53 protein-coding genes, 1 tRNA gene, 2 pseudogenes and 1 riboswitch (1 of these 57 running past the window's edge) are annotated in these 57,671 nt (G+C 51.3%); of the genes and pseudogenes, 20 read left to right on the top strand and 36 right to left on the bottom strand.

What is annotated here, in order from left to right; translation table 11 throughout:
* Nucleotides 1–1,141 carry the 5' portion of a sensor histidine kinase gene (locus EDM55_RS14305; protein WP_122960587.1) on the bottom strand. 587 nt of this gene lie to the left of the window's left edge, so only the first 1,141 of its 1,728 coding nucleotides appear in the window; its start codon is at nt 1,139–1,141; its stop codon lies off the left edge, out of view.
* Nucleotides 1,142–1,360: 219 nt separating this feature from the next.
* Entirely contained in the window at nt 1,361–2,452 is a 1,092-nt protein-coding gene (gene hppD / locus EDM55_RS14300; protein ID WP_122960586.1) for a 4-hydroxyphenylpyruvate dioxygenase, read from the bottom strand.
* A gap of 300 nt (nt 2,453–2,752) precedes the next feature.
* Between hppD and yjcZ the strand changes: the two genes are divergently transcribed.
* A complete protein-coding gene (gene yjcZ / locus EDM55_RS14295; protein WP_092268485.1) occupies nt 2,753–2,839 on the top strand; it encodes a sporulation protein YjcZ in 87 nt (28 codons plus the stop codon).
* A gap of 204 nt (nt 2,840–3,043) precedes the next feature.
* On the top strand, nt 3,044–3,733 hold the full coding sequence (locus EDM55_RS14290; protein ID WP_122960585.1) for a class I SAM-dependent methyltransferase: 690 nt from the start codon (nt 3,044–3,046) through the stop codon (nt 3,731–3,733).
* A 63-nt stretch (nt 3,734–3,796) separates the two neighbouring features.
* Here EDM55_RS14290 and EDM55_RS14285 read toward each other — a convergent pair whose 3' ends face one another.
* The 5 genes from EDM55_RS14285 to EDM55_RS14265 all read right to left on the bottom strand — a co-directional run bounded on the left by EDM55_RS14285 (nt 3,797) and on the right by EDM55_RS14265 (nt 9,831).
* Complete coding sequence (locus EDM55_RS14285) at nt 3,797–5,227, bottom strand: hypothetical protein (protein WP_122960584.1); 1,431 nt, start codon at nt 5,225–5,227, stop codon at nt 3,797–3,799.
* A gap of 188 nt (nt 5,228–5,415) precedes the next feature.
* Complete coding sequence (locus EDM55_RS14280) at nt 5,416–6,222, bottom strand: methyl-accepting chemotaxis protein (protein ID WP_246070925.1); 807 nt, start codon at nt 6,220–6,222, stop codon at nt 5,416–5,418.
* A gap of 144 nt (nt 6,223–6,366) precedes the next feature.
* A complete protein-coding gene (gene yfmT, locus EDM55_RS14275) occupies nt 6,367–7,824 on the bottom strand; it encodes a benzaldehyde dehydrogenase (RefSeq protein ID WP_122960583.1) in 1,458 nt (485 codons plus the stop codon).
* 84 nt (nt 7,825–7,908) lie between these two features.
* A riboswitch (cyclic di-GMP riboswitch) is annotated at nt 7,909–7,992 on the bottom strand.
* A gap of 117 nt (nt 7,993–8,109) precedes the next feature.
* Nucleotides 8,110–9,048 carry a methyl-accepting chemotaxis protein gene (locus tag EDM55_RS14270; RefSeq protein WP_092268480.1) on the bottom strand — a complete coding sequence of 313 codons (939 nt, stop codon included), beginning with the start codon at nt 9,046–9,048 and terminating at the stop codon, nt 8,110–8,112.
* Between the two features lie 30 nt (nt 9,049–9,078).
* Complete coding sequence (locus EDM55_RS14265; RefSeq protein ID WP_092268479.1) at nt 9,079–9,831, bottom strand: hypothetical protein; 753 nt, start codon at nt 9,829–9,831, stop codon at nt 9,079–9,081.
* Nucleotides 9,832–9,915: 84 nt separating this feature from the next.
* On the opposite strand from EDM55_RS14265, the gene EDM55_RS14260 reads away from it, so the two are divergent.
* Complete coding sequence (locus EDM55_RS14260) at nt 9,916–11,328, top strand: RsmF rRNA methyltransferase first C-terminal domain-containing protein (RefSeq protein WP_122960582.1); 1,413 nt, start codon at nt 9,916–9,918, stop codon at nt 11,326–11,328.
* 68 nt (nt 11,329–11,396) lie between these two features.
* On the opposite strand, the gene EDM55_RS14255 is transcribed toward EDM55_RS14260, so the two are convergent.
* The 8 genes from EDM55_RS14255 to EDM55_RS14220 all read right to left on the bottom strand — a co-directional run bounded on the left by EDM55_RS14255 (nt 11,397) and on the right by EDM55_RS14220 (nt 20,033).
* Nucleotides 11,397–11,636 (bottom strand): hypothetical protein, encoded by a 240-nt coding sequence (locus EDM55_RS14255; RefSeq protein ID WP_092268477.1) that lies wholly within the window; start codon nt 11,634–11,636, stop codon nt 11,397–11,399.
* Between the two features lie 98 nt (nt 11,637–11,734).
* Nucleotides 11,735–12,412: a LysE family transporter gene (locus EDM55_RS14250; RefSeq protein ID WP_122960581.1), complete on the bottom strand. Its 678-nt coding sequence runs from the start codon at nt 12,410–12,412 to the stop codon at nt 11,735–11,737.
* Between the two features lies 1 nt (nt 12,413).
* On the bottom strand, nt 12,414–12,848 hold the full coding sequence (locus EDM55_RS14245) for an Lrp/AsnC family transcriptional regulator (protein WP_092268475.1): 435 nt from the start codon (nt 12,846–12,848) through the stop codon (nt 12,414–12,416).
* Nucleotides 12,849–13,072: 224 nt separating this feature from the next.
* Nucleotides 13,073–14,566: a DEAD/DEAH box helicase gene (locus tag EDM55_RS14240; protein WP_092268474.1), complete on the bottom strand. Its 1,494-nt coding sequence runs from the start codon at nt 14,564–14,566 to the stop codon at nt 13,073–13,075.
* 527 nt (nt 14,567–15,093) lie between these two features.
* Nucleotides 15,094–16,530: a dipeptidase PepV gene (pepV, locus tag EDM55_RS14235; RefSeq protein ID WP_122960580.1), complete on the bottom strand. Its 1,437-nt coding sequence runs from the start codon at nt 16,528–16,530 to the stop codon at nt 15,094–15,096.
* Nucleotides 16,517–17,248, bottom strand: a complete 732-nt coding sequence (locus tag EDM55_RS14230) for a GTP pyrophosphokinase (protein WP_092268472.1) — start codon at nt 17,246–17,248, stop codon at nt 16,517–16,519. Before EDM55_RS14230 ends, pepV begins: the two co-directional genes overlap by 14 nt.
* Nucleotides 17,249–17,372: 124 nt before the next feature.
* A complete protein-coding gene (locus EDM55_RS14225; RefSeq protein ID WP_122960579.1) occupies nt 17,373–19,451 on the bottom strand; it encodes a methyl-accepting chemotaxis protein in 2,079 nt (692 codons plus the stop codon).
* Nucleotides 19,452–19,562: 111 nt separating this feature from the next.
* On the bottom strand, nt 19,563–20,033 hold the full coding sequence (locus EDM55_RS14220) for an N-acetyltransferase (protein WP_122960578.1): 471 nt from the start codon (nt 20,031–20,033) through the stop codon (nt 19,563–19,565).
* A gap of 199 nt (nt 20,034–20,232) precedes the next feature.
* On the opposite strand from EDM55_RS14220, the gene EDM55_RS14215 reads away from it, so the two are divergent.
* On the top strand, nt 20,233–20,832 hold the full coding sequence (locus EDM55_RS14215; protein WP_092268469.1) for a TetR/AcrR family transcriptional regulator: 600 nt from the start codon (nt 20,233–20,235) through the stop codon (nt 20,830–20,832).
* Between the two features lie 32 nt (nt 20,833–20,864).
* On the opposite strand, the gene EDM55_RS14210 is transcribed toward EDM55_RS14215, so the two are convergent.
* Genes EDM55_RS14210 through EDM55_RS14205 form a run of 3 tightly spaced genes read right to left on the bottom strand, consistent with a single transcriptional unit; the run spans nt 20,865 to nt 24,019 of the window.
* Nucleotides 20,865–22,556, bottom strand: coding sequence for a peptide ABC transporter substrate-binding protein (locus EDM55_RS14210; protein ID WP_246070915.1), 1,692 nt, complete (start codon nt 22,554–22,556; stop codon nt 20,865–20,867).
* A gap of 2 nt (nt 22,557–22,558) precedes the next feature.
* Nucleotides 22,559–22,732 carry a hypothetical protein gene (locus EDM55_RS30280; RefSeq protein ID WP_170184387.1) on the bottom strand — a complete coding sequence of 58 codons (174 nt, stop codon included), beginning with the start codon at nt 22,730–22,732 and terminating at the stop codon, nt 22,559–22,561.
* Nucleotides 22,733–22,750: 18 nt separating this feature from the next.
* The gene (locus EDM55_RS14205) at nt 22,751–24,019 is read right to left on the bottom strand and encodes an ATP-binding protein (protein WP_246070914.1); all 1,269 of its coding nucleotides are present in this window, start codon (nt 24,017–24,019) and stop codon (nt 22,751–22,753) included.
* A 182-nt stretch (nt 24,020–24,201) separates the two neighbouring features.
* Here EDM55_RS14205 and EDM55_RS14200 point away from each other — a divergent pair, with 182 nt between their 5' ends.
* Complete coding sequence (locus EDM55_RS14200; RefSeq protein ID WP_122960577.1) at nt 24,202–26,694, top strand: U32 family peptidase; 2,493 nt, start codon at nt 24,202–24,204, stop codon at nt 26,692–26,694.
* A gap of 29 nt (nt 26,695–26,723) precedes the next feature.
* Nucleotides 26,724–26,954, top strand: coding sequence for a DUF1128 domain-containing protein (locus tag EDM55_RS14195; protein WP_092268467.1), 231 nt, complete (start codon nt 26,724–26,726; stop codon nt 26,952–26,954).
* A 111-nt stretch (nt 26,955–27,065) separates the two neighbouring features.
* Here EDM55_RS14195 and EDM55_RS14190 read toward each other — a convergent pair whose 3' ends face one another.
* Nucleotides 27,066–28,562: a DHA2 family efflux MFS transporter permease subunit gene (locus EDM55_RS14190; RefSeq protein ID WP_122960576.1), complete on the bottom strand. Its 1,497-nt coding sequence runs from the start codon at nt 28,560–28,562 to the stop codon at nt 27,066–27,068.
* A gap of 134 nt (nt 28,563–28,696) precedes the next feature.
* Entirely contained in the window at nt 28,697–29,938 is a 1,242-nt protein-coding gene (fabF, locus tag EDM55_RS14185; RefSeq protein ID WP_122960575.1) for a beta-ketoacyl-ACP synthase II, read from the bottom strand.
* A 129-nt stretch (nt 29,939–30,067) separates the two neighbouring features.
* On the opposite strand from fabF, the gene EDM55_RS14180 reads away from it, so the two are divergent.
* On the top strand, nt 30,068–30,910 hold the full coding sequence (locus tag EDM55_RS14180; RefSeq protein WP_122960695.1) for a helix-turn-helix transcriptional regulator: 843 nt from the start codon (nt 30,068–30,070) through the stop codon (nt 30,908–30,910).
* Nucleotides 30,911–30,974: 64 nt separating this feature from the next.
* On the opposite strand, the gene cimA is transcribed toward EDM55_RS14180, so the two are convergent.
* The 8 genes from cimA to EDM55_RS14145 form a co-directional block, all read right to left on the bottom strand.
* Entirely contained in the window at nt 30,975–32,597 is a 1,623-nt protein-coding gene (gene cimA, locus EDM55_RS14175) for a citramalate synthase (RefSeq protein ID WP_122960574.1), read from the bottom strand.
* 223 nt (nt 32,598–32,820) lie between these two features.
* Nucleotides 32,821–33,939 (bottom strand): YheC/YheD family endospore coat-associated protein, encoded by a 1,119-nt coding sequence (locus EDM55_RS14170; RefSeq protein ID WP_092274708.1) that lies wholly within the window; start codon nt 33,937–33,939, stop codon nt 32,821–32,823.
* Between the two features lie 116 nt (nt 33,940–34,055).
* Entirely contained in the window at nt 34,056–35,249 is a 1,194-nt protein-coding gene (locus EDM55_RS14165) for a M20 metallopeptidase family protein (protein ID WP_122960573.1), read from the bottom strand.
* A 150-nt stretch (nt 35,250–35,399) separates the two neighbouring features.
* Nucleotides 35,400–35,858, bottom strand: coding sequence for a hypothetical protein (locus tag EDM55_RS30990; protein WP_246070913.1), 459 nt, complete (start codon nt 35,856–35,858; stop codon nt 35,400–35,402).
* Between the two features lie 14 nt (nt 35,859–35,872).
* Nucleotides 35,873–36,619: a hypothetical protein gene (locus EDM55_RS30985; RefSeq protein WP_246070912.1), complete on the bottom strand. Its 747-nt coding sequence runs from the start codon at nt 36,617–36,619 to the stop codon at nt 35,873–35,875.
* A 1-nt stretch (nt 36,620) separates the two neighbouring features.
* Entirely contained in the window at nt 36,621–36,917 is a 297-nt protein-coding gene (locus EDM55_RS14155) for a DUF7948 domain-containing protein (RefSeq protein ID WP_122960572.1), read from the bottom strand.
* Between the two features lie 193 nt (nt 36,918–37,110).
* Nucleotides 37,111–37,584 (bottom strand): dihydrofolate reductase, encoded by a 474-nt coding sequence (locus tag EDM55_RS14150; protein WP_092274699.1) that lies wholly within the window; start codon nt 37,582–37,584, stop codon nt 37,111–37,113.
* Nucleotides 37,581–38,375 carry a thymidylate synthase gene (locus EDM55_RS14145; RefSeq protein WP_092274696.1) on the bottom strand — a complete coding sequence of 265 codons (795 nt, stop codon included), beginning with the start codon at nt 38,373–38,375 and terminating at the stop codon, nt 37,581–37,583. The genes EDM55_RS14150 and EDM55_RS14145 overlap by 4 nt, the downstream gene beginning before the upstream one ends.
* 134 nt (nt 38,376–38,509) lie before the next feature.
* On the opposite strand from EDM55_RS14145, the gene pdxR reads away from it, so the two are divergent.
* The gene (gene pdxR / locus EDM55_RS14140) at nt 38,510–39,976 is read left to right on the top strand and encodes a MocR-like pyridoxine biosynthesis transcription factor PdxR (RefSeq protein ID WP_122960571.1); all 1,467 of its coding nucleotides are present in this window, start codon (nt 38,510–38,512) and stop codon (nt 39,974–39,976) included.
* Nucleotides 39,977–40,340: 364 nt separating this feature from the next.
* Here pdxR and EDM55_RS14130 read toward each other — a convergent pair whose 3' ends face one another.
* The gene (locus EDM55_RS14130) at nt 40,341–40,547 is read right to left on the bottom strand and encodes a cold-shock protein (protein WP_092274690.1); all 207 of its coding nucleotides are present in this window, start codon (nt 40,545–40,547) and stop codon (nt 40,341–40,343) included.
* Nucleotides 40,548–40,678: 131 nt separating this feature from the next.
* Here EDM55_RS14130 and EDM55_RS14125 point away from each other — a divergent pair, with 131 nt between their 5' ends.
* The 3 genes and pseudogenes from EDM55_RS14125 to EDM55_RS14115 all read left to right on the top strand — a co-directional run bounded on the left by EDM55_RS14125 (nt 40,679) and on the right by EDM55_RS14115 (nt 42,576).
* Nucleotides 40,679–41,137 carry a hypothetical protein gene (locus tag EDM55_RS14125; protein WP_092274687.1) on the top strand — a complete coding sequence of 153 codons (459 nt, stop codon included), beginning with the start codon at nt 40,679–40,681 and terminating at the stop codon, nt 41,135–41,137.
* A gap of 192 nt (nt 41,138–41,329) precedes the next feature.
* Nucleotides 41,330–41,893: pseudogene (locus tag EDM55_RS14120) on the top strand (sodium:solute symporter family transporter); the annotation flags it as partial.
* A gap of 350 nt (nt 41,894–42,243) precedes the next feature.
* Nucleotides 42,244–42,576: a hypothetical protein gene (locus EDM55_RS14115; protein ID WP_429795233.1), complete on the top strand. Its 333-nt coding sequence runs from the start codon at nt 42,244–42,246 to the stop codon at nt 42,574–42,576.
* Between the two features lie 149 nt (nt 42,577–42,725).
* Here the strand turns inward: EDM55_RS14115 and EDM55_RS14110 are convergent, their stop codons facing one another.
* The 3 genes from EDM55_RS14110 to EDM55_RS14100 all read right to left on the bottom strand — a co-directional run bounded on the left by EDM55_RS14110 (nt 42,726) and on the right by EDM55_RS14100 (nt 48,268).
* Complete coding sequence (locus EDM55_RS14110; protein ID WP_122960569.1) at nt 42,726–44,393, bottom strand: S-layer homology domain-containing protein; 1,668 nt, start codon at nt 44,391–44,393, stop codon at nt 42,726–42,728.
* Nucleotides 44,394–44,654: 261 nt separating this feature from the next.
* A complete protein-coding gene (locus EDM55_RS14105; RefSeq protein ID WP_092274679.1) occupies nt 44,655–46,622 on the bottom strand; it encodes a dynamin family protein in 1,968 nt (655 codons plus the stop codon).
* Nucleotides 46,619–48,268: a dynamin family protein gene (locus tag EDM55_RS14100; RefSeq protein ID WP_373863382.1), complete on the bottom strand. Its 1,650-nt coding sequence runs from the start codon at nt 48,266–48,268 to the stop codon at nt 46,619–46,621. The genes EDM55_RS14105 and EDM55_RS14100 overlap by 4 nt, the downstream gene beginning before the upstream one ends.
* A gap of 199 nt (nt 48,269–48,467) precedes the next feature.
* Here EDM55_RS14100 and EDM55_RS14095 point away from each other — a divergent pair, with 199 nt between their 5' ends.
* The 3 genes from EDM55_RS14095 to EDM55_RS14085 are packed head-to-tail and all read left to right on the top strand — an operon-like array spanning nt 48,468 to nt 52,361.
* On the top strand, nt 48,468–50,045 hold the full coding sequence (locus EDM55_RS14095; protein WP_092274676.1) for a spore germination protein: 1,578 nt from the start codon (nt 48,468–48,470) through the stop codon (nt 50,043–50,045).
* Nucleotides 50,042–51,148 carry a GerAB/ArcD/ProY family transporter gene (locus EDM55_RS14090; RefSeq protein ID WP_092274673.1) on the top strand — a complete coding sequence of 369 codons (1,107 nt, stop codon included), beginning with the start codon at nt 50,042–50,044 and terminating at the stop codon, nt 51,146–51,148. The genes EDM55_RS14095 and EDM55_RS14090 overlap by 4 nt, the downstream gene beginning before the upstream one ends.
* Nucleotides 51,141–52,361, top strand: a complete 1,221-nt coding sequence (locus EDM55_RS14085) for a Ger(x)C family spore germination protein (protein WP_092274670.1) — start codon at nt 51,141–51,143, stop codon at nt 52,359–52,361. The genes EDM55_RS14090 and EDM55_RS14085 overlap by 8 nt, the downstream gene beginning before the upstream one ends.
* Before the next feature lie 224 nt (nt 52,362–52,585).
* Here the strand turns inward: EDM55_RS14085 and EDM55_RS14080 are convergent, their stop codons facing one another.
* The 3 genes from EDM55_RS14080 to EDM55_RS14070 all read right to left on the bottom strand — a co-directional run bounded on the left by EDM55_RS14080 (nt 52,586) and on the right by EDM55_RS14070 (nt 54,146).
* The gene (locus tag EDM55_RS14080; protein ID WP_092274667.1) at nt 52,586–53,113 is read right to left on the bottom strand and encodes a type 1 glutamine amidotransferase domain-containing protein; all 528 of its coding nucleotides are present in this window, start codon (nt 53,111–53,113) and stop codon (nt 52,586–52,588) included.
* Between the two features lie 226 nt (nt 53,114–53,339).
* A tRNA-Leu gene (locus EDM55_RS14075) sits at nt 53,340–53,422 on the bottom strand.
* A gap of 250 nt (nt 53,423–53,672) precedes the next feature.
* Nucleotides 53,673–54,146 (bottom strand): hypothetical protein, encoded by a 474-nt coding sequence (locus EDM55_RS14070; RefSeq protein ID WP_092274664.1) that lies wholly within the window; start codon nt 54,144–54,146, stop codon nt 53,673–53,675.
* A gap of 138 nt (nt 54,147–54,284) precedes the next feature.
* Here EDM55_RS14070 and EDM55_RS14065 point away from each other — a divergent pair, with 138 nt between their 5' ends.
* The 6 genes and pseudogenes from EDM55_RS14065 to EDM55_RS30965 all read left to right on the top strand — a co-directional run bounded on the left by EDM55_RS14065 (nt 54,285) and on the right by EDM55_RS30965 (nt 56,398).
* Nucleotides 54,285–54,518 carry a hypothetical protein gene (locus EDM55_RS14065; RefSeq protein WP_092274661.1) on the top strand — a complete coding sequence of 78 codons (234 nt, stop codon included), beginning with the start codon at nt 54,285–54,287 and terminating at the stop codon, nt 54,516–54,518.
* Nucleotides 54,519–54,657: 139 nt separating this feature from the next.
* Nucleotides 54,658–55,086: a metallothiol transferase FosB gene (gene fosB / locus EDM55_RS14060; RefSeq protein ID WP_092274658.1), complete on the top strand. Its 429-nt coding sequence runs from the start codon at nt 54,658–54,660 to the stop codon at nt 55,084–55,086.
* A gap of 192 nt (nt 55,087–55,278) precedes the next feature.
* On the top strand, nt 55,279–55,410 hold the full coding sequence (locus EDM55_RS30980) for a hypothetical protein (protein WP_258957863.1): 132 nt from the start codon (nt 55,279–55,281) through the stop codon (nt 55,408–55,410).
* Nucleotides 55,403–55,489: pseudogene (locus EDM55_RS30975) on the top strand (protoglobin domain-containing protein); the annotation flags it as partial. The gene EDM55_RS30980 and the pseudogene EDM55_RS30975, both read left to right, overlap by 8 nt.
* Nucleotides 55,490–55,559: 70 nt before the next feature.
* The gene (locus tag EDM55_RS30970) at nt 55,560–56,021 is read left to right on the top strand and encodes a hypothetical protein (RefSeq protein WP_246071159.1); all 462 of its coding nucleotides are present in this window, start codon (nt 55,560–55,562) and stop codon (nt 56,019–56,021) included.
* Entirely contained in the window at nt 56,018–56,398 is a 381-nt protein-coding gene (locus tag EDM55_RS30965) for a CZB domain-containing protein (RefSeq protein WP_246071158.1), read from the top strand. The genes EDM55_RS30970 and EDM55_RS30965 overlap by 4 nt, the downstream gene beginning before the upstream one ends.
* A 21-nt stretch (nt 56,399–56,419) precedes the next feature.
* Here EDM55_RS30965 and EDM55_RS14050 read toward each other — a convergent pair whose 3' ends face one another.
* Complete coding sequence (locus tag EDM55_RS14050; RefSeq protein ID WP_092274655.1) at nt 56,420–57,508, bottom strand: chymotrypsin family serine protease; 1,089 nt, start codon at nt 57,506–57,508, stop codon at nt 56,420–56,422.
* Between the last annotated feature and the right edge of the window lie 163 nt (nt 57,509–57,671).

Raw genomic sequence — 57,671 nt, 5'->3', positions numbered from 1 at the left:
AGGCATTGAACAAAAAATGCGGATTGATCTGCGCATGCAGCGCTTTGATTTCGGCGTCAGCGAGCAAGCGGGACTGCTTTTCCAGCTCAGCCAGCTCCAGCTGTGTAGAAATCAGGTTGCCCAAGCCTCGCACAAGCTCCAAATCGACCGCAGATAGCTTGCGGGAGCGGTCCTGGTACAGCTTGAGGACCCCTGCCACCTCTCTTCGGCGCATCAACGGTACGAGAATGGCGTACCGCAGTGGACAATTGGCTTCCTTACAGCCGATTTCCTGTTTGCTATGGGCAATCATGACTTCCTTTGTATCCAGCACCTCTTGGGTTGCCTTTGTGGAAATGCCCTCCCCCACCACGTGGTGAGAAGAGCCAGCGCCGACATGGGCGAGCACAGTCTCCCGGTCTGTAATCGCCACCGCAGCTACCCGTGTCGTACGCAAAATCTCTTCGGCTACCTTTCTCGCCGACTCAAATGTCAGTCCTTCCCGCAAGTACGAAAGCGTCTTGTCTGCTACCTGCATCGTCCGCTGCGCCTGCAGGGCGCCGATGCGATCTTCTTCTTTTTTTACCAGATCAATAATGATTACGAGAATGGCGATCCCCAGTGAGTTGACGACTGACATCGGTATGCTGATAATCTGGATCAAGGATAAGGCAGCCTCATAGGGACGAGCCACTAACAGGATGATCCCCATCTGCATCCACTCCGCAAGAAACCCCACGATCAAGGCCGTTGTCCAGCCGATCTCCTGCTGACGATTGCGGCGGAATTGATAGATCAAGCCCGCGATCAAGCCTTCACTGATTGTAGAAATGGCACAAGCCAAGTCCGTGAAGCCCCCAAGAGAGTAACGATGCATGCCAGCAATCAGGCCAGTCATAAGCCCTACCCATGGCCCAGCCAGCAGACCCGCCACAACCGTACCGATGACGCGGGAATTGGCGATCGCATCCTGATACCAAATGCCGTTATAGGTTCCGAGTATGGAAATGGCGGAGAAGATCATCACCATGACGGCCTTTTCTTTCCAGGTCGCCTGCTGATTCAAAATACTTCGAAAAGCACGGACGCGAGTAAACAGCAAAGCAGCAACGATGAGAACGGCCGTCCGCTCAGCTAATGGCATCATCAAGGCCAGGTTCATATGATCAGCTCCTATCCAACTGTGCGCTAGCCAAAAAGGATATACTCATTATCCATAGCACACGGCTGTACGGTCAAGACAATTGTCTGACAAGGCTGAAAACTGCCCGGCGAGTCTGCAAACCGGCCTTCCCTGATGCTTACCATGAAAAACGGAAAACAGGGCACCCCTGCCTTTCGCTCTGACCAGAGGATGCCCCAATGTCCCGTAACTTTTTTCTTACAGGTTGCCCCGGAGCTCTTGCTCGCGCTCCAGTGCTTCGAACAGCGCTTTGAAGTTGCCGTTCCCAAACCCGCGTGCCCCTTTTCGCTGAATGATTTCGATAAACAGCGTCGGACGGTCAACGATGGGCTTGCTGAACAGCTGCAGCAGGTACCCTTCGTCATCCCGATCCACCAAAACCCCCAGCTTTCGCAGCGACTCCAGATCCTCGTCGATTTCTCCCACGCGCTCCTTCAGATCCTCGTAGTACGTATCAGGGACGGAAAGGAAATCGACGCCATTGGCCTGCAGCTTGCTAACCGTGCTGATAATGTCATTCGTCAAGATTGCGATGTGTTGAACACCAGGTCCTTTGTAAAATTCGAGGAACTCTTGAATCTGCGATTTGCGACGGCCTTCGGCTGGCTCGTTGATCGGGAATTTAATCCGTCCGGTACCGCTCTGCATCACTTTGGACATCAACGCAGAATACTCGGTGGATATGTCGTCTTCACTGAAATTTTGTACAGCCGTGAAGCCCATGACTTTCTGATAATAGGAAACCCATTCGTCCATGACTTCTACATTTCCGACGACGTGGTCGATGCCAATTAGTCCTGAGCCTTCTCCTTTTACTGGCGCTTGGAACGCTTTGTAGCCTGGCAAAAATGGGCCCTTGTAATTTTTCCGCTCGATGAAGGTATGAATATTTTCGCCATACGTCCCGATGATCGCTTTCTTCACCGTTCCATGTTCGTCCGTATATTCGGTAGGCTCCATGATCGCGATCGCTCCACGGGAAACCGCCTCACGATACGCCTGCTCACAGTCTTCTACCCGAAGGGCGACGTCCTTGACTCCATCGCCGTGCTTTTTCACAAATTCGGCGATAGGGTGATCGGGTGTGAGCGCCCCTGAAATGACAAAGGTCATGTGGTTTTGCTTGAGTACATAAGAAACCTTTTCCCTAGAGCCTGTCTCCAGCCCTGCGTACGCCACCGTTTCAAAGCCAAACGATTTCGTGAAATAATGCATCGCCTGTTTTGCATTTCCTACATAAAACTCCAGATAGTCCCAGTCCTGAATAGGAAAAAAATCGGTGTTCGCCATCGCTACCCCTCCACTATTTTCATTCATTCGTTATGGTTATTTGATAATTGGGATTATTTAGTCGTTATCTCGAGCGTACACGGGAAGCGCTTGCTTATGCAAGAACGCGAAATAACGCGAAAACGCTCAACCGCTTTTATTGATTAAAGTACGCGATTAGTCGTTTTCTTGATACACCTGGAAGCCAAAAACGTATCACACCCAAATTATCATCTCCCCGCTTAAAGCCCTTACATTGTTCCTAGATTTGCATACCTTGATCTTGGGGTTTTTCCTCAATCTCAATTAGGGGTGATATCAATGAGTTTCTTCGACGACAATTTTGCATTGGTATTGGTTCTTTTCGTATTATTAACAATTGTTGCTTGTAGCTGCGACGGCTGCTAATTTCATTCCAAAGCTTATCCTTCTTCTATTGAATCACCCTGTGAAACTGCATGATTCAAAGCGAGGCTGCCAGAGATTTCTGGCAGCCTTTGCTGGTTTTCGCCGATTTCTTCGGTCGTAAAAAAGATACGCAGCCACCCGTTTGCTTGATACAATATGGGCAAAAGTAGATAAAGTAGCAAGCAGAAAGGGGCAAATAAATTTATGAGCGAATGGAGCACCCTTGCAGCCGAAAAGTGGGACCAATTTGCTGCAGACTGGCATGCAAACAGCGACAACATGTGGGAAAACGGCAGTCGCCGTACGATCCTGCCTTTCTTGCAAAAATACGTATCGATCAGCGATGGTCCTATCCTCGATGCAGGCTGTGCAGACGGCTATGCGAGCTGCAAGCTGGCATCGATTGGTTACGCAGTGGAGGGTATCGACATTGCCGGGGAAATGATTCGTCTCGCCAATGACCGGGCAAAAAGAGCAGGATTGTCGCTCCCTTTTCAAACAGGTGATATCAGCCAGCTCCCTTTTGCAGACAATACCTTCGCTGGCGCCTTGTCTATCAACGTCGTGGAATTTACCCCTTCCCCTTTGAAAGCACTCCTCGAGCTGCGACGTGTTTTAAAGCCTGGCGGCACCCTCGTGCTCGGGATCTTAGGTCCAACAGCTGGCCCTCGCGCCCATAGCTATCGCCGGTTGTATGAAGAAGCCACTATTCAAAATACGATGATGCCATGGGAGGCCAAAAAGCTGGCTTCAGAGAATGGTTTTGTCCGAAAAGACGAAGAGCCTGTCTATAAAGAAGGAATTACGCCTGATATTGCGGGACGCTTAAGCGTTGAGCTGCGTGAAGCCGTCAGTTTTCTGACACTGTTTGCTCTCGAAAAGACTCTCGACTAAATCATTTTTCCATGAATAAAGGCAGCCTTCCCGTCTAACGCTGACGATAAGGCTGCCTTTCTATCACTTCGTGGAGACATAGGCCACATTATTTTGCTTCATCCAAGCCAGTTTGCTTTCGATCAGCTTCGCAAGCGTCGCATCCTCCATGCCATGCAGCTGGCTGTAAAGCTGCTGCGTTTCCAAAAGGTCGTTGTACGTCAGATACGGGTAGTCGACGCGACCAAAGGAACCGTTCGGATAATAAGCGTAATGGAGATCGCCATTTTGGACAATCCATTTGGACCCGAGATTGACCACGCCGCCAAGCATGATATCGGCCAGATCTTTGTCCGTAGGATTGCCAAATTGCAAATAGCTTCTGTACAAGAAGTTAATCTCCGCCAGCTGATGGTTGAGTGAAACGTGCGTATCAGACGGTTTCCCTACTAACGCGTAGTCGGCTACCAGCCAGCCTGGGCGAACGCCTTCGATTACATAATGATTCCCTACCGCATGCTGTTGGAAAAAGAGCGCGTATCTTTGTGTAGATTCACAAAATTCTGCTTCTTGATATTGGGTGCATCCCTGGAGCATTAAACTAGCCGCTCCCGTATTAAAGCGAGTATCGTAGAAGCCTTCCGTTATGCCGTAATCTTCCCGCAGCCACTCCGAGCGAGGAAGGGACTTCCAGTAGCCTAGCTGATCCTGCTGTTTGAGGCTCGCTTTTAGCATCACGTATCCCATCTCTCGCGCTGCCTTGCTTCCGCCTGTGTACATGAAGGAGTGCAGCACATAGTTTTCAGGTATACGCCAGTAGGAAGTATCCGTATACGGCACATAAGTCGAAGGACTCTTGTAATAGTATCCGTCATACAGCCATTTGGCATTATCTGTCACATCCAGGTTGAGCCAGATGCTGTCCAGCTTTTCTTGGCCCCATACGACGAGCGGCTCGGGAGATTCCAATGCCCACATTTCGCTCACGTGACCGGCTCGTATCGGCAAGCTGGCCTCTAGTACATAGCCCCCTGCGGATTTCCGTACGGTAATGGGAAGTGCCATATCCTTTTTTTCGTTGATCGTCCCGTTGCCCATGGGCGCATACACGATCGGCGCTCCCACCCAGATCGACTTGCCCTCTGTTTCGATGAAACCTGTGGCGAGCGGGAGTGTATGAAGATCACGCAATGGCGCGATAGCCCAGTAAGGCTGCATGTTCTCCGCGATCGCACGGTAACGAAACGTCGCCTGATCACCGCGAACCGGGATCTTCACGACATACGGCTGCTGATTTTGCTGAGCGGTCAGCTGGTGAATCCAGTACAGGCCGCCATCGCCAAATTTGATTTCCTGCTTTTTATGTGTTCCACCTTTGATCGCTTCGCTCGTTTCCTTTTCTACCGGCTTTGTCCAAGGGCGAGGTCCATCGTCGGCACTGGTCTCGTCTGGAGCGAACATGAATGACGTTAGGAGCGTAGCTATTACGAGAAGCATACTTACGCGCTTGATCATGATATCCCCCTATCCATCCATTAATCGAAAAGTCGGATGCAATTAGAAAACTTGGCACCATGCTTTGTGGCGGAGCCATAGTTGCACTTATACTGGCTAAGAATCTTATTAATTCTTCCTGTACCAAAAAACGTCCCTCTCCTGTATGACACAAGGGAAGGACGTTTCGTTACATGAAACAAGCTTTTTTATTTGGATTGGAATGCTTCTTCGGCCAAGTCAGCCAGCTTTTGCGTATTGTCGCTGACCTCTATCATCGTCGCGGAAATCTGCTGAGTAGCCGATGCCTGACTTTCCATCGTCTGATTGATCAGCTCGATGGATGTCTGCAGATGCACGATCAGCTCTCGGATGGAATCGGTCGTATGTTTGATTTTCTCTGCATTCTCGCGGGAGTTGCTCGCCATGTTGCGCACTTCGTTGGCCACGACGGCAAAACCACGCCCCGCCTCCCCTACCCGCGCTGCTTCGATACTCGCATTAAGCCCCAGAATGTTGCTTTGGTCCGCAATCTTTTTCACAGCCAGCGCGATCTGCTCGATCTCCCCGGTACTGTCGCTGACGTCTTTGGCTTGAACGGAGATGCCGCGCATCTGCTCGTTTAATTTGCTGATTTCGGACGCCATGCTATTTGTCGTCGCACTTACCTGTTCCACGACACTGGAGAGATTGGCCGTAATCTCGTACAGAACATTTGCCCGCTCCATGCTGGAACCGATGCCGACGCCCCCGACTACACGCCCTTGCTTGTCATGAAGCGGAACAGCACGGGCGATCAGGGGAAACCCGAACAGCTCCTTGGGTACGATCATCGATTGATGCGTATTCGTACGGATGGCAGTCGTAATGATATCTCCCTCTTGCAAAGGATCGCCAGGTGTCACCTGCAGAGCAAATGTCTTCCCCGGAATGTTCATCAGCAGCTTTTCTGTATCATAGACGCCCACCGTAACGTCATCGGAAATCAAGTCGTTCAGATACGGAGCCACTTTCATAAAAGCCTCTAGCAATTCTGCCGTTTCTGCGGATTCGGACGGTTCTGTCGGTTGAGTGCTGTCCGCCGCTTCCCACGTTTGTTCCTGATCTGTTTGTTCCCATTCTCCCACTGTCTTCATCGCTGACCACCTAACTCTACATGATTAATAAGGAAATTGACGAGGCTTATGCTGAACGGAGATCCACTTGAGCGTCGAAAACTCTTCCAGGCTCCACTGCCCATTCAAACGTCCCAAACCGGAATGCTTTTCTCCGCCAAACGCGACAATCGGCTCGTCGTTAATCGTACCGTCGTTGATATGGATCATCCCGGTCTCGATTCGCTTCGCCATCTGTGCTCCACGCTCGAGATCGCGCGTGTGAATCGCTCCTGAGAGTCCAAATGGCGTTTCGTTTGCCATCTGAACCGCTTCCTCTTCGGATGCAAATTTGAAAATGCATACCGCGGGTCCAAACAGCTCCTTGGAGGCGATGGCCATATCGGTTGTGACATCCGTCAAAATGATGGGAGCTACGACGTTTCCGGTTACCTCGCCCTTCAAGATCGGAGTCGCTCCCTCCCCGATCGCTTCCTCAATGGTACTCATCAGGCTCTTCACCTGACGATCATTGATCAAAGGACCGATGACGGTGTCCGGATCGTACGGGTCTCCCACTTTCAGCGAGGACACTTTCTTCACGTATTGATCGAGGAACTGATCGTATACGTCTTGATGGACGAGCACACGGTTCGCTGACATGCAAATTTGGCCTTGGTGGGTAAAACGGCTAAACACTGCTGCGTTAACAGCGTACTCGATATCCGCATCCTCCAGTACGATCAGCGCACTGTTTCCGCCCAGCTCCAGAATCGCCTTTTTAAAATGCTTGGCAGCGACCTGCGCGATATGGCTGCCTACCTGGCTGGAGCCTGTGAAAGAGAGAATGCGCGGAATCGGATGCTCCACAAATCCATCTCCGATTTCCGAGATGTCCGTTACGATCACGTTGACCAAGCCTTTGGGAAGTCCAGCCTCTTCAAAAATTTTTCCGATGAGCGTACCACCCATGATCGGTGTATGCTCATGCGGCTTCAGCACAACGCCGTTCCCTGCCCCCAGAGCCGGAGCTACGGATTTCATGGACAGATAGAACGGGAAGTTGAAGGGGCTGATGACCCCTACTACTCCTGCTGGAATGCGATACAGCCTGTTTTCTTTTCCGTCGACAGGAGATGGGAGAATTTTGCCTTCCATGCGCACGGGGAATGTCGCCGCTTCCCGGATGATGTCCTTCACCAGACCGATTTCAAAAAACGCTTTGAGGCGTGTCCCACCGAGCTCTTTGATAATGATGTCGATGATTTCTTCTTCGTGAGCATCGATGTAGTCCACCGCACGCCCCAATATCCGCGACTTGACGTAGGGATTCACTTCATCCCATTCCTTTTTTGCACGAGCAGCGGCTTGATAGGCCTCGTCGATATCCTGCAAGCTGGCCATTTGGAATTCTGTAATGACTTCACCGTTGTACGGATTGAGATCCAGCAGCTTCCGTGAAGCGAGTCCGTCCCTCCACTCCCCATAGATGAATTGCTTGTTCAAAGCTTGTAGAATCAACATATCCCTTCTCCTCTCCCTTGTCCAAAAAAATAACGGCCCCCATCGCCAGAAGGGAGCCGTTAGACAGCATGAAAAAACCTGCTAGTTGGCAACCCGGCTGCCATAGAGAAGATCCGTAGGCCCGTGGCTTTGCGTCCCCACCTTTCAATGGGTTTGCCCATTCATAGCGAATGTTTTGTCGAATTGTCAAGTTACAGGAATTTTTTGGTTAGTCCACTTTCGATTATAGACTTCTCGATTGAATAGTCAAATAAAAAATAGGTAAGGCAGTCATACTTTAGAAAGCTATTCGGAGAGTACGCGCTTTCCATCCTCTACACTCACTTGCAGGAGCTGTTCCACTTCCTTCGCTCTGCTCACGTGCAAAGTCAGGTCTTGATTTAAATCACCCAGCAGCTGAACGGCTTCCCCCACCTGCTTGGCTACTTCATCCGCAAATTGTTTTTGATGCTCGATGATTTGCATGACACCGGAAACTTCTACGCTTACCTCGTGGAAAGCCTGTACGATTCCCTCCATCTTGCCGGAGGCATCTCGGCTGATGGACAGGCCGTTTTTGATCGCTGAGCTGTTCTTTTCGCTGTTCATCAGCGCTTCTTTTGTCTCTTCCTGAATTTTTCCGATCAACTCGGCGATTGTTTTAGTCGAATTCGCTGTCATTTCAGCCAGCTTGCGCACTTCATCTGCTACCACGGCAAAGCCTCGACCCTGCTCACCAGCGCGTGCAGCCTCAATCGCTGCATTCAGTGCCAGCAAATTGGTTTGGTTGGCGATGTCGCTGATCACCTTGACGATGCTGGTGATCTCCGATGAACGGTCCTCGAGCCGGCTCATGGAGCGCGCCGTATTGACAGACTCTGCCTCCAAGAGACTCATCACTTCGACTACTTCCGTCATCGCGGATTTCCCCGCTTCTGCACGCTGCATGGATTGCTCGCTGATGGCGGTCAGTCGTTCCCCTCGAACATGCAGCTGACCCGCTGATTCGTCATCACTTTCGTTAATCGCCTTGATCGTTTCGATGACGCCTTTCATTTGGGCAACCAGTTGTATGAGTTTTCCATGCTCGGCATTTACTTCCCCATTTTGCGAAAGAGCTTCTCCCATCTGTTCATAAAGGGCTTGCAGCTCATTTCTCCACACGTCTTGACTTTGCGTTTCCTCTGTTGCAATCGCTACTGCTGTCTGTGCTTCTGCCTGACCTTTTTCTTTCTTCCAGAACATGTTTCTACTCTCTCCTTTGCCATCAAACCATTAGTCTTCACGACGAGCAAAATGACGGGATTCGATAATCCCTGGATGCTGCTTTGCCAATGTCAGCAGGTTTTCCAGAAAATAATAATGGCCCTCCAATAATTCCACGTCCTTGCGCTCGAATTGCTTGACCTGCAAATACTGCTGCATTTCCAGAGCATAGCGTTCCAGCTTGTTGTGGAAGTCGTTGGCACGTAGCATTTGTTCGATTTCGGGGTACTCCGTCTTCAATCGATTGATTTCACTGTACACCCTGCTGCCTTCTAAAATCATCTGATAGGCGACGCGCTCCATCGAAGCACCCGTAGCCGCTTCCTGTTCCGCACGCTCCTCGCGCAATGCGGACAAGTACGTGATAAAATGGTAGACAGTCAAGAACAATGGGCCTAAAAATAAGATGATCCCTGCTTTGTAGACATGCTGATTGGACAAGTTGCTGATGAGCAGGAACAAGTGAAACAGAATCGCTCCCAGCCATACGTAGATAATGACCTGGTGATTGATCTTCCCAACCCTTTGCCCGCGAGAAAATACAAACGTAAGCCCTAACAGATAAAAGGCAAGCAAGGTAAAGCTGGCGGAAAACAGCGCCATCTCCATCTCCTGCAGCCAATCTGCGTCGGCGGGAATCTCGATCAAAAATTCAAAAGCAAGCACCAGCAGTGAGAAAAGCAACCCCATGATCCAAAACCGGCTGACTTCCGAGTCGTTCCTCCGCCGGGAGCGGTAGCGTTCCGCACGGGATCCTTTCATATGCTCTCACCTCATTTTCTAAGATTCGCCATGATTCTATCTTTTCCTCTACCCATCGGCCAAATTCTGACAACGGAGGCTTCTATGACACAATCTTTACCTACTGCTTTTACAGAACGGATGCGGGCCCTGCTGCAGGACGAGTACGATGCATTCGCCGCTTCATACGAACAACCCCTCTTTCACGGTTTGCGCGTGAACCCTCTGAAAATCGCTCGCGAACGCTTTCTCGCCCTCACACCTTTTCCTGTGGAGCCGGTTGCATGGTGTGCCAACGGCTTTCGCTATCAAGAAGGGATGAGACCGGGCAAGCATCCGTATCATTCCGCCGGCTTGTACTATTTGCAGGAGCCGAGCGCCATGTCAGCTGCAGAATGTCTGGAGGCACAGCCTGGCGAAACCATCCTGGATTTGTGTGCAGCACCCGGCGGAAAGTCGACGCAGCTCGCTGCTGCTCTACTGGGTGAAGGTCTTCTAATCGCAAACGAAATTCATCCGGTGCGCGCACGTATCCTCTCGGAAAATCTGGAGCGCTGCGGCGTGCCAAACGCGGTCGTCACCAACGAAACTCCAGAGCGGCTCATGGAACGCTTCCCTCAATTTTTCGACCGGATTCTCGTAGATGCGCCTTGCTCAGGAGAAGGCATGTTTCGCAAGCTCCCGGAAGCGATCGACGAATGGTCTCCGAATAAAGTGCTCGAATGCCACCGGATGCAAATCGATATTCTCGATGCGGCTGCTGCCATGCTAAAGCCAGGGGGGACACTGGTGTACTCGACTTGTACGTTCGCCCCTCTGGAAAACGAGCAATCGATGGCGATCTTCCTCGAGCGCCACCCGGAGTTCTCGATCATACCACTCCCGCATCCCGAGCATTTTTCCTCTGGGCACCCCGAGTGGGCAACGCCAGTCTCCGATGAGCTGGCGCAAACGGCAAGGCTTTGGCCGCATCTACTCAGCGGCGAGGGGCACTACCTCGCCAAGCTGCACAAAAGCGCTGATGCCGATCAGCCGGCAGAGGTCCCCAAAAAGCGGAAAGAAAAACGAGCCAAATCAGCTCCTGCAGGACGCAAGGAAGCCATCGCTGCTTGGCGCTCCTTTGCAGCAGACGCGCTTCCCCACCTATCGCGTCATCTGGGGGATGATCGCGCCTTCCTGCTGTTTGGTGAGCAGCTCTTCTACTCACCTGCACCCGAGCTGGATTGGGACGGCATCAAAGTATTGCGTGTCGGACTGCATCTCGGAACGGTGAAAAAGAATCGACTCGAACCTAGCCATGCGCTGGCACTTGCCCTCTCTGCGCAGGAGGCTGCACGCGTCGCTGATTTCTCCGCGGAAGATCCCGATCTGCTTCGCTATTTGAAGGGAGAAGCGCTCAGCCGGGAAGGCAGCAACGGCTGGACACTGATTACCGTAAACGGATTTTCACTAGGATGGGGAAAACATGTGGACGGTCAGCTGAAAAACCATTATCCCAAAGGGTTGCGTTGGCTCTAGCAACGTCAAATAAGCCCACTGCCTAAAAAGCACGCTTGCTTTTGCGGTGGGCTTGTTTTTCTTTCGATTTATCTTCCTCGACGGGTATGGCTGTCCACGACGGTAAGTGAGCCATCCCTGATATAGCGCAAGATTTTTGATACCGAGATGCCGGTTGCATTGGCAATCTGAATGGCATTCGAATTCGGGAAGCTCCTGACGTAATTTCGAATCAGCCGATATTCATCCATGTCGTTCTGCCCACATACCTTGCAGGTGTATTCCCCTGGGCTCATCTCGCTACCACATTTCATGCAAAAATCCTTCATCGCGTGCCTCTCCTCACACCCCGTACTTTGTTGCAGTCTGCACAAAGGGTCCTATCTACCTATATTCTACCCCATTGCGTTAGGTGGAAAACACTATTTCAAAAGGACCAATGATTTTGAAAGAAAAGAACAATAGCAAAGCCAATGAGGAAGAGACCTACCAGGAGGTTAAATCGTTTCAGCCATACAGGGTGCAGCATTTTTGCCGCATAGGTACCGAGCCTGGCGATCCCTGTAAGAAACAGCAGCGTAGAGAGAACACACCCCACTGCGAAGCCAAACAGCTGGCCACCAGCCAACGTCGTTTGAGACGACATCAGCGAGCCAAATACGCCCGCCCAAAAAAGAATGGTCAGCGGATTCGTCAGCGTCAAGCCAACTCCGTAGAGAAAGCTTCTCCCCTTGCCGATTTCCCTCTCTTTTCGCTCCGCCGCAGGCATGGACAACGGGGCATTGTCAGCAGTACCCGAAGCAGCTGCCTGCACGACACCAGCATCCGTGACTTTTGCCCGCATACTTCCCATCCCAAACCAAATAAGGGTGACTGCACCGCCGATAACAACCAACTGCTTGACCATGTTTATTTGCAAAAGCAGCGCAAGCCCGCCAATCGCTCCTGCCATGTATGCGGCATCTACTAGCGCTACCCCAACAATCATCCACCACGCTTGCCGAAAGCCGAGGGAGATGGATCGTTGCAAAACAGCCAGACAAACCGGCCCCACCGACAGCTGCAGCAGCATGCCAAAAAGCAAGCCGTTCCACACAGCCGTCATCTCACATCTCCTCCTTCATGGAAGAGAGCACAATCATCGTGTTCGTCTTGACGACACCCGGCACCTGCTTAATCGTGTCTGAAATAAGCCGCTCCAACTCTTTCGTGCCTGAAAGCGCTACCTTGAGCATATAATCGTAGGCACCCGCCATATGGTGGCATTCCAATACACTGTCCGCCTGCAAAATGACCTTGCGAAATTCCTCCACATGCTCGGGCTTTTCCAACTGCACCATGATGAAGGCAAGGAGCTGCTGGCCGAGCTGCTCGCGATTGAGCTTTACCGTAAAGCGATCAATGACGGCTGACTCCTCTAGCTTGCGGATGCGCTCCGATACGGCAGGTACGGACAAATGCACCTGCCTGCTGATCTCCGAGCTCGTCATCCTGCCATTGTTTTTAAGCAGCTGCAAAATTTCCTGATCTATGTGATCCATCCGTACCGCCTCCTTTTTTTCGATTATACCAAGACTTTCAATTATTAGGAGCATTCACGAAAAGAACAGGAATTTTTCTGGATATCGCTCCTTTTACCTTCATTATTTTCGTATCTCCCACACCGGAGCCCCTTCTCCTTAAAAAGTAAAGGCTGCATCCAGCATGGCCATACAAAAAAACTGCCCGGACCCTTACCAGATCCGGACAGCTTGTCATCTTTTTTTTACCCTCTTGATTTGCCTTTTCCTGCGGATGGACGGAACGGCCTTCCTCCCTGGCTCTTGTCTCCGGGTCTGCTTGCTCCACCCTTCGCTGGCTTTCCAGCACTAGCTGGTTTAGCGGTCTTGCCTGCTTTTCGCGCGGCGATTGCTTCCGCACGTTTCCGATTCTGCTCGTACTTCGTTTGGAGTTCGTCCAGCTCACGCGCCAGTTTTTTCTTGTAGCCAGGCTTGACCTTTGTCTTCTTCTTGATCGCCTCGCGAATCGGAGCAAACTCTTTATCTTTTTCCTTCTTCTGTTCCTTCTGCTGCTGCTCGCGCAGTTCAACGAAGTGGGCTTCCCGCTCTTCGGCACGTTCACGACGGCCAGCATCCAGATGGCGTCCTGCTTGCAAAATTCTTTCCTCGATTGTTGCTTTTGTCGTTTTGGCAAAGCGTCCCATCAGGTTTTTCTGACGCGGAGAGATCAGCGAGATCGCTTTTCCTTTTTGCCCTGCCCGACCTGTACGGCCGACGCGGTGAATATAGCTCTCTACGTCGTTCGGCAGATCGTAGTTGATCACGTGCGTAACGCCTTCCACGTCCAAGCCGCGCGCCGCAATATCGGTGGCGATCAAGTATTGGAAGCGAATATCACGGAACTGCTTCATCAGCTGCTCCCGTTTGTTTTGTGACAAATCACCGTACAGTGCCTGTGCCGACAGACCATTTTCCTGCAGGCGAGCCGTCAGCTGCTGCACGCGTACCTGCGTGTTGGCGAAAACGATGGTCAGGAAAGGCTGCTCCTGCTCCAGCAGGTCGACGAGCGCGTCTGTCTTGTCGCTTTGGTTCACGACGTAGTAATATTGCTCGATGCGTTCTACTGTTTTTTGTTTTCCTTCGATCTTGATGTGCGGCGGCTGCTTCATAAAGCGATGCGCCAGCTTTTTCACTGTGTCCGGCATCGTCGCCGAGAACAGCAGTACCTGACGTTGATTCGGAGTATGGACGATGACTTGCTCGACATCCTCCAAAAAGCCCATCTCCATCATTTTATCGGCTTCGTCCAATACGAGCGTAGAGATGCGGCCGAAGTGCAGCGATCCGCGTTTCATATGATCCAATACACGTCCTGGCGTACCTACGACGATATGAACGGTATCTTTGAGTTTGTTGAGCTGTTTGTCGATATCCGTACCACCGTGGAGCGACAAAACATTGACATTCACATGCTTACCCAGCTTTTCGACTTCCTTTGCGATCTGGATGGACAGCTCGCGGGTCGGCGTCAGGATCAAGGCTTGGATATCCCGTTTCCCTTCCTCCAAGCCGTTGAGAATGGGCAGCATGAACGCCGCTGTTTTCCCCGTTCCCGTCTGCGCTTGTCCGATCACATCCTTGCCCTCCAGAATCAGCGGAATCGCTTCTTCCTGAATAGCGGTTGGTTCTTTATAGTACAGGTCTTGAATCCCTTGCATCAGCTCCGGTCGAAAGCCAAAAGACGCAAACGATTTTGCCATCATTTCCACTTCCTTTCACAAGCGACCCGATTCGCCACACCAAAGACTGCATGGACAGTGGGGTGCAATAAAACCGGCTAGCTTCACTCATATTCCTAGAGGCGTTTGTTCCACGACGCCTGAATTCCTATCCTACCTATACTAAATGAGTCGAACTGAAATTACAACCACGGGCCATTGCATCGGGGGAGGAAAAAGGGGAAGACGCTCCGTTAGTAGGGCCACTTGCATGGGGGCATCCCTGCACGGCTACACTCCAAAAACGGAACGGCGTCCAAAAGTGGTCGTTTCAGGAAAGCTTGTTCCGTTTTTTCCATTACGCCTCGGCTGTGTCCCTAATGCCTTCGCTTTCTTCCCCTTTTTCCTGGACAGCTGTTGTGGGCATCCTAGCTTTGAAAGAGTCGTTCAAAGTCGATCAAAATCAACACCGCAATCCTTTTTCTCTCAGCTTGCCCTTCCGCAATGTACTCATTCAAACATCAAAAAAGCGGGCGTACCCATTCGGTACAATCCCGCTTGCTTTCTTATTACTTCGCCAGCTCATAGATAGCTTGGGCGTAGATGGCTGTCGCTTTTACCAAGTCGTCGATCAAAATGTGCTCATCCCGCTGATGGGCACTGTCTGGGCGGCCAGGGAACAAGGGGCCAAAAGCGACGCCTACATCCAGGGAACGGCCGTAGGTGGCTCCGCCGATGGCGATGATTCCCGCCTCCTCGCCTGTTTGCTCCGTATAGACTCGCTGCAAAGTCGTGACCAGCGGATGGCTGGGATCTACGCGGTGTGGAGTCAAATGCTCGACCACTTCCAGCTCAAAAGCTTCCTCAGCCCCATGCTTCGCCAATACAGCCGACCATTGATCAAAAGAGACCGAATGCGGGTAGCGGATATTCAAACGGAAAATCGCGTCTCCCTGTGCCTCGTACTCCAGCACGCCTGTATTTAGGCTCAACGGCCCCATCTCTTCGTCGTTGTGCGCAATCCCCAGCGATTCGCCATGATGCTGTTTATGCAAGTAACGATCTGCAAAGCGCACGTAGCCCGCCGCACGCGCATCCAGCGTAAGGCCGCTCAAAAAGTGCGTCAGCTCAGTACCTGCATTCACACCTTTTCCTGGATCCATGCCGTGTACAGATACGCCTTCCATGTGCAGCACGACGGTGCCACCCTTTTCTTCTACGGAGCCCTTCAAATCATTTGCTTCCAGATGCTGGCGGTACTTCGCAATGAGCGACTGGGCATCCAAAGCCTTCGGAGATAGCACAGCTTCAGCTTTATCCGGCACCATGTTCATTCGCAGGCCAGATTGCAGCGATACGAGCTGGGCCTGTACATCGACAGCGCCTTTCTCTGCCTTTGCTTCGAAAGCTTCCTTCGTCTGACACAGGGTCAGGTCCGTGAGACCCTTCTCGGCATAAATCAGAGGAAAATCTGCATCCGGCGTGAAGCCCATCGTCGGCATTTCTTCGGTTTCAAAGTATGTATTCACACATTTCCAGCTGGATTCTTCGTCGGTTCCAAAAATAAAGCGCACCCGCTTGGACAGTGGTAGCCCCAGCTCCATCACGATCTTGGCGGCAAAAATGGCAGCCATCGTCGGGCCTTTGTCATCGATCGCCCCACGCGCCACGATCTTTCCGTCCACGATCTCAGCTGCATACGGTGGCGTGCTCCAGCCATCGCCCTCTGGAACGACGTCTACGTGGCTAAGAATCCCGATCAGTTCTTCTCCCTGCCCGAACTCAGCATGCGCCGCGTATCCACGCACATCCTTGGTCGTCATGCCAGCATCGGAACACACTTCGAGGGCAAAATCCAGCGCCTTGCGAATCCCCTCTCCAAATGGTGCTCCTTCTTTTGCGGTTGCCGGATCGAGCACACTCTTGATCTGCAAGAAGGACTGCGTGGTCGCAATCAGTGCTTCTTGACGCTTGCGTGTTTCTTCCAGCCAATTAATGGTTGTCATCGTTTTGCTCTTCTCCTTCGTTTGCGCTCATGTTTTCCAACCCGGCATCGATGTCCAGGTCCAGCTCAACCAGCGAAAGCAAGGAATCCATCGGCACTTCCTTTTTCGTGAATTCTGCCTGCGCCTCTTTGATCTCATCCCGGATGTTGTTCATTTCGCTGTCCAGCTTATACGATGCCTTCGCCGCTTCGAACAAGCGCTGACGTATATTGGACGGAATAATCCCTTCGTATTTGTAATTCAGGGAATGCTCAATCGTCGCCCAAAAGTTCATCCCCAGCGTACGAATCTGGATTTCAACGGGAATCGTTACTTGTCCGCCCGCCATCATGATCGGATATTCGACCGCCAAATGGTAGCCTCGATACCCGCTCTCTTTCGGTGTCGATACATAATCCTTTTCCAGATAGACTCGCATATCGCCACGCTTGCGGATCATCTCCACGACAGCGGGAATGTCTTCGATAAACTGGCAGATGACACGCACTCCCGCGATGTCCCGAATCTCCCAGCAGATGTTTTCATCAATCGGAAATTGAAGGCGGTTGGCCTTGTTGTAAATGCTTGGAATCGATTTGACCCTGCCCATGGCAAACTCAATAGGAGAATGCTCTTTGCGCTTGCGCAGCTCATTTCGGATGTTTTTAATTTTAACTTTAATTTCTTCCACAGCTTGCTCGAACGGCAGCAGATATAGTTCCCAATCTAGTTTGTGCACGCTTACGTCCCTCCGGCCAAAAACTCTCCATCGTACTTATCATTCAACATTCTATGAGAGTTATCCTCCCAAAATGGAAAAAGAGACAAGGAGAGACCAGCTTTTCTGCCAGTCTCTTCTCGTCTCAATTTTCAGTTAATACAAACCGTGCGAGTGACCTACGCAAGTCTTCTGCGAGCTTTGCCAGCTGATCAGCCGATTGAACAATCAGCTCCATAGCAGCGCTCTCTTCTTCGACGGCGGCCGAGATGCTCTGCACTCCTGCTGCTGCCTGGGAGGAGGCATCGGACACTTCCTCGGCAACCGCTACAACCTGTCGTGCATCGGGCGCCATCCGATTGAATGCTTCCCTGACGCTTTCCATTTCCTGTGTGACCCGCAGGATGTTTTGCTCGATCAGCTGGAACATTTCGCCGGATTGCCGTGCCGTCACCAGTCCATGTGCAGTTGTTTCCGAGCCTTCCGCCATACGGGCAACCGCGGCTGCCGTATCCTTTTGCACATCGCCGATCATTTGTGCGATTTGCAGAGCAGCTTCATTCGTCCCCTCCGAGAGCTTGCGAACCTCACCTGCGACGACAGCAAAGCCTTTTCCCTGCTCACCCGCGCGTGCTGCCTCGATCGCGGCATTGAGCGCCAGCAAATTCGTCTGACGGGCAATTTCAGAGATAACGGAACTAATCCGCGAAATATCCTGCGATTTTTTCTCCAGAGCGTAAATGACTTCTCTAGCAGAAACGACAGAGCGGTTGATTTCCTCCATACTGTCTACGACTGCCGTCACGGCTTTTCTGCCCGCTTCGGTGTGCCGCTTCATCTCCTGGGAAGAGAGTGAAACCTGCTCCACATTTTCCGTCACTCCAGCCACATCATTGGTCAAGTCTACCGCGAGCTTCAAGGTATGTCCCATCTTGTCCATTTGATTATCGGCGGAAGCGGCTACCGCATCTACGACCTGCACGATTTGACCGCTGGAAGCGGCGATCTCGCTCGTATTGCTATGAATCTCTTTAACCGCCTCGGAAACAGAGGAAGAGGCGTCTCTTACCTGCTGCAGGATGCTGAGCAGTTGTACGCGCATAGAATCAAGCGACCGCGCCAGCTCTCCCAGCTCGTCTTTGCGCCTTAGGAGCCACGCAGGAATTTGGCTGGAAAAATCGCCTTGACCAATTTGCGAAGCCGCCTTGAGCAATCCGCGAAACGAGCGACGAAGCCAGTTCGCTGTATACAACGAAATCCCCACTATGATCAAGAGAACGACACCGTTGAAAACGATCATCGCATTCATGATTCGATTGGCCCCGCTCAAGATTTCCGTCATATCCATCTCAGCCAGAATTGCCCACGTTCTTTTGCCTACTTTTACTTGATCGTAGGAGACGAGTACCTCTTGCCCCCGGTAATCTTGTCCGACAGTCGTTCCTTGAAATTGCTGCGTCAGAAGGATCTGATCGACAATCGGCGTGTTTACCTGCTGCTTGAGCCGCGTCTCTTCTGCATCCCCCAGCTGGGAGCGCATCAATTTGTCCGCTCCAACCAGATAGACCTTCCCCGTTTCTCCGAGCCCCTCCCGTCGATTGAGCTGACGTGACACATAGTCGAGAGAGACTTCCACTGCCAGCTCTCCAATGATAAAGCCATTTTCAAATATCGGTGTAGCCATAAATACGCCAGGATTGCTGCCAGACGGCTCGTAGTAGCTCAGATCGGACATTTCCGTCGTCTGCCCTTTCAGTGCCAGCTGAACGGTCTGCCCCAATACGGAATCCGCGTATTGCCCCATCAAAAGGCTGGTCCCCAAGTCCTTTTGCGGTTTGGTCTCGTAGACGATCTCACCCTTGTCATTGACCAGGTAAGCGTTGGCAAAGCCGTAACGCGCCACTTCCATTTTCAATTCCTTGGTCCGGGTAAACTCGACCTCCTGATACGCCGGAGATTCTCTGCCTTGCTCCCACACCCCACGAAACTCGGATAATGCTGAAATGATCGTGCTCGATGCTGCTAACGTATCCAGATTGCGGGACCGTTCGCGAAAGTAATTTTCCACCTGCTCCTTGTTGCTGTTGCGCAATGCCTCCAAGGTAGCCTTACTACTGCTCAGCAGCTCCTGTTTGGATTCGCTGTAAGCAAACACGCCCGCTGCCGTCAATGGCACGATTCCCGCCAACAGCAGCACAATCAACACTCGCGCTCCTAGCTTCATGGCAAGCCCCCCAAATCTCATTCTGTCTCTGGTAGAACATTCACTATATTTCTATTATTCATATGAATATAGTACCAGAAAAGAAAAAAGGAAGGCTATACCAAAGTATGATTACGTTTCAAAAATCATCGCAATTTCGTCGCACATAGGCAATTTGGAGCAGTTGATACAGTCCTTCCACGTTTTTTGTGGCAACGTCTCTTTTGCGACGATCCAGAAACCGCATTTTTCAAAGAATTCTTGTTGGTAGGTCAAAGCAAGCACACGTTTGATTCCGAGATTGCGGCATTCATCGACCAGATGGAGCACCAGGTGCTTGCCTACGCCCATGCCTTTTGCCTTTTCCGAAATGGCCAGCGAACGAATCTCCGCCAAATCCTCCCAGAGAATATGCAGGCCAGCCACACCTACGACGGTATCTCCGTCATGCGCGACGATAAAGGACTGCAAATGCTCCAGAAACGATAGTTTTGTCCTCGGCAGCATCAGACCTTGTTGTGCATATTCATTAACGATTTCCAACATGGCATCGACGTCTTTCGTAGTGGCCTGACGCACGGTCAACGCTTTTGCTACACTCATTTTACACTCCTCCACCCCATGCTCTTTCGGCTTGGTACGATATAATAATTATTCATTATGATATATAAATATACAATTCACTTTATCAGAAGTCTATCCCTTTTTTCGATGCCTTTCCACCTGTTCGAAAGGATAAAATTCTTGTGCAGGTAATGATTATGCTATAATCAAGCTTATCAGATGAGGAGGTGTCGCCTTTTTGACGACTCGACGCGAACGAAAAAAGCGGGAAACCCGCGAGAAAATCTTTAATGCCGCGATCAAGCTGTTCAAAACGCACGGCTTTGAAGGCACTACTATTGACATGATTTCCGAAGAGGCGGATGTCGCTCGCGGAACGATCTTTCTGCACTTCACCTCCAAAGAGGCCATCCTCGCCAACTGGGGCTACGAACGGCTGCAGCAAATCGAGGAGCGTCGTGAGGAATGGGACTACGATGACAACTGCAAGGCGAAGGTGCTGAGGATTTACAAAATCATGAACGAAGTGACGATCACCAACTTTGATTTTATAAAGGTCGTTGTGGAATCCTCCATGAAGCATCGCAAAGTGCTCGAAAATGAAAAAAACGTGTACTTCGAGCTGCGGCAGCTGTTTGCAGACCTGATCGAGGAAGCACAAGAAAAAAAGCAGCTCAAGAGCAAATTCAATCCGCTCGTGGCTGCCAACATGCTGGAAAACATCTATTACAATGCGCTGTATGACTGGGTACGCAGTGAAGGTGCCTGGGCCTTGGAAGAAATCATGGAAGAAAAGGTATCCATTGTATTTGATGGGCTGATCGAGGAAACCTCCTAACGATTCGCCCATCTTTTTTGTTTCAAAAATGCTTATTCAAAATGTGCCCACTTGTACTGCACATTCCCCAGACCGGAGATGACGACATCCTTCAAATTTGGATTTTTCGCATAGACCGTGGATTTGAAGTAGAACGGAATGACCGGCATCTCATCAACCAGGATCTTTTCCGCGTCCTGCAGGATCGCTTTGCGCTTCTGTGCGTCCTTTTCCTTTGAAGAGGCAGCCAAAAGATCGGCGAATTCTTTTTTCTCCCAATTGGTATGGTTGTTTCCTTCCTTGGTCCGGAAAATCTCGAGGAAGTTGATCGGGTCGTTGAAATCACCCGTCCACCCCATCCGTGCGACCTGATACTTGCCATTCTTCACATTTTCGTAGTACACATTCCACTCTTGATTTTCCAGCTTCACGTGTACACCGAGATTCTTTTGCCACATGTCCTGCACGGCCTGTGCGATTTTCGCCTGCGCCTCCTCTGTATTGTAGGAAAGGATGATCGGCGGCAGCTTATCTACGCTTGCGTAGCCCTCCTCCTTCATTCCTTCCGCTAGAAGCTGTTTGGCCACTTCCACATCATTGTCGGTAAACAGTCCTTTTTCGTTCTCCGCAAACATCGTAGGAGGTACGATCGCAGTCGCGACCAGCTCGCCTCCCTGCGTCACGTTGTCGATCAAATCTTTGCGGTTGATCGCATAGGCGAAGGCCTGGCGAATCTTTTTATTGTTGAACGGCTTTTGCAGCGTGTTGAATTCGTACCAGTAGGTCCCTGCTTTTGGTGCGATCTCCAGCAGGCCCTTTTCTTTGAGTGACTCCATCGCGTCGAGCGGCAGGTTGCCTGTCGGTGCTCCCGCCCAATCCAGGTCGCCGTTTTCCAGCATCGACAGTTCTGTATTGGCGTCGTTGATCATGTTCATCTCGATTTTCGCCAGCTTTACAGACTGTGCATCCCAGTAGTTTTCATTCTTTTCCAGCACGAGCTTGGTCTTGTGCTCCCAAGCTGTCAGCTTGAATGGACCGTTGGAGATGTAGTCTTGCCCTGCTTCCTTCGCCCAGTCCGGATGCTCCTTCACGACTTTGGCATTCAAAGGGAAGTAGGTGTAGAAGGCCGTCAGCTCGAGAAAGAAGGGTGTCGGGTTTTCCAGCTGGACGACCAGCGTTTTGTCGTCCTGTGCCTTTACGCCGATCTCTTCGGGCTTCGCTTTGCCATTGAACGCTGCTTCTGCATTTTTTACATAGAACAACTGATACGCGTACTCGGAACCATTTTTCGCATCCAGCGCCCATTTCCAGGCGTACTCAAAATCCTGTGCCGTTACCAGATCGCCATTGGACCATCTGGCATTGTCCCGAAGCTTGAAGGTATAGGTCAACAGATCGTCGGAAGCTTGAATGGTCTCGGCGATGGCCGGCTGCGGCACACCGTCTTTATCGATGCGGGTCAGCCCTTCAAACGTTTGGAAAATGACGTTCGACGACCACACATCTGTGATCAGTCCAGGGTGCAGAGACAGCGGCTCTGTAAAGTTGTTCAGGCGCAGCACCTGCTCTGCTTGCTCCGGCTGCGGTGTAGAGGGAGCGGGTTGGGCTGCCGGTGCAGGCTGGTTCGATTCACTCGGTTTCGCAGCCTCCTGGTTTTGGGCACATGCTGCCAGCGAAACGGACAAGCCTGCTGCCAAGACGGTCTTCCACGCGCGATTCCACCACTTCTTTTGCATATGTATCATTCTTATTCCCCTTTCGAAGGGAGCTCTTGCTGCTGGTTCTGTCGCTGCCATTCTTTCAGCTCAGCCTTGATTTGATAGAGCTCTGCTCGCGTTTCCAGCTTGAATGCCTTCATCTCACTTTTGATGCAAGCCAGTTCGTGAAAGAGCTTTTCCCACATTTCCTGATCCTTTTCCATGCTCGCCTCCTTTCGGCATCAAGGCTCTGCAGGTAAATGGATAATGACCTGCGTTCCCTTGCCCCTTTCACTTTCAAACAAAATCCTGCCATTCAGTGCTTCAATAATTCGGCAAGTCACCATCAGTCCCAGTCCGGTCCCTTTCTCTTTTGTTGAGTAAAAGGGCAGACCGATCTGCTCGATCTGCTCGGGAAGCATTCCCTCGCCTTGATCATGGACCCTCACTACTGCCAAGTTTCCATCCATCCCGACTGAAACGTACAGACTGCCCCCTCGCGGCATGGCTTCAACGCCGTTTTTCATGACGTTCATCAGCGCCTGCTTGAGCTTGCTGGAATTGCTAATAACATGGGCTTGTCCTTTGGATTGCATTACTACCTCTACCCCGCTCATCAGGGCGTAGGAAGACATCAATGCCGTCACCTCTACGACGATTTGCGACAGCTCGATCCGCTCCATGACATCTGCCTGAGGCTTGGCCAGATTCAAATAATCCGAGATGATGAATTCCGCTCGATCCAGCTCGTTTAGAACCAGCTTGATGTACTCTCTGTTTTTCGGATTGGTCTCCTCGCGCAGCAGCTGGATAAAGCCACGGACTACCGTGAGCGGATTGCGCACCTCATGCGCCACACTCGCGGCCAGCTCGCTGATGAGATTCAGCCTTTCCGATCGTTCGATTTGGAGCCGAATCATATATGACTCCCTGATAAACTCCACCAAGTAGACTGTCCCCATGAGCGTCAAAAGGTAGAGGAAGGAAACCGTCACAATCGGCACCAAGTGGATGTAAATCTTCTCGAACGACAACCCCTGCATCAAAAAACAGATCGTTGTAATGTTGACCGCTACAAACTCTTTGATGAAGCCCATTACAAAGGTCAACAACAGCTTCTTCGGAAAAGAAAAGCCGTACCAGCGCTTTATCAAAAGAAAGGGGAGTATAACGTACAAGCAAAAGGAGATCGCGGCCACTACGAAGCCGTCTCCCCCCAGATAGAGGCGGTACCCGAGCATCACAGCTGCTGCGAAAATACCAGGAATCGCTCCACCGTAAAGAATCGTGATGATGAGTGGGATGGAACGCAAGTCAAACCGCATTCCGCTATCCATATGAATAGGAAAACTCATGCAAAAAATAACGCTCAGTGAACTCAGGAGCATGACCAGTGATGACTTGATGCCGACTTTATTTGCCTTTTTCTGATCCAACCAGACATTTTTGTACAACAAGACAGGGACGATAATAAATAACAGTTGAAGCAAAATGTCTTTGATGATGAGCATGTCAGTTCCTCGGTTTTGGGATAGAATATTTGGACTTTTCTTACAGAATACCATTTCCTTTATTCTGAATGGAAGGCGCTTTTTCAACATCTGCCAGTACTGATGTTTTCCTTGCGATGGCCTCTACATTTCCCTATGATGTAGATAGCTTGTTTGAAGACCTTGGAGGTAATGAGAAACCCATGCGAAATGGTATCAAACGTGAAGATATTGAGCTGTTGGCTCCTGCCGGCAACTGGGATTGCTTGAAAGCCGCTGTTGCCAATGGAGCCAATGCCATCTTTTTTGGAGTCGAAAAGTTCAATGCCCGTGCTCGAGCGGAGAACTTCCATATGGCAGATTTGCCAGAGATTATGTCGTATTTGCACATGTATGGAGTAAAAGGGTTTTTGACCTTTAACATTCTGGTATTTGAAAACGAGCTGGAGGATGCGCGTGAGCTGATTGACGCCTGTATCCACGCCGGGGTCGACGCTGTGATCGTTCAGGACCTCGGACTCGTGAAGCTGATTCGAGAAATCTCCCCTGACTTCCCGATCCACGGATCTACCCAAATGACGATTACCTCGCCGGAAGCCGTTGAGTTCACCAAGCCGTTTGATATTGAACGCGTCGTGCTCGGCCGGGAAAACTCTTTGAAGGAGATCAAAAAAATCGGAGAAAAAGCCAAGCTGCCGATGGAGGTATTCGTCCACGGTGCTCTTTGCGTTTCCTATTCGGGCCAATGCCTGACCTCGGAAATGTGGGGCGGACGCTCAGCAAACCGCGGAGAATGTGCGCAGGCTTGCCGCCTTCCTTACGACTTGATGGTGGATGGCGTTCAAAAGGATATGGGCAACATCGCCTACGTCCTGTCCCCGAAAGATTTGGCGGCGCTCGAGCTAGTACCTGAGCTGATCGAGGCAGGCGTTACTTCCTTTAAAATCGAAGGTCGTCTGAAATCGCCGGAGTACGTAGCAAACGTCGTCAGCAAATACCGCGCAGCGATCGACCGCTACTTTGACGGTCGAGACATATCGCCATCCGAGACGGAGATCCGCGAGCTTCAGCAGAGCTTCTCGCGTGGCTTCACGCATGGCTTTTTGGAAGGTACGAACAACAAGCAGCTGGTAGACGGCTCCTTCCCGAAAAGCCGCGGCGTGTATCTCGGCACCGTAAAAAAATTGCTGCCTAGCGCCGTGCTCGTAGAGATTACGGCACCTGTCAAGCGCGGAGACGGCATCGTATTCGACGCTGGAGACCCAACGCAAAAAGAAGAAGGCGGACGCATCTACGACATCCTCTCCCGCAGCAAAAAGGTCGAGGGTGAAGTATCGAAAGGCCTCTACGAAATCGTGATGGGCCGAAACGACGTCAACCTCAAGCGTCTGCACGTGGGTGACCGCGTCTGGAAGACCAGCGATCCTGAGCTGGACAGACGTCTGCGCAAAACCTTTGAGACGGAAAAGCCGTACCATACCTTCCCTCTGGCTGTTCATGTGAGCGGCAAGCTCGGTGAGAAGCTGAGTGTGACGTGGGTCGACAAGCTTGCCTCCCATGCCGTTCATATCACCTCGGAGATGAATCTGGAGCAAGCAATGAAACGCCCCCTGACTGCGGAGCTGCTGCACGATCAGCTGAGCAGACTGGGCGGCAGCATTTTCCGTCTGGAAGCAGCCGATTTGACTGTCGATCTGGACGGCGAGCTGATTGTACCCGTCAGTGAATTGAACAGAATGCGCCGCGATGCCGTGGAGCAGCTCGTGTTCCTGCGCTCCAAGCCGCCGGTGTACCGCCATCAGGACGTCAACGTTTATGCGGATGTACCTGCCAAGCAAGCGGTAGAAAAGCCAATGCTGACGGCTCTGTGCCGTTCACTTGCGCAGCTGGAGGCAGCCGCGCAAACAGATGTGGACTTCCTGTACGCGGACTTCGAATTCGTCAAGCAATACCCAGAAGGCGTCAAGCTGGCACACAAGTACGGCAAAAAGATCGGGATCGCCACCATGCGCATCCATATGCCGGATGAAAATGGCGTGCTCGCGTTGATCGCCAAAAGCAATCCAGATGCCATCCTGATCCGCAATACCGGCGCTCTGTACTATTTCCTGTCGCGCCGTGATGAAATCAAGATTCCGTTGATCGGGGACTTCTCTCTCAACGTAGCCAACCATAAAGCAGTAGAGCTGTTCCTCGGTGCCGGGCTGTCCCGAGTGACCCCGTCCTATGATTTGAACATCCAGCAGATGGTTGACTTGCTCAGCCGCTCCCAAGCATCCGACATGGAGCTGGTCATCCATCAGCACATGCCGATGTTCCATACCGAGCACTGCGTGTACTGCACTTTCCTCAGCGAAGGGACCGACCATACGAACTGCGGTACGCCATGCGAAACGTCTCGTGTCTCTTTGAAGGACCGCGTTGGCTTCTCCCATCCGGTCCGCGTCGATACGGGCTGCAGAAACACGGTCTACAATGCAATCGACCAGTCCGGTGCCGAATATTTGAAGGAATTCCGCTCCCTGAACGTGGGCAGCTATCGCATCGAATTCCTCGAAGAAGAGCCTGAGCGTGTGAAGGAAGTCATCAGCCTGTATCGCAAGGCCTTGCGTGGAGAAGTAAGCGGCACCCAAGTTTGGCGCACGTTGAAAGCTACCAACCAGTTGGGCGTCACGCGCGGTCAACTGACCAAATAAAGAACAACTGACGAGGGGAGATCCAAGCAATGGCTGATTTGAACCAACCGACTGTCGAGAATCTTGCTGTTTTGATTGAAGGCATCAAATCCAAACTGAATATGGCCAATACGGCTGTCATGCGCCCGGAAGATTTTGACCTCGCGCATTACGAAGATCTGCTGTATCTGTACAACATGGTGCAAAAGAAAACCGCATTCGGCATCAATGAAATGACGGCGATCGTCGAAGAGCTGGGGGCTATGCGCAAGCAAGGCTAACGCTCTTTTGCCAGCCGCCCGCAAAGTAAGGTGCAAAAAAAGCGTCGTTCCTCCAGGGGACGGCGCTTTTTGCTTTGATTTCGCACTATCGATCACGGATGAGCGGCCCTCCTACGAAGGCTGGGCTGCTCCTTTTTTCTCCCGTACTTCATCCTCTCGCTGACGCGGGTTGCGCAGGAACAGGGCAAGAATCAATGCTGTGATGGCAAAAAGAGTCGCAATCATGAAGGCGTCGTTGGTTCCCATCGCCATGCCTTGCATCGTGGCCAGTCCTACCTGAGCCTGGTCTGCTGGATCGATCTGACTCCCGCGAATAATATTTGCCGTATGGGCAGCACTTTTGGTCGTCATGATTGTCACAAAAAGCGACGTTCCCAGTGCTCCCCCGATGGCGTTCACCGTATTGGACATCGCCGTTCCATGCGGATTCAGACGCAGCGGCAGGGCGTTAAGACCCGATGTCATGACCGGCATCATGAGCATGGACAAGCCTAGCATTCGCACCGTATAGAGCGTGATCAGATAGCCGTAGCTCGTGTACAGGCTCAGTTTGGTGAAACCAAACGTCGTGACAATCGTGATAGCAAGCCCTGTAATGGCGAGATAGCGCGCTCCAAACTTATCAAAGAGCCTGCCCGTAATCGGCGACATAATTCCCATAAGAATACTGCCGGGGAGCATCAGCAGCCCGGATTGGACAGGGGTAAAATGCAGGATGTTCTGCACGTAGACAGGGAGCAAAATCATCCCCGAATAGAGTGTCATATTGACCATCAGGCTGATCAGAATCGCCAGCGTATAGGCAGGTGTCCTGAAAATACGAAACTCCAGCATCGCATGATCAATGCTCAGCTGCCTTCGGACAAACACAATCAAGCTGATACAGCCGATCAGCAGCATGAGGATGACCTCCAGACTGCCCCACCCTTTTGCTCCAGCAGTACTAAAGCCGTAGAGCAGTCCACCGAAGCCCACTGTCGAAAAGATGACGCCCCAGACATCGAGCTTGGGGTTCCCTGTTTCCGTGACATTTCTCAGTAAAAACGTCGACGCGATCAGTACGATAAGAGCGATCGGCAGCACGATGAAAAACAGCACACGCCACGAGTAGTGCTCGACGACCCAGCCTGACAGCGTAGGACCAATCGCTGGTGCAAACACCATCGCGATTCCTACGATGCCCATGGCTGACCCTCGTTTTTCCCTAGGAAACATGTTGAATATCACGTTTGTCATGAGCGGCATGACGATACCGGCTCCCGCCGCCTGAATCACCCGTCCGATCAGCATGACGGAAAAAGCAGGTGCCAGCCCACAGACAAGCGTACCTACGGAAAACAAGCTCATCGACGCGATAAACAGCTGCCTAGTCGTAAATTTCTCCATCAGAAAGGCAGTCGTTGGAATCAGCACACCGTTCACCAGCATGTAAATGGTGATGAGCCATTGCGCAGTCGTTGTATTTATATGAAAATCGTTCATCAGTTTGGGCAACGCCACATTCAAAAGCGTCTGATTCAGTAAAGCTGCGATTGCCCCGGCAATAATGACCCCGAGAATGGTTCCTCGACGCACCTCTGTTTTCTCCGGTTGTTTTTCGTTAACCATTGGCCTAGACTCCTTCACTAACTCGGTATAGGGATGAATCGAGTCATGCCTCGTTAGTATGTGACCCAGCGGTTCTTACCATTCGAGGAGAAAAAAACCTTCCGTCATCCGGAAGGTTTTCCAACAGGCATTCCTTATGCCTGTTCATATTTTTTTACGGCAATGACGGCATTGTGTCCACCAAAGCCAAAGGAATTAGAGATCCCAATCTGCAGTGCTTTTTTCCGTGCGACATTTGGCACATAGTCCAGATCGCACTCCGGATCAGACTCCTCCTGGTTGATCGTAGGAGGTATGAGCCCTTCCTGCAAGCTTTTTACGAGGGCTACCGCTTCCACCCCACCAGAAGCACCCAGCAAATGACCCATCATCGACTTGTTTGCGGTAACAGGAATCCGAGTGGCCGCTTCACCAAACAAACGCTTGATGGCAACGGTCTCAGAACGATCGCCAATCTCTGTACTCGTCGCATGTGCACTGATGACATCGACCTGTTCAGGCTGAATCCCTGCTTCCTGCAGTGCCCACTTCATCGCGAGATACGGCCCATACCCTTCTGGATGCGTAGCGACCATATGATAGGCATCTGAGCTCGCCCCATACCCGATGACCTCGGCATAAATACGTGCCCCCCGACGCAATGCATGGGAGAGCGATTCGAGAATCACGACTCCGGCCCCTTCCGCCATGACAAAGCCATCCCGATTCGCATCAAAAGGACGACTCGCCCTTTGCGGCTCCTCATTTCTTGTGGACAGCGCCGTGGAATTGCCAAAGCCTGCGAGGGACACCTCGGTGATCGCAGCCTCTGCTCCGCCCGCGATCATGACATCTGCTCCGCCCATTTTAATCAGACGAAAGGCTTCACCAATCGACGTATTTCCGATGGAGCACGCGGTCACAGGCGCCATCGTCGGTCCATGCGCGCCGTATTTGATACTGATCATCGCTGCCGCCATATTGGGAATCATCATCGGTGCCAGCAAAGGGCTGACGCGGTCTGGACCTCTTTGCTCCAGGACGGCCTGTTGCTCCAGCAGCGTCTGCACGCCCCCGATACCGGAGCCGACATAGACCCCGAAACGTTCACGATCCACCTGCGCATTTTGCAGTCCAGCATCCTCCCATGCCTGATCAGCGGCTGCTATGGCAAATTGCACAAAGCGATCCATTCGCCTCACTTCCTTGCGTCCAAAAAGCCCTTCCCCATCAAAATCGCGGATCAGTCCCGCAATTTTTGCTTTCTGTTTCGCTGTATCAAATGTATCAATCAACCTAATACCTGATTTGCCTTTGGTCAAACCATCCCAAAACGGATCGACCGAATTGCCCAGTGGCGAAATAACACCTAGTCCTGTAATAACAACTTTTTCCATGGTGATCCTCCTTGTTCTCCTGATAATCCCATCTTTGCACAGCGATTATCCTATTACAAGTTGTTGTTTATCCTAGTATAATAGATACTACTTTAACAGAATCGGTACGAGAGATACGGAGGCATGGACGTGAACAATCAAACGAGACTGCAGGAATTATCCGCCTTTTTAAAAGCACAGCGCGCCAAAATTCTCCCCCAGTCCGTGGGTCTAAGCCCTGGTACTCGCAGGCGAACACCCGGGCTGCGCAGAGAGGAAGTCGCTCAATTGGCGGGGGTCAGCTCTACCTGGTATACCTGGCTGGAGCAGGGCCGGGACATCAAAGTATCCCCCTCTGTCCTCGATGCGGTAGCCAAAGCACTCCAGCTGACTGTCGATGAACGAAAATACTTGTACGCACTCGCGTTGGAGACAGGAACCGGTGCGCTTTTGCGCGAAGAGCAGCAGCCACAAATCAGTCCGGCGCTTCAACGGATCTTGAAAGAGCTGCGCTCCTGCCCGACCATCATTTCCGACCGTCGCTTGCACATCGTGGGCTGGAACGAAGCAGCTGCACACGTCTTTATGGACTTCGAGCAGATCCCGTATGAGCTGCGCAACATGATCCGAATCTTGTTTACGCGAAAGGAATTCCAACGGCTAGCGGTAAACTGGGAGCATTTTATCAGCGGCTTTCTCGCGATCTTCCGGGCGTACTACGGGCAGTTTGTAGAGGACGAGTGGTATGAGCGCTTTTTGCAGGAGATGCGAGAGCTTCATCCCGGCTTCCAATCGTTATGGGAGGAAAGCCGGGTGAGCAGCGCCCCGGAGGTCTTGATCGAGTTTCGCCATGCAAAAGCAGGCAAGATGACGTTCCACCTCACCTCTTTGCAGGTACAGGGAGATGTTGACCTGCGCTGCAGCATCTACACCCCTGACCCGCAATCCTCGACAGAAGCCAAGCTGAACCAGCTGATCAATGCCCAGAAATAAACAGCAAAAACAGCCTGACCGCATCGGTACAGGCTGTTTGTTTTCACGTAATGGCGGATTGCGATCAGTGATTGACGATCCCGACTCGCGCTTCTGTAGGCGGTTGGATGTCGGAGGTCTCGCAGCCCTCTTTCCAAAGCAGGTAGCGAATACTGTCCGCCAGCGCCTCCCAGCTCGCTTCGATGACGTTGGTAGAGACACCGACGGTACTCCACTTCTCGCCGTTGTACGAGGACTCGATTAAGACGCGTACCTTTGCGGCCGTTGCACCGTTCTCGTCCAAGACGCGTACCTTGTAGTCGGCGAGGTGCATTTTCGCAATACAGGGGAAATAGTTTTCCAGCGCTTTTCGCATCGCATTGTCCAGCGCATTGACCGGACCATTTCCATCCGCCGCGGTATGCACGGTTTCGCCATTGATGCTGAGCTTGACCGTAGCCTCAGATGTAATGGCGCGTACGGAGGCCTTTTCCATCAAAATTTTAAAGGAATCCAGCGTAAAGAGATTCTTCATCTTACCGGCAGCTTCCAATAGCATGAGGGTGAGCGAAGCCTCTGCCCCCTCGTATTGGTAGCCCTGGAATTCACGTTCTTTAATGCTGGCAATAATCTGGCGAGCTTCCTCCCGTTCCAGGGATAGGTCGATCTCCAGCTCCTCCATTTTCGCCAACAGATTGCTTTGTCCTGCCAGCTCCGAAACCAGTACTCGGCGGATGTTTCCGATGTTCTGTGGCTCGATGTGCTCGTACGTCTTCGGATCGCGCATTACCGCACTGACGTGGATCCCGCCTTTATGTGCAAAAGCGCTGTGACCAACAAACGGCTGGTTATTCGGCAAGGTCATATTCGCGATTTCAGCAACATAGCGGGACAGCTGCGTCAGCTCCTGCAGCTGCTCGCTGCTGACACAGTGGTAGCCCAGCTTGAGCTGAAGATTGGGGATCACAGAAATCAGGTTGACGTTCCCACAGCGCTCGCCGATTCCGTTGATCGTGCCCTGCACCTGCTGCGCGCCCGCCTGAATCGCTGCCAAAGCATTCGCAACGGCTACGCCACTGTCGTTGTGCGGGTGGATGCCCAAAGGGGTACTAAGGCTCTCCTTCACGCTCTTGACGATATCGTAAATCTCAGTAGGGAGACTTCCCCCATTTGTATCACAGAGGACGATCCAGTCTGCTCCAGCTTCTTCAGCAGCTTCCAGCACGCGCAAAGCATAGCGCGGATTGGCTTTATAGCCGTCAAAGAAGTGCTCAGCCAAGAACAGAGTCGTCATCCCGTTTTGTTTTAAGAAAGTAACCGAATCTGCGACCATGCGCAGATTTTCTTCCATCGTTGTTTTGAGCGCATCCGTGACGTGCAAGTCCCATGATTTTCCGAATATGGCTGCTGCTTTAACTCCGCTTGCAATCAATGCCAGCAGGTTGTCGTCTTCCGCAGCTGCCACATTCGGTCTACAGGTGCTTCCAAACGCCGTTACTTTTGCGTGCGAAAGTGGAATCTCGCGAATTCGCTCGAAGAAAGCCATATCTTTTGGGTTGCTACCCGGCCAGCCGCCCTCAATAAAATCGATGCCAAATTGATCTAGCCGCAGTGCGATCTTTATCTTGTCTTCCACCGACAGGCTGATCCCTTCTCCCTGCGTACCATCTCGCAGGGTCGTATCGTACAGATACACCTTGCTCTCCATGTCTCCACCCATTTCCAAAATTTTTCAGAATAATCTCATCTTTCTAATCTTTAGACCTTATCAAGTATACCATAGCCCAATTCTTAATAGAACTTGGGCCGATATAGGTTTTTTCTATGAACAGATAGGCACAACAATGGACGCTATCTTTCCATTTATGATTCCACATTCCCTCGAAAAAAACAAGAAAGGCAGGAGCGGCCGCATTTGTTTACGGCCCAGCTCATGCCTTTCTCCACCAGTTCGTTTTTGCCTTTTCCTGTTCGTCTTGCTGCAGCAAATGCAACGCATATTCAATCGGCCTGCGCACGGCCAGCCGAAAACGCTCCCTCTGCCCCAGCTGTCGGAAGATGTCCCGCCCTGGCTTGGGATTCATCTCAATGATCCATATTCTCCCTGCCACATCAATCCCTAAATCAAAGCCGAACTCCATCATCTGCCCGAAATGCTCTTCGATTCGCCTCACCGTCTTGAGGGCAAGCTCCTTGCATTCGAGAATGATCCGTGCTGCTTCCTCTTCTCCAAACCTCTGTGTCAAAAAAGTGCCTGCTGGCAGAGCTGTTCCGCCCCCGTGGAGGTTAGAGGTCGACGAACGCGGTGGACCTACGCGCAATCCGATGCCTGTCAAGCGCCATGCTCCGCTGCCATCCTTCTGCGCGAGCAAACGGGCATCTACGATCCTCTCCGGTATTAATTCAAGTGCGAGACCCTGCTGGAGAAAAAATTGCTCGTTTCCGTTCTTTTCTCGCTCCATCCAGTCTTCCATCCGCTTGCTCAAGGCTTTGGTTGTATATAGCTTCTCGCTGCTCTTCGCTTGCAGCTTGGTGCGCCCATGAAGACGATATCCATCTGCCGTCCGCTCCACTCGCAGAATGCTGCGCCCTCCTGATCCATTCGTAGGTTTGAGATACAATAGTCGATGCTGCTGTAACAGAAGAGTCAGGTTTTCACGCGAATAAGGCAAGGTCTGAGGCAGCCAGCGTGCAAGCTCGGGGTCCTGTGCGAGCACCTGATGGACCCGAAATTTATTGGTAAATCGACTATTGGCATAGCGAAACCAGTTTTGCTGACGGAATGGAGGGTAGAGGCTGTGCTTGGGAATCGGATAGTAGCGATAGCGGTCAATGACAATGTCTGGCCAGCCATGCCACCCACTCTTCCAGCCAGATTCCTTTGGTACGTAGCCTCTGATTCTTCTCTCCGAAAAACGGACGTCCTGTGGGCCGAACAAGAACACCTCCGCGCCCAGTTCTTGTCCTTCCTTTACCAGTCTGCGCAGAAAACCAGGTTCAGTAAATCCAGTGTCTCCTCGGTAGGTCAGTATGCCAATCCGTTTTCTCACGGGTGGCATCACCCTCCTTCGTATACGACTGCCTTGTTCCCTCTCCTAGCTTATGGTCAAAGACAGCAAAAAGCGCCTTCCCCTCTACTAGGCGAAAGCGCATATCTGCGATAAAACTAGCCCTGATGCGATTCTAGATAAAGCAATGCCGTTCGTCCCAAAAGCTCGCCTGCTATCAGCATCGAATCTTCGTCGATATCAAACCGAGGATGGTGATGCGGGTATTTCGCGAGCTTGTCCGGATTGCCTGCACCTACAAACAAATAGGCACCCGGTACTTTCTCCAAGTAATAGGAGAAATCTTCCCCGCCCATCAGAGGCTTCATCTGCTCCACCCGATCTTCGCCAAAGGCTGCGAGGGCGGCTTCCCATGCGAGGGACGCTTCCTTTTCGCTGTTGATCACAGCAGGATAGCCGCGTTCATACATGACTTCTGCACGGCCACCCAGCAAGGCAGCTGTTCCTTCTGCGATCTCGGTCAGGCGCTGCTGGGCAAGATCACGCACATCGGGCAAAAATGTTCGTACGGTTCCGGTGAGTCGGCAGCTGTCGGCAATGACGTTGTTGTTGTCTCCGCCGTTGAAAGTCCCCACCGTCACGACTACACTCGCCAGTGGACTGATGTTGCGGCTAGCGATCGTTTGCAAATTGCCTACCAACTGGGAACCGATCACGATGGAATCAATCGTCTCTTCCGGTACAGCACCATGCCCGCCGCGGCCTTTAATTTCAATGACAAAATCGTCGACGTTTGCCATGATCGGTCCGCCGCTGATGAATACCTTGCCGACAGGAAGCATCGACCAGAGGTGAACGCCGAAGATTGCGTCTACACCGTCTACCGCGCCATCTTCCGCCATCTGAGTAGCTCCGCCTGGAGATTCTTCCTCCGCGTGCTGGAACAAAAAGCGGATTTCCCCTGCGAACTGATCGCGGCGAGGAGCCAGAACAGTGGCAAGACCCAGCAGCTGGGAGGTATGCGCGTCATGACCACAAGCATGCATGACTCCAGGGACTGTCGATTTGTATTCCACTTCTTTTTGGTCTTGTATGGGAAGGGCATCAAAATCAGCTCGCAGAGCAACGACTGCGCCAGGGCGACTGCCTCGCAAAACGCCTACGACACCGCGTCCACCTACTCCCGTTTTCACCTCGTCAAACTGTAATTCTCGCAAAATATCCGCAATGAGCGCGGGTGTTTTTTCTTCTTGAAACGACAGCTCCGGATGCTGATGCAGATGACGTCTCCAGCTGATGATCTGGGGCTCAACGGCCTGCAGCAGTTCTTTCAATTGCTCCTGTAAAGACATCTTCTTCTCTCCTCTGCGGTTGCTCACGCTACTTTTGTCCCTATCATAGCAGAATTCTCACACAAATGGGGAAAAACGAAAAACCCTGACGCGCGAAATCGTCAGGGCTTCCTCACGAAAAAAGAGGCATCTTAGACGTGCTTTGATCCTTCAAAAAGGCGTTACGGCAATATCTGATATTCTCAAGCAATCCTCAGCCAGCAGCTGCTCATTCGGCACGACGGATACAGTTGCAGAGAATAGGACGGCACCACCCGGAGCGGACAGCGTGAACAAGATGGCATCAGGCACCCCTATTGCCGTTTCGGCAATCGTGAGCGAATAGTTCAACGTCTCTTGCAAGCCCGTCGACACAAACGTTCTTACGCCCGATCCCGTGACCGTCAAACCTCTCATGATGGCAATGCCCGGCAAAGCAGTCATGCATGCAGGAGAGCTGATGGACGTAGGAGAAAAATGGAAGCTTTGGTCGCCAGGGAGAAAGTCCGGCACGTTATTGTCAAAGCAGTTGAAGGTAAAGGTACTGCTTCCTGGTTCGCAGGCTGGGCAGATGTCTGCGATGATTTGGACTGTGCCAATCGCCAGCACCTGCAAAATTCCTATCGTCACGGACACATTCGGGATCAAGGCGTTGGCCGTTGCCTGACAATCGCAGCTCGGAAGCGGATAGATCGCCGGACACTGTGGCGGAAACAGAACCATGGGGCAGAGTAGTCCCGGTGTGGGCGACGGCACGGGATGGTTAGCTGAACGTCAACAGGCAGCATGCCCCCCAGCAGTACGTTCCCAGACGACTGACACTCGACAGCAAGCGTGCGGCAGAGAATGTTGGCTTCGCCCAGCGGTTCAGGAAGGCAAAGCACTACCTCTTGTTCGAACTGCACAGCTGGCGAGAACTGACACAGCGGTATGCCGTCCGTAAATACGCCAATCGGAAGCGCTGCCGAAAAGAGGAAGCGCACTACGCCGACACGGACAAAAGCTCCTCCGACCATGATCGATTCCCTGCGCATGCCGATGATTTGACAGGACGGGGCTGGTATCGGCTGGTCCAGACACGTGAAGGTGACCTGCTGTCCTGCGAGAATGGCCGCATCGACAAGCAGCCTGCAATCACTTGGGATCCCGATTTTGCTGTGGTAGGAGCTGGCGAGAACCACCCAGTCGTACACCTTTGGGACAAGGACACATTCTGCTTGCAGGTTATTGGGAGTCACTCTCGGAGTGGGAGCAGGATCAGATGCCCTTACCGTAACGTTGAAGGTGGATTCAGCAAATCCGCCGCAAGGATCCGTCAGCATACACGTCACGGTATAACCGGCTGGACAGCTGTCGGATTTGACTGAGGTCTGCACCCGGCTGTATGGCAAACTAGGCGGGATCCCTGCCTTTTAGGTAGTGGATTCTGCCAGGAAGCAGCTTTTTTCCTTCCGGCTCCTGACTACGCTCGGCACCGAGAAAATGCAAATCCAGACGCACGCCGCTCTGCCCTTTTGCAGTCAAGAAAAGCATCACAGCATCCCTGGAAAAATAGGCAGCAAACTCGGCCCCTCTCCACTCGTAAAGAATGTGCTCTTCCCTTTGACCGACATTGGGTACGAAGTAGTTTGCTTGCTGTTTGGGAGAAGACTCAAGGATTTCCTGTCGATTGCTGGCTAGGCTGGACATATCCCCCATCACTCCTTTTACGCAAGTCATTTACCTGTATGTGTATGTTTAAGAGTCGCACAAGTGTGTGGGCGATTTCTACCATCGCACCCAAATAGCTAGGGAATCGTCTCTCCTATCGAAGGGGAGCATACAAAAAAGCGGGAAAAGAGCTCGTCTCATCCCGCTTTGTCGAACAGCTATTCGCTTGTCTTTACCGTTTTTTGTCATAAACGTAGAACGCATGTGGATAGCGATTCTTTTCGTCAACGACTCCCTCGCGCTTCTCGACCAAGGTGTACGCCTCCTGATCCCAGTCCGGAAAAAACGTATCTCCCTCTGTCTCCAGGTCGATTTCCGTGATGTACAGCCTGTCCACCACATCGAGAAACTGCTTGTAGATCTCGGAGCCGCCAAAAATGATCACATCGCCTAGGGCCACCACTTCTTCTTTCGTATGAACGACATCTACGCCTTCCGGATGAAACTCCTGATTGCGCGTCAGCACGACATTTCTCCGATTCGGGAGCGGTCTGCCCAGCGATTCAAACGTTTTTCGCCCCATCACGATCGTCTTGCCCGTCGTCAGTTCCTTCACATGCTTCAGGTCAGCTGGCAAATGCCACGGCATGACGCCGTCCTTACCGATCACCTGGCCACGCGCATACGCCACGATCAGACTGATCATACCGCCACCTCACCTTTGATGTGCGGATGAGATTCGTATTCGATGACTACAATATCCTCATACTTGAAATCAAAGATGGACGTTACGTCTGGATTCAGCTTCAGCTTTGGCAGCGGCTTCGGCTCACGTGTCAGCTGCAGCTTGACCTGCTCTACATGGTTGAGGTACAGATGCGCGTCACCCAGTGTATGCACGAAATCGCCTGGCTCAAGTCCTGTCACATGAGCGATCATGTGGGTTAGCAAAGCGTAGCTCGCGATGTTAAACGGGACGCCCAAAAACGTGTCGCCACTGCGTTGATAGAGCTGGCATGACAGCTTGCCATTAGCTACGTAAAATTGGAAGAGAAGATGGCACGGAGGCAGAGCCATCTTGTCCACCTCTGCGGGATTCCAGGCGCTCACGATCAAGCGGCGCGAGTCCGGATTGCGTTTGATTTCATCAATTACCCACTGGATTTGGTCGACTGTTTTTCCATCTGCACCTGCAAACGAGCGCCATTGCTTGCCGTAGACAGGTCCCAGATTCCCGTTTTCATCAGCCCACTCGTTCCAGATCCGCACGCCATTTTCTTGCAGGTAGCGGATGTTCGTATCCCCGGACAAAAACCAGATTAGCTCATGAAAAATGGATTTGGTATGCAGCTTCTTCGTGGTCACCAGCGGAAAGCCCTCACTCAAATCAAAGCGCATCTGATGTCCGAATACGCTGATCGTCCCCGTCCCTGTCCGGTCTTCCTTGGTGACACCTTCATCTAATATGCGCTGGCACAAGTCCAGATATTGTTTCAACGTAATCCTCTCCTTTAATTTCTCTGTTCTATAGTAACGATAAGGGACCAAAATGGAAAGCCTCGTTTCGTACGCAACCTCATTTTACCAGCATGCTATAATCAGAGAAACCACAGATGAAAGCGGGATTATGCATGGATGATAAATCCAACGCCAAAACCAATCACAAGCAAAAAGAAATACCCCGATACAAGCAAATAGCCGAGCAAATCGAGCAGAGGATCGCTGGCGGCGAATTTCCGCCAGGCAGCTACCTGCCCTCTGAGCGTACACTTGCAAACGAGCTCCACGTCAACCGCTCCACGATTGTAGCTGCCTACGACGAGCTGCAGGCAGCAGGCGTCATCGAACGAAAGCAAGGCAGCGGCACGATGGTGAGCGAAGATATCTGGGGCCTGGCCCGCACACGTGTACCCAACTGGCGACATTTAACGGAATCCGGTTCATTTCGCCCGAATCTCCCTCTCATCCGAAAAATCAGGAGGGAAACAACGCAGGAAAACGAGCTGATTGATTTGGCGAGTGGAGAGCTGTCTTTCGATCTGGTTCCCACGAATTCCTTGCAGCAGCTACTCACCACGGGAGACTTCCCTTCCCATCTGGGCTATGAGCATCCACTCGGCAACGGTCCACTCCGGGAAACGCTGCGCGTACATATGAAAACGTGGCGCAGCATTGATACGACGCCTTCTTCTATTCTCATTACCTCAGGAGCGCAACAAGCCCTTCACCTCGTCGTACAATGCCTGCTCAAGCCGGGTGATGCCGTGGCCATCGAGTCCCCATCGTACTGCAACTCGCTTCCGCTCTTTCATTCGGCTGGCCTTCGTACGTTTTCACTGCCAGTCGATGAGGATGGCATCGATCCCGAACAGCTGATAGAGCTGCATCGGACGCATCGCATCAAAATGGTCTTCGTCAACCCAAACTACCATAATCCAACAGGAACGTTTCTCTCGTATGAACGCAGGGAACGACTGCTCGCCATCTCAGCCGAAAACGGCATTCCGATCATCGAGGATGATCCTTACAGTCTGACCTCCTTTTCTGGAGAGCCTGTTCGTACGTTAAAATCCATGGATCGGCATGGGACGGTTCTATACATCAGCTCGTTGACCAAAATCGTGGCCTCTGGCCTGCGGATCGGTTGGATTGTCGGGCCCCAGACCGTGATTGAGCGATTGGCGGATGCCAAGCAGCAGTTTGATTTCGGCCATAGCATCTTTCCCGAGTGGCTAGCGGAACGCTTTCTCGCCTCCCCCGATTTCGCACATCACATCGAGCAGCTACGCTCGCAGCTTGCCTTTCGCTGTGATCAGCTAGCTTTTCATTTGCTCGACACATTTGGTGATCTTATCGAGATGCGTCCGCCAGAGGGGGGCATTCATCTCTGGTGTCGTCTGCTTGGCGACTTCAGTGAGCAGCGCCTCCTGTCAGAAGCCGTGAAACGTGGACTGGTATTTGTACCTGGTCACTTGTTTGGGTCTTCCCCCGGATTTGTCCGCTTCACCTTTGGGCGTGCCCGTCTGGAGCAAATCCCGGAAGCTGTCGTTCGATTTGCTGACGCCTTAACCGCAAGTGGATGGGTAAAAAAACAGTAAAGTGGATGGCCACATTTTAAGCGGGTCATTATATGATCGACGTATGCCAGACGGAGAGGAAGGTCCTACTTATGCCCATTTTTCCATTTATCATAGCGGTTTTCATTCTGGTCAGCATCGCCTTGGTCCTCACGTTCAGGATTGGGCTCAATCCCGCAGAGAGCAAACAGCGGAGTTTTGCTCATCGCTCGCGAAACCTGCTGATTATTTATGGCGTCATTACATTTTGTCTGATTATCGCCCTATCCATTTTCCTGTATCTGCGATGATCACATCCAAAGAAAGCAACAAAGACGCCGTCGGATCTTCTCCAGAAAATCTGACGGCGTCCACATTATCGTTATAAAAATCCTCGAATTTCCCTTTAAACGCCTCGACGTTCTACGTTCGCAGCCTGCAGTCCGCGCTGTCCATTCACGATTTCAAATGTAACCTGCTCGCCCTCTTCCAGGTTGCGGTAGCCAGAGCCCGTAATCGCCGAGTAATGAACGAAAACATCTGGCCCTCCGTCTCTCTCAATGAAACCATATCCTTTTTCCTTGCTGAACCATTTTACTTTCCCTTGAATCATTGTGTTTCCTCCCTGTAATCAGTGCAGCTCTTACGCTTACCCCATCATATGCGGATGCACGGAAAGGTGAGATACGATAAAATAAATAAAGTGTGCAGATGAACAAACAGCAGGAAGGAAGTGAACCTCCCATGCGTAATGCGGTGATCTTGGGTTGTGCGCTGCTTCTCACAGCGTGCTCGGAAATTTCCGAAGGGGTACAAACCGCCCAGCAGGCCGTAGAAACAGGCAAACAAGCGATTGAAGTGGGAAAGCAAGCTGTAGAGGCAGGCAAGCAGCTGGCAGAGTCTGAAATTGCCCAACAGCTAAAGACCTATCTCCAGCAAAAATACGAATCTTCTGAGGCTTTGCGAAATGCGATGTTCAGCGGGGACGGGCAGCTTGTGGCAGACGAATTGAAACAAACAGAGCTGGCTAACTTCAGCTTTTACAAGTCGGATTTGTTTGGCGTGGAATACTCCGGGCAGCTGACTGGGGACGGCACGTTCAAGGTACTCAAGCACGATTTGAACAATCCAAGTGCTGAGCCTGTTGTGGTAAAGGAATTCAAGGTATCCTTGGACAGCGCTGGTCAAATCCAAGTGCAATAAAATAAGTCTGGAAGAATCACGAAAAGCTTGCGGCTTCTTGCTGCAGGCTTTTTTCGTATAAGTAAAAAATATTTTATTGTCACTATTTTTATTTTTCACATTTTGTAATAGATATTTATATATACGCATGTTATTGTTTAATACGTTAATATTATTTTAAAAAATATTAAACACAACATATGAGGTGCTTCAATGAACATGCTGCTCGTTTCCATCATTGTGTACATGGCAGGCATGCTGCTGATCGGGTACTATGCCTACAAGCGTACCTCCAATCTTAGCGACTACATGTTGGGAGGACGAACGCTGGGTCCTGCTGTAACCGCTTTAAGTGCTGGCGCTTCAGACATGAGCGGCTGGCTGATGATGGGGTTGCCTGGTGCCATGTACGCCCAAGGACTTAGTGCTTCATGGATTGCCATTGGCCTTACACTGGGTGCTTATGCAAACTGGCTTTACGTCGCCCCTCGCCTTCGCACATACACGGAGGTCGCCAACAACTCGATTACCATTCCTTCCTTTTTGGAAAACCGCTTTGGCGACGGTTCCCGCATGCTGCGTCTCGTATCTGCTTTGGTTATTATGATCTTTTTTACCTTCTACGTTTCTTCTGGACTTGTATCAGGCGGTGTGCTGTTTGAAAATACCTTCCACTTAAGCTATACCAGCGGCTTGTGGATCGTAGGCTTGGTTACTATCGCGTACACCTTGTTTGGCGGGTTCCTTGCCGTTAGCTGGACTGATGCCGTCCAAGGAAGTTGAATCACAATTTGACAAGTATCAGCAAGCCAATAACTAAACACAATAGCGCCCCGCCTTTCCGAAAAAGGATTGGACGGGGCCTTTTCGATTATTGACAGGGAAGTAAAAAATGACTAGAATGTAGCAGTTGTTAAAATGCTGCTCCTCGGAGACACGAAATAATTGGGGTTGAACTCTTTCCAATGAATGTTAAAACAGTCTTTATTTGTCTATATCTCATGTTCGTTTACTGGCTTTCCTTGCAAGTTTCTTTCTTGGACACGTTATTTTTCCCTGCATTAGGGGCATTTTGTTTTCTATTCGTCTCGCGTTCCTTCCGTATTTCCGAAATGAGTAAAATTACTTTGGGGGCAACTGTTTCGTCCGTGATCGGGACTCTGTTTTTTTTCGTTTACCCAAGCCCCATCTCGTTATTTGTAAACGTACTCCTCACGATCTGGATGATTAATCGGTTTAAGTGGAATGCACCCCCGATCGTTGCCGTCTCCCTCATACCGTTCTTCTCACAATCCAGCCATCATTGGTTTATACCGCTATCCGTGTGTGCAGTCATGCTTGGTGTCATGCTTGTCCTCCTCATAGCGGAGCTCGTAGAAAGTAAGTGGTCTGCTCTATCTTCCTTCCTTGTGAGAAACAAGGTAGCCTCGGATGCCGAGAAGCTGGATATCGCAGGGTAAGCCATCACAGAAAACAACATTAGAAAACTTGGCTCCGCCAAGCTTTGCGGTGGAGCCATAGTTGCACTTATACTGGCTAAGAATCTTATAAATTCTTACTGTACAAAAAAAGCCAACATGAGGTTGGCTTTTTTCTTGTTAATCCGGCTTTATTTTTTGCTGATAGCAATCTCTGCGTCCAAATCTTCCCCATCGATCTTGGAAGTCAGGGTCACGACATCGCCATCCACGTCAACCGAATAGGCCGAATCGATTTCGTCGTTATCTTGGAGAGCGTCAGCGATCTTGTCTGCGATTTCCTCGGCAGAATCGTTGTCATCCACATCGATTTCTACCTTCTCATCAATGTTGTCATCTTCAATCGCAATCACATACGTCTGGTCGGAGGTTGCATTCGACTTCACAGTAATTTTCCACGTTTCTTCATCAGATTCGCCCAAGGAGCCTTTCGCTTCCGTACTGTTCAGACCAAGCTCGTTCAAAGCGCTTCCGCTAAACTTGATGCTAGGTACTTCATCTGTCGGGCTATTGTCGGTTTCGAAGACAAAATGGCTATTCTCAAAGGAAACCTTCACACGATCATCGTCTCCCAATGCGTCCCCAATTGCCTCTTCCAACGCTTCGGCAACCTCATCACCATCGTCTTGCGTGCCGTCGATGTCATCCAGATCGATCCATTTTGCACGATCTCCATTCAAGGCGATGGAAAGCGTTTCGCCTGTCAGATCAGGTGTGCTGTCGCTCACACGGGAGCCTGTTTTCACTGCTTCCTCGAAGTCATCACCATCGTTGCCATCCGAAGCCTTTTCAACTTTGAAATCTACATCGTCCTCGTCATCGCTTGTTGTATAGGCATAGATCGTGGTGATCTCGTCATCCTTTACAATCGCATCGATTATCATGCCTTTGGACAGCTTGCTCATGCTCGACGCTTTCCCATTGAGCTTCACCACTACATCGTCCGCAATTTCATAGGCTTTGGAACCGATTTTCAGCTCTTCCTCGTCTTCATCGATAGCCGCAATTGTGCCTTTTACGTGGTTGCCGGATTCAACCGACCCGAACTTGCCGAGCAGACGGTTTACAAATACCGCCATTTCCGCACGGGTAACAGGTTTGTTTGGCTTGAACGTTTTGTCCTCATAGCCTGCTACAAGCGATTGCAGCAATGCGTACGACAAATATTCCCTTTCTTCATCGCTGAGATTTGCGATATCCCCGAAGAACAGGTTGTCCTCATCTACATCATCGATATCGACGTCGAGCGCGTTTACCAGCAGCTTGATCACGAACAGTCGGGTAGCCGGTTTATTCGGCTCAAAGTCTTTCGAATCTACAATGTGATTGATCAGGGCAAGTTTGACAGTCGTCTGCGCCCAGTCTGGGACTTCGTAGCCTTTATAATCGCCATTTGTCATCAGCTCTTTGTTTTGTGTCAGCAAATTAATGACCATCGTCAAAGCCTCTAGCTGCGTAACAGGCTTGTTCGGACGGAATGTATGATCCGGATAGCCTTTGATAATGGAGCGGTCCACCATGTTTTTGACCATAGACTCTGCCCAGTGCTTTTGCAGATCAGTGAAACGATATTGGGTTGGATACGAGTTTCCAGGCTTGAAGTTATTTTGCGGGAAGCTGATTTTTTGCGTGTTTCCTTTTTGGTTGTTGCCCTTGGCGTTTTGGTAGTTGCCATTCCAGTTGCCGTTGCCATTACCATTCCCGTTTCCATTTCCGTGAGCACTAACCGCTGTAGCAAAGGAGACGCTCAAAGAACTTGCCAGGATCGCTGGCAAAATTTTGTGCTTCCATCTTTTCATAGGTTGTTCCTCCTCGATCCCTGATCATAATTTTTATCTGAAATGGCAGACGTGAAAATTCGAGAAGAAGTTGCAGTCTTTGTTCTTTTCTTTTCCTTTTGAGACTAAACACCTACTTCTGCATTAGAAAACTTGACTGCGCCAAGCCTTTTGGCTCAGCCTTAGTTGCACTTATACTGGATAAGAATCTTATAAATTCTTACTGTATAGAAAAAGACACCCAAGAGTCCTATCTTGAGTGTCTTTCGTTCGTTTTTCGTCCTATTGAAGCTCACCAGCGACTCGATCCAGCTTGCCTTGGAGCTCATCCAGATCGACGTTCATATCCAGTGCAGCGTACAAACCTGTAAAGTACGCATTCACCTGATCGATGACGCGAGCACGTTCGACTCCTACCAGCTCTGTAAAGATTGTAGCAAATTGATCAGCCAGCTGTTCGTTTCCCGCTGCGACGTAACTTGCAACCGGTTCCTGCATCCGTTTTTCCAGCTCATCGCGCACCTTGAGTTTGCCATCCTGTTCAAAAAAGTCCTTCGTATTTTTAAACAGCGCCAGCGCCGGTTGGAAAGCGGAGACTGCTACCGGCAGCTCCTCGGCAAACTGCAGCGTCTCAACCTGACGTGGTTGGTACGGTGAGAGCGTCAAGCCGCTTGCAAAAGCTTGCACGTCGTTTTGCCATTGCTGGGCCAGCATAACACCCTGCTTGTTGAGAAACTTCTCCAGGCGAAGCGTCGTCGCACGCAGCTCCTGAGCCAAATCGTAGCTGATGGAGCGCAATAGGTCCGTCAAGCTTCCCTGAAGAGCCTGTTTCATGTTGCGGCCATCGTCTTTTAGCACAGACGAGTTGAAAGCGAAGTTGAACAGCTCGTTGAAGCGGAAGAAAAGGCGCTGCTTCACATAGTAGAGCAGCTCTTCCCTTTCCTTTGCCAGATCGCGTTCAAAGGAATTCGTCGCGAGCGACTCGACAGCTGTCAATGCGGAAGCCTGTGCCGTTTGCGCCGCTTCCTTGCGAGCCAGTCTTTCGCTCTCGCCTGACTGCGCCATTCTCATGAACTCAGTCAGTGTATGATGGGCACGACGAATTTCACCGATCGCCGCGTTTACAGCGATTTGCGTCAATTCCTCAATGGTAAAGCGCAAGAACTGTGCCTCGAAGTTCGCCATGCCAGACAGCTTGAATGCTTCCTCGGCTGGCATCAGCTCTGCGCCTTCTGCCGTTTGCGTCCGTTGGCGGTACACCTTCTCCGCAGATGCTGCCAGCTTGCCTTTTTCGTGCATGCGTGCCAAGAGAGCGGTCTGGCTCGATACCGGATAGATGCGCGGCAGACGGATTCCGCAGGTCAAAAGATTTTTCTCCACGTGCGTAATAACGCCTTGCAGCTCTTCTTCGGAAGCCGCCAAATCGGCTGCGTTCACGATGAAGAACATTTTATCCATCTCAAACGTATCCTTCACGCGTCCCATTTGCAGCAAAAACTCGCGGTCAGCTTGGGAGAATGCGTGGTTGTAGTAGGTAACGAACAAGACGGCATCCGCGTTTTTCATGTATTCAAACGCAACGCCGGTATGACGGGCATTGATCGAGTCCGCACCAGGAGTATCCACCAGAACGATTCCTTGATCGGTCAGGGGACAAGAGTAAAACAGCTCAATGTACTCGGCAAAGCAAGCCTTTTCCTCTTTGGCTACAAATCCCTTAAACGCTTGCATATCCACGAGCAGCTCCCCATCGAGGTGCGCTCCCATTTCCGGCAGACCTTTCGTAACGGCCTTCAGAAACGTATAGTGCGGCTTGGCAGTCGGTGGAATTTGCGCGACGTCAATTTTTCCAAGCTCTGCAAGCGCAGCTTCCAAACCGGAGGCATGCAAACCAAACACAGCCAACGAGCGCAAAACGTCCTGTTCAATCGCGTCTCTGCTTTTCAAGACTACGCGAACGGTCCCATGTGGATATTCGTCGGTCGGAGGCATGATTTTATTGATCGCGGCCGTAGTCGGATTCGGGGAAACCGGCAGGACCATATCTCCCATCAGCGCATTAGCAAAGGAGGACTTCCCTGCACTAAATGCTCCGAACAACGCAACGGTAAAACGGTTGGCTTCGAGACGATCCGCCCGATCCAGCATCGCTTGCGCCTGTGCTTGCATACCTGGTACAGCGACGATTTCTTCACTTGTGCGCCGAAGCTTTTGTGCCGCTGCAAACAGTTTTTCTCTCAATTGGTTCATGATACTTGTTCTCCTTTTTGCCAAATCGCCTGCAACTGCTCTCGTTGTCCCTGCTCCGCTGCTGTCAGCTCAGCCAGCTTGCTGTGCACCTGTGCCAGCTCGCGTAATTGATTCAGTCGTGCTTGCAGTCCTTCGCTTTGCGCCTTTACCTGCTGCGCCAAGCGAGAGACCACCTGCTCGATAAAAGCAAGGCCTACGCGACGGTACTCCAGCTTGATTCCACCTGCGAGGTCGCTGCAGTAGTTCAGCTCGTACTCACGTGACTGTGCTCCATCCTTGATATGAGCAGCCAGCAGCTCTGGCGTAAGCGCGATGGTCGTCGCATGAACAGCCGCATTGTACTCCTCATCGCGTATTTCGTACGCCTGCGGCAGCTTGTTCATCAATTCCTTGAAGTGGAAATCCAGATTTCCGGCCACTTTTTCACGCAGATCCGCCAGCAGCGCTTCTTCTCTGCGTGCCCGCTCTTCCTCGGTCTTTTTGCCCGCAAACAAAAAGCCCATCTTGAACCCTGGCTTTTTGCTCTCCAAATAGCTCCGCGCCGCTTCATTCGTGCTGAAGTAGGTCAAACGTGCATTGTCCAAGAGCACCGTGAGCTCTTTTTCCATTTTGCTGCGCGCTTCTTCTGTCCGTTTGTCCAGAACAGCCGCCTCTGCTTCTGCCTGCTCCAGCGCCCCCTGAACAGCCGCAGCATCCCGCTGATCCAAGCCTTCTACGCTTACGTCATCCAGCTTGCTCTCCCATTCCTGACGTACGCTTTCATTTGCTGCCTTCCATACCTGGATATGCTCCTCGATTAGATGCTCAGCAGCACTTTTCACACTGCGGCCGACCAGCTCTTCCCGACTTGCAATCAGGCTCGACAGCTTGCTTCTCAGCTCTTCGTACTGGTTTTCCGGATGATCCGGCTCAGCCAGCGAGGTGTAGAAAATACCGTCTGGATGAATGTTCCAGGTCGCAAACGCTTCTTCCACACTTTCCTTGTAGCTGTCAAAGTCCAACTCAAAATCAATGTGCTTGTCGATCATGTTCACGACAAGATAGACCGGCTTTCCACGGTCTTTCAACGTTTTCGTGAAGTTGAAGTTTTCCTCAGCCTGTACGTGGTTGTAGTCCATCATGTAAATGACGACATCCGCCAAATGGAGGGCGGATTCGGTTGCGATTTTATGCGCAGCATCCGTCGAGTCAATCCCCGGTGTATCCAGTAGACTGGAATGCTCGTCGAGGAATGTTCCCGGGTAGGAAACTTCTACAGATTCCACCGTATCTCCGTCAACGGCAAACTGCTTGAGCTTCTCCATCTCTGTATCAGGATCGAAGGTGATCACGCCGCTGTTCAACGTGTACACGCGCGCCGCCTTTTCCCCTCCGCGAATCTTGACCACGTTGGCACTGGTCGGAATCGGATTGGAAGGCAGCAAATTTACACCTAACAGTGTGTTGATCATCGTCGATTTCCCTGCGGAAAAGTGTCCACAGAAAGCGATGTTCAACTCCGCGCGCTTTGTCTTATCCGCAAGCTGCAGCATTTTCCCTGGGGTCGTTGTATCCCCGTTTTCTTTCATCCGCGCCGCTAGTTCTTCCCATGTATGAGCAAGCCGGGTAAAATCCATTTCCCGGATCAATACTTGACTCTGAAGCACTTGCCTACCACCCTCTCCTACGATGCAAATTCTCTCTACTACCTCTCTATTCTACCATGCCGAATGTACCATACCTGATGCGGTTGTTCAATTATTTGTGCGAAAGTTTCGAGTGGAACTTTCATCCGCATACTTTCCCCTTCTTTTGGAAAAAATCGCTCTAACATGTTATTCGCTTTTTTTGACGGGGGGAACACTCATGTTGCGCAGAATACTAGCACAGCATCGCAGGCAGAAAGCTTCCTCATCCGAGCTGCCCAGGCAAGAGGCAGCACAGCCCATTTCTCTCTCCTTGTCTTCGAATTTGCAGGAGAACTTAGAAACGATCAAAACCTTGCTGGGCAATTCACACGATCTCTTAACACGCTCCTTTTTCATCGGAAATACCCAGCATTCCTGCGCTGTCGTCTGCATTGACGGCTTGGCCAACAGCGCCATGGTGCACGAACAAATCCTAGCCAACATCCAGTTGATGATTTCTACAGCGGAAAAAACGGTACCCGACGACCCCGAGGAGATCCTGTCCCTTTTATTCGAGGAAGTCTTGTCCGTCATTGAAATAAAAAAAGAATCTGATTTCCAGTCGATGCTCGATTGTGTCCTATCAGGCGATACCGCTTTACTGATCGACGGCACCAATCAGGTCATCGTCATCGACAGCAAAGGCTGGGCTACGAGGGCTGTGGAAGAGCCTGCGGCAGAAGGTCTCGTTCGTGGACCGCGTGATGGCTTTACAGAGAGCATCCGGGACAATACGGTACGAATTCGCAGAAGAGTCAAAGACTATCATTTGCGGTTCGATGGATCAATCGTGGGGGAACGAAGTAAAACGGATCTCGTCGTCGCCTACATCGACAACATCGTGGACAAAGAGCTGCTGGATGAGGTCAAGCGCAGACTCGCCACGATCGACATCGATGAAGTAGAAGAGTCCGGGTTCATCGAGCAGTGGATTGAGGATGATTTCTTATCCCCTTTTCCGCAAATTCACAGTACAGAGCGCCCCGACAAGGTAGCTGCTTCTCTCTTTCAGGGACGGATCGCGATTTTGTTGGATGGCACACCCGTCGTGTTGATTTTGCCCGTCACCTTCGGATTGTTCCTCCACTCCCCCGAGGATTACTACGAAAGATGGATTGTCGGCACGCTGGCACGACTGCTTCGTTACATCGCCTCCTTTTTGGCTGTCTTTTCACCATCGTTCTACATAGCACTCGTAACCTTTCATCCTGGACTGATTCCGTCTGACTTAGCTTTTTCCATTGCCGCAACGCGTGACGGTGTCCCCTTTCCTGCATTTCTCGAAGCCATCCTGATGGTTACCACGATGGAGCTGCTGCAAGAGGCGGGACTACGCCTGCCGAAACCGCTGGGGCAGACCGTCGGCATCGTAGGCGGTCTCGTCATCGGGGATGCCGCCGTGTCTGCCGGGATTGTCAGTCCGGTTATGGTTATCGTCGTCGCACTCACCGCGATCGCATCGTTTGCCATCCCCTCTTATCAGCTGGCGATCGCTTTTCGGATGATTCGTTTCTTCGCGATGTTCACTGCCGCTGTTTTCGGAGTATATGGCGTCATTCTCAGCTTCATTGTCATCATGATTCATCTGTCCAACCTGACGAGCATTGGCTATCCGTACTTATCGCCTTTTGCCCCGCAGATGCCACGGGATTGGAAGGACCTGATTCTTCGCGCGCCTATCACCTTCTTGAGAAAACGACCAAAAGCACTGCATACACAAGATGAAACTCGCATGAGAACAGGGGATCAATCATGAGCGCTCAAACATTAGCCGAAAAGCTGATTAGCAAAAACCACATGGGAATCAACATCGCCTCCGTAACTATCGGAGTGGGCATCTTGACATTCCCACGCACCTTGGCTAAAGCAACGGGAGCCTTTGATGGCTGGATTTCAATCGTGATCAGTGGTGCCGTTGCCTTCCTGATCGGCTGGTTGCTTGCCAAGCTTGCCGCTCGCTTTCCCAGGCAATCCTTTTTTGAATACACGTCTCTGATTGCCAGCAAGCCGGTCGGCTACGTCTTAACCATCCTGATTTGCATCTACACGATGCTGTTTGTCTCTTTTGAGGTGCGTGCGATTGGCACCATCGCCAAGCAATATTTGTTTTACAATACGCCAGTAGAGATGATCACCCTGAGCTTTTTGCTGGTGGTGCAGTATGCCGTAGCAGGCTCGCGCGTTGCTCTGCTCCGCCTGAACCTCTTGTTTATGCCCGTCGTTTTGTACGTCATCGTAGTAGTACTGGTGTTTGCCCAGCCTCTCGTCGAAATCGAAAACGTTCGTCCGTACTTTTCTTCGAGCTGGAAAGCTCTTTTGCAGGGGTCCAAGGATGTCGGGCTTTCCTATTCCGGATTTGAGATTATTCTTTTCTATACGATGCTCATGAAACGACCGGAGGAAGCAGGCAAATCTGTGTTTTTGGGACTTCTCATTCCCGTTGTCCTGTACATGACGATTTACGTGTTTGTGATCGCTGTGTTCTCTGCGGAGGTGGCGAAAAACTTAACGTTTCCGACGATCGAGCTGGCCAAGGAAGTCGAGGTTCCCGGCGGCTTTTTCGAACGCGTCGAGTCTATCTTTTTTACAATCTGGATCATGACTATTTTCAATACCAGCGCGATGTGGCTGGATATTACCGTCCTCAATCTGACTTCCATGTTCAAAAAGGTAGGCAAGATGGTCTGGATCCTGATCCTCTCGCCGATCATTTACTTTATTGCGATGCTACCACAGAACCTGATCGACTTCTTTTCGTTTGGAGACAAGCTGACTTATTTCGGTCTCATTATTGTCTATCTGATACCGATCTGTTTATTGATCATTGCTTTTTTCCGCGGGGTGAAGGGCAATGGGTAAAAAATTACGTCTCTATGTGAGCATGCTTCTGTCCACGATTTTGGTCAGTGGGTGCTGGGATCAGGTACAGATTGAAGAGCGCGGATTTGTGGTAGGTGTAGCCGTAGATGCCCCCCGCAACGAGAATGCAGAGGAGCAAGCGGAACAAGAAGCGCCCGAAAAGCCAAAGGGAAAGCAGCGTTTCCTGGTTACCAACCAGATGGTCATTCCCGGAGGACTCGTAGCTGGTGGTCAGTCCACCGGTCAAAACACCACGAACGAAGCGTATCTCAACATCGTCTCGGAGGGTGACTCCCTGTTTGAGGTATCGCGCGAATTTGCAACCCGTGCGAGCAGAACTCCTTTTTACCAGCATCTAAAGATCATCATCTTTTCCGAGGAAATCGCCCGCTCGAAAAACGGCTTTGGCAACGCCATCGATGTGCTGCTTCGCGATCCCGATGCACGCCGCAGCACCAAGGTCTTTATTTCCAAGGGAGATGCCAAAAATGTCATCGAAGTGAAACCGAAAACAGAGAAGCTCCCTTCCCTGTACATCAATTCCATCGGAGAAAACAACGATAGAACGGCACGTATGCTGCCTGTCATGCGGATCGGAGATGTACACGAGCAGCTCCTCAATCAGTTCAGCTTTACCCTGCCTCGTATCACGGCGGAAAAACAGGAAGTAAAGATAGCAGGTGCCGCCCTTTTTAATAGCGATCATATCATGGTGGGTTTCTTGGGCGAGGAAGAAACGGAGGGACTTAATTTCCTGACTAACCAAATAAAAGGAGGCCTCTTGAAAGCCAAATTTAAAGAGGATTTGGGTGTCCTGAGCATTACGGGGGCAAAAAGGAGCATCGTCGCGGATACACGAAACAAGGAGCACTTGAAATTCACCTATCAGATCGAATGCGAAGGGGCCATTATGGAGTCCTTTGACCAGATTGATCTGCTCAACAAACAGGTGATGGAAAAGCTTCAGCTGGCATTCGCCAACGAGATTGAACGCCTATGCCGGGATACGATTACCAAGGTGCACAAGCAGCTTCCTGTAGACGTCATCGGATTGGGCAGCCATCTGAAGCAATACCACAAGGATCTATGGAAAGATATCAAGAACGATTGGGAAAAGGGCAAGCGTTTGTACGGAAAATCCGAGATTAAAGTGGTCGCTCAAGTGTACATCCGAAACATTGGCGGGATCAATCGCGCCGAACTCGGAAGGTGATTTTCATTGAAATATTTATTAGGTCTGCTGCCCCCTTACTTGACTTTTACGGGTGTCATCCTCTCGTTTCTAATTCCCTATCTCTTTTTGAAAATCAATACAAAAATTCATGAACTCGGCGATCCCCCCTGGAAGAAAAAGGGACCGACCAAATCTTAAAAAGCTCACCTATGGGGTGAGCTTTTGCTTGCAACGATATGGTTGGATGGCGAGTTCAATCCTGTTCAATACTCCCCTGCGAGGACGTCCGCAAATGCCTTCGCATAAGCCGGCAAGTCTGGTGGGCGTCTGGAGCCAATGATGTGCCCGTCAACGACTACCTCTTCGTCTACCCAAATCGCTCCAGCGTTCTCCATGTCGTCCTTAATTCCGGGAGTGGACGTCGTCTTCACACCTTGGAGGATTTTGGCGGATACCAGGACCCACCCAGCATGGCAAATGTGCCCGATCGGCTTCTTCGCCTGGTCCATCTCCTGCAGAAAGGTGAGTATCTCCGGATAGCGGCGCAGCTTGTCGGGGGCCCAGCCGCCAGGAACCAGAACGCCATCGTAATCCACAGCGCGCACTTCGTGAATGGACTTATCCGATACGCAAGGGACGCCGTATTTTCCTTTATAGGTATAATTCGCCTGTGGCCCTACGAGATCGACGACAGCCCCTTCTTCACGCAACCGAAGAACGGGGTACCACAGCTCGAGATCTTCAAATTCATGCTCCACATAGCAGACGATACGTTTTCCAGAAAGTCTCACAAGATCAGCCTCCTTTTTCTCTCATTGTAGCAGGACTTAAGCTTTGGTACCCTTTTACTGGCTCAAGATATTAGAAAACTTGGCTGCGCCAAGCCTTTTGGGGCAGTCTTAGTTGCACTTATACTGGATATGAATCTTATAAATTCTTACTGTATGAAAAAAGTGAGAAACAGGTTTTACACTCTGTTTCCCACCTTACGTAAGAAAAGCACTATGTATAGATTGCTGGTGCCGGTAGAGGGACTTGAACCCCCACGGTTTCCCTCACGATTTTGAGTCGCGCGCGTCTGCCAATTCCGCCATACCGGCCAATCATGATATCGACGGTTTCATCTGGTCAGGAAAACAGGCTGTCCAAGCCAAGAGCTCTACCAAGCTGTGCCATCCCCTAAATTTCGACAAATTTCGCACCGTCAATACTTCATTACTATACAGGCAAATGGAGCCAAAATCAATACCGGATTTTTCTTACAGAAATGAAGAGAGGGAGACCACGACACAAAGCGCTGGCAGCTGTTCCTATGCCCTTTTTCGTGCTTTCGACTCCCTCTTTCTTTCCTCACATGCACCGGGCACAGCATCCTGCCAACGGCGTCCGCTCACGTCCGGGCAAGCTAAACGGGTAGTCAAGAGGATGACGCCCTACGACGATCCACCTTCCATCTGCTCTTTTTCGCAGCTGGTACACGCGAAAAAAACGGTCGCTCTGATCAAAGGCAAACCAAACAGCTAACGTGACATTCGATCCGCACCGTGAAAGCAGCTGTGTTTTTACAATAGGTGGAGCTCCGATCGTATCCCCTACCGGCACTGCCAATCGACCGTTGATCCGGCGTAAATCCAGATTTCTGATCACGCGGCTCGCCAGGCAGGGAGTCATGCTCTTTTGCAGAAACCGGCGAATTTTTGCGACCGATGAAAAACGCGGAGGCAGTATTCTCCCACGGTTGCCTACTCGTTTTTTGGCGGAGAGCACGATGGTAAAAAAAGCTCGCTCTGTATTTCTCACCGCTTGCACCCATTTCTTTTTCATCCCGCATTCCTCCCTCCTATCAAGGGTATGCAGACAGAAGCGCAAGCGGTTGGGCTTCTGCCTTGCATACATATTCGACATGGAGAGCGGACAAATTATTGTGGTGCTCTGCCAACATCACTTCGAGGAGGAACAAGCATGCCAAGCCAAATCAATACGGACTCCCTGAAAAAAGCGGAAGTTTCTACTGAACTCGCGAAAACGATGATCAACCAAGCCATCCAGCAATCTGCTGCAAACCCGCAGCTCGCGGAAGAAGCCCTCAAACAAGCTTCTCAGGAAATCGCCCAGGCGCAAACCATGGTGTCCCAGGTGCAATCCACCATCCAAACGCAGCAGCAGCAGCAACAACAGCAACAACAATCCAAGTAAGACCTTCCCTTACCGGCAGTGGGCAAATCCGAGGGGGACTTCCCTTGTCTGGATTTGCCTTCCTGCTCTACTGGTCAAATGTCTCTCCCTCTCGTAAAATGGGCTTATAAACCCGTATGGGGATTATTGGGAGGAGATTATGTTGCTTCAACCGTCTGGGATTAATCATTTCCTTTTTTCCGTGTCCGATCTGGAACGGTCTTTTGTCTTTTATCGCGATGTATTGGGAGCCAAACCACTCGTCCGCGGGAGAAAGCTGGCTTATTTCGATTGGAACGGATATTGGCTGGCTCTGAATGAAGAGGTGGACATTCCTCGTCAGGAGATCCATCAGTCCTACACCCACCTCGCCTTTTCAATCGCCGAGGAGACATTTGATTCCTGGCTCGAGCACCTCCAAAAAAACGAGGTCTCCATCTTGCCTGGCCGGGAACGCGACGTGCGTGACAAGCGCTCTATTTACTTTACCGATCCTGATGGACACAAATTCGAACTGCATACAGGTACACTCGAGGATCGGCTTGGATATTATCGGCAGGAAAAGGATCATATGACTTTTTTTGAATAGGATAGGATGAAACTTATGTTCTTCTTTACAAACATTTCACAATTTCCTAATAGATCTGGCCTCCTCGCCCTCCCTCTGTGATTTGGGCAAATGATATAATGAAGCCATCAACGACCTATTCATTCCGAATAGGTCGTGTTTTATGAATAGACCGGGGTATCGAAATGTTTGGTAAGAATCAACCAGGAGGATATGGAGCGAATCCGGAAGCCGGATCCGCTGCTCCACGAGCATTTGGATTCCATCACCGATCGACATTATGAGATGCTGAAAGAGTTCGTTCCGCCGTCACCTGCAGTCACTCCCTGCCAGTCAAATGGATGATGCATTTGTCGCCGGCCGCGAGAAAATCGGTGAGGTTCACAGCCGGATCGGTCTGGCTCCCGAATGGTACACAGGCTCCTATTTACGTATATACGAGTATATGATTCCCGCCATCATTCAAGCCTACTCCTCACGTCCTCGAGCTCGTCATGCAAATCGACAAGATCAAGCACGTCCTCGATACAGTCGAGACAACAACGAAGGAAGCCAGCACGGTGCAAAATGCCTCGGAGCAGCTGTCCGAATCCGTCCAAAGGATAGCCCACTCTGCCCAGCATGTTGCTGAAAACGCTACCACCACGATGGAGCAGGCGATGGCTGGCAAAGAAATCATCCAGTCTTCCCTGAGCAGGTTCCTGTCCATGGCCGATGAGTTTTATGAAATGAAGACCAAGATCGCTCACCTGATGACTTCCATTGAGAATATCTCGCAGGTCGTACAGGTCATCCGCAGCGTAGCTGATCAGATGAGCGACCACGTCACCCAAAAAGTCAGTCAAACGCGGGATGCCATCGAGCTGCTCGAGGAAATCGTCGGCAACATTGAAAAACGTCAGCCGTTCCACAGGACACATCGCCTCGATCGCGCAGGAGCAGCTTGCACAAAATGAGTGTCAGCCAGACAGTTCAGCTCAAAGCCAAGCACTATCTGCGGATCGTCAAGACGGATCATCTGCTGTGGAAATGGTGGCTGTACAACTTCATGCTCGGTTATCACCATATCGAAGAAAAAGACCTGGCCGACCATCATCAATGCCGTTTGGGCACGTGGTACAGGGAAGTCAAAGGGAATCCAAGCATTTCTTCCTTGCCTGCCTTCCAGCAGCTGGAGGAGCCGCATTGCCGGTTCCATGATATCGTCCGTGAGATCTATCAACTGGTTCGTGCAGGAAGACAGCAAGAAGCCGAAGCAGCCTATTTGTCACTGGAGGACATCTCCGCGCTCGTCCTGCAAAAGCTCGATGACCTGGCAAATTGTATTCGCTAACCCAAGAAGCTTTGTCAGCAGTTACCGTCCCCTCTTTTTTGAGCCGGTTCGCCTAATCGCTGCCTTTTTCATGATGATCTGGCGCAGCTGTGCCGCAGTCAATGGACGGGTATACCCCACACGCCTCCTGCGCCCTACAGCTGCCCTACGAAGCTGTCCAATGCTGCCATTCGCCCTTGCGACGCGGATTCCGAATGCCTGCATCGCCCAATGCACGGGAAACGAGATGGAGAGTCTGCCATCCTCTGAGCCTGCGAAGTTAACGGCTGCCGCATAGTTCCCTGAGGTAAGCCATACCGATCCGGAGTCACCTGGCAATGAAATTGCTCTCTGGCCCCGGATGACGGTCTGGTTGCGAAAACGAATGACACCCAGACCGCCGACAGAGCCGTAATCCACATCAATGTCTGTATGAATAGACTCTACCACGCCGCTAACCCGGCCTGTCGTACGGCCCACTTTTTTGAACCTGGCTCCTACTGCATAGCCGGGTACATGTCCTCTAACCGCCCCCACTGTCGCATAACGGGGAGCGAGCAGGCGAGTGGACGTGGGGATGGACAGGGCTGCATCCAAGTAGTTGTTCGCGTTTTTACGAAGCCGGACAAACCTGTACAGCCTTCCGATTCGACTGATCCCGGATCGTCCGCCATCCGCCCCTCCCGGTTGAATCGTTTCAGTATAGCCACTGGTATTGTTCCTGTTGAGCACGTGGTTGTTGCTAAGCAGGTACCGTCGGGTTCGCCGGGCTGCCGGCGAGACGATGAGACCGGCTGTCCCGGATATGCCAGGGTATCCTACGCTGTAGCCGGCGACGACAGGACGGATTCTGCGACGATACTTTCGATGGCAGCAGCAGCGCCCCGAAGCGATGGTCCGCACAGGCACTTTGGCAAGCCCCTTTGCGAGATGCTTCTTCACATGGACATGCTTCGGACAGCGCTTCGCAACCGTCGCACTCGCATTTGCAGTATACAAGACGATGCAGTGACCGCCCTTTCTCTTAGTCCCCTTCTCAAAACCAACGCCAATGCCTATGACGTGCGGCATTTTCTTCCATGCCTTCACTAATTTCTGCTTGGCTCGCAATGCTTCTCGAAAAGTAGCCATGGAATCCCTTCCTTCCGCGATTTCTGTTTCCTCATCGTATGCGAAACTTGACCGCTTTCCTTGGACAGCTGACACAGGCTTGCTCGCCTTTTTTCACAGAACGCCCACGAAACGCAAAAAAACCGCCAAGCCCTTTTGGGAGCTGAAGTGACCCCAAAAAGTT

It is taken from the genome of Brevibacillus centrosporus, assembly GCF_003710815.1.
Lineage (GTDB): Bacteria > Bacillota > Bacilli > Brevibacillales > Brevibacillaceae > Brevibacillus > Brevibacillus centrosporus.
Note: the sequence above shows the minus strand (reverse complement) of the source record. Positions and strands in the feature narration are given on the sequence as shown.

Bases quoted from the DNA above. Each gene is read 5' to 3' on its own strand.
- EDM55_RS14070 (WP_092274664.1), bottom strand. From the start codon at position 54,146: ATGAAAAAGAAATGGGTGCAAGCGGTGAGAAATACAGAGCGAGCTTTT.
- EDM55_RS14245 (WP_092268475.1), bottom strand. From the start codon at position 12,848: ATGGATCACATAGATCAGGAAATTTTGCAGCTGCTTAAAAACAATGGC.
- EDM55_RS14095 (WP_092274676.1), top strand. From the start codon at position 48,468: ATGTTGCGCAGAATACTAGCACAGCATCGCAGGCAGAAAGCTTCCTCA.
- EDM55_RS14225 (WP_122960579.1), bottom strand. From the start codon at position 19,451: ATGAAGCTAGGAGCGCGAGTGTTGATTGTGCTGCTGTTGGCGGGAATC.
- pdxR (WP_122960571.1), top strand. From the start codon at position 38,510: ATGGATGATAAATCCAACGCCAAAACCAATCACAAGCAAAAAGAAATA.
- pepV (WP_122960580.1), bottom strand. From the start codon at position 16,530: ATGACAACCATTAATTGGCTGGAAGAAACACGCAAGCGTCAAGAAGCA.
- EDM55_RS14270 (WP_092268480.1), bottom strand. From the start codon at position 9,048: ATGTTCTGGAAGAAAGAAAAAGGTCAGGCAGAAGCACAGACAGCAGTA.
- EDM55_RS14250 (WP_122960581.1), bottom strand. From the start codon at position 12,412: ATGACGGCTGTGTGGAACGGCTTGCTTTTTGGCATGCTGCTGCAGCTG.
- EDM55_RS14165 (WP_122960573.1), bottom strand. From the start codon at position 35,249: ATGTCTTTACAGGAGCAATTGAAAGAACTGCTGCAGGCCGTTGAGCCC.
- EDM55_RS14280 (WP_246070925.1), bottom strand. From the start codon at position 6,222: ATGAAAGTGGCTCCGTATCTGAACGACTTGATTTCCGATGACGTTACG.
- EDM55_RS30970 (WP_246071159.1), top strand. From the start codon at position 55,560: ATGCAAATCGACAAGATCAAGCACGTCCTCGATACAGTCGAGACAACA.
- fosB (WP_092274658.1), top strand. From the start codon at position 54,658: ATGTTGCTTCAACCGTCTGGGATTAATCATTTCCTTTTTTCCGTGTCC.
- EDM55_RS14085 (WP_092274670.1), top strand. From the start codon at position 51,141: ATGGGTAAAAAATTACGTCTCTATGTGAGCATGCTTCTGTCCACGATT.
- EDM55_RS14220 (WP_122960578.1), bottom strand. From the start codon at position 20,033: ATGAGTGTAGCAAAAGCGTTGACCGTGCGTCAGGCCACTACGAAAGAC.
- EDM55_RS14130 (WP_092274690.1), bottom strand. From the start codon at position 40,547: ATGATTCAAGGGAAAGTAAAATGGTTCAGCAAGGAAAAAGGATATGGT.
- EDM55_RS30965 (WP_246071158.1), top strand. From the start codon at position 56,018: ATGAGTGTCAGCCAGACAGTTCAGCTCAAAGCCAAGCACTATCTGCGG.
- EDM55_RS14285 (WP_122960584.1), bottom strand. From the start codon at position 5,227: ATGATCAAGCGCGTAAGTATGCTTCTCGTAATAGCTACGCTCCTAACG.
- EDM55_RS14205 (WP_246070914.1), bottom strand. From the start codon at position 24,019: ATGCTCATCATCAAAGACATTTTGCTTCAACTGTTATTTATTATCGTC.
- yjcZ (WP_092268485.1), top strand. From the start codon at position 2,753: ATGAGTTTCTTCGACGACAATTTTGCATTGGTATTGGTTCTTTTCGTA.
- EDM55_RS14125 (WP_092274687.1), top strand. From the start codon at position 40,679: ATGCGTAATGCGGTGATCTTGGGTTGTGCGCTGCTTCTCACAGCGTGC.
- EDM55_RS14155 (WP_122960572.1), bottom strand. From the start codon at position 36,917: ATGTCCAGCCTAGCCAGCAATCGACAGGAAATCCTTGAGTCTTCTCCC.
- EDM55_RS14190 (WP_122960576.1), bottom strand. From the start codon at position 28,562: ATGGTTAACGAAAAACAACCGGAGAAAACAGAGGTGCGTCGAGGAACC.
- EDM55_RS14050 (WP_092274655.1), bottom strand. From the start codon at position 57,508: ATGGCTACTTTTCGAGAAGCATTGCGAGCCAAGCAGAAATTAGTGAAG.
- EDM55_RS14260 (WP_122960582.1), top strand. From the start codon at position 9,916: ATGACACAATCTTTACCTACTGCTTTTACAGAACGGATGCGGGCCCTG.
- EDM55_RS14090 (WP_092274673.1), top strand. From the start codon at position 50,042: ATGAGCGCTCAAACATTAGCCGAAAAGCTGATTAGCAAAAACCACATG.
- yfmT (WP_122960583.1), bottom strand. From the start codon at position 7,824: ATGTTGATTCTACAAGCTTTGAACAAGCAATTCATCTATGGGGAGTGG.
- EDM55_RS14195 (WP_092268467.1), top strand. From the start codon at position 26,724: ATGGCTGATTTGAACCAACCGACTGTCGAGAATCTTGCTGTTTTGATT.
- EDM55_RS14110 (WP_122960569.1), bottom strand. From the start codon at position 44,393: ATGAAAAGATGGAAGCACAAAATTTTGCCAGCGATCCTGGCAAGTTCT.
- EDM55_RS14290 (WP_122960585.1), top strand. From the start codon at position 3,044: ATGAGCGAATGGAGCACCCTTGCAGCCGAAAAGTGGGACCAATTTGCT.
- fabF (WP_122960575.1), bottom strand. From the start codon at position 29,938: ATGGAAAAAGTTGTTATTACAGGACTAGGTGTTATTTCGCCACTGGGC.
- EDM55_RS14255 (WP_092268477.1), bottom strand. From the start codon at position 11,636: ATGAAGGATTTTTGCATGAAATGTGGTAGCGAGATGAGCCCAGGGGAA.
- EDM55_RS14210 (WP_246070915.1), bottom strand. From the start codon at position 22,556: ATGATACATATGCAAAAGAAGTGGTGGAATCGCGCGTGGAAGACCGTC.
- EDM55_RS14150 (WP_092274699.1), bottom strand. From the start codon at position 37,584: ATGATCAGTCTGATCGTGGCGTATGCGCGTGGCCAGGTGATCGGTAAG.
- EDM55_RS14240 (WP_092268474.1), bottom strand. From the start codon at position 14,566: ATGGCAAAATCGTTTGCGTCTTTTGGCTTTCGACCGGAGCTGATGCAA.
- EDM55_RS30980 (WP_258957863.1), top strand. From the start codon at position 55,279: ATGGAGCGAATCCGGAAGCCGGATCCGCTGCTCCACGAGCATTTGGAT.
- hppD (WP_122960586.1), bottom strand. From the start codon at position 2,452: ATGGCGAACACCGATTTTTTTCCTATTCAGGACTGGGACTATCTGGAG.
- EDM55_RS14105 (WP_092274679.1), bottom strand. From the start codon at position 46,622: ATGAACCAATTGAGAGAAAAACTGTTTGCAGCGGCACAAAAGCTTCGG.
- EDM55_RS14200 (WP_122960577.1), top strand. From the start codon at position 24,202: ATGCGAAATGGTATCAAACGTGAAGATATTGAGCTGTTGGCTCCTGCC.
- EDM55_RS14065 (WP_092274661.1), top strand. From the start codon at position 54,285: ATGCCAAGCCAAATCAATACGGACTCCCTGAAAAAAGCGGAAGTTTCT.
- EDM55_RS14265 (WP_092268479.1), bottom strand. From the start codon at position 9,831: ATGAAAGGATCCCGTGCGGAACGCTACCGCTCCCGGCGGAGGAACGAC.
- EDM55_RS30280 (WP_170184387.1), bottom strand. From the start codon at position 22,732: ATGGAAAAGGATCAGGAAATGTGGGAAAAGCTCTTTCACGAACTGGCT.
- cimA (WP_122960574.1), bottom strand. From the start codon at position 32,597: ATGGAGAGCAAGGTGTATCTGTACGATACGACCCTGCGAGATGGTACG.